The organism is Devosia sp. Root685, assembly GCF_001427875.1.
GTDB lineage: Bacteria > Pseudomonadota > Alphaproteobacteria > Rhizobiales > Devosiaceae > Devosia.
Genome location: NZ_LMHK01000002.1, coordinates 1,142,365 through 1,198,022 on the forward strand (window position 1 = coordinate 1,142,365; position 55,658 = coordinate 1,198,022).

The following is a 55,658-nucleotide window of genomic DNA, read 5'->3' on the forward strand; positions in this document are numbered from 1 at the left end:
CAGGTGTGGTGATCGACAATGTCGGAGCCGAATTCGGCAGCGAGCTTGGCTTCGGCAACGGCAAAGCCGACCGAATTGGCAAGGCCCTGGCCGAGCGGACCGGTGGTGGTTTCAATGCCCTCGGCATGGCCGAATTCGGGGTGGCCTGCGGTTTTCGAGCCGAGCTGGCGGAAATTCTTGATGTCCTCGATGCTCATGTCCTTGTAGCCAAGGAGATAGAGCGAGGAATACAGCAGCATCGAGCCGTGGCCGGCCGAGAGAATGAAGCGATCGCGATCGGCCCAGTGGCTATCGGCGGGATCGAACTTCATCACTTTGGTGAAGAGCACGGTGGCGATATCGGCGCAGCCCATCGGCAGGCCGGGGTGACCGGAATTGGCTTTTTCGACCGCATCCATGGAAAGGGACCGGATCGCATTGGCCAATTCGTTCTGCTGGGCTGTATTCGTCATCTTGCGGGCCGCTCTCTTAAGCTGAGGAAGGCTAGGAAAAAGGGGATAAGAGGCCTGATGGCACTCCTCCCAAAGGCGGGTTGAGGCATAACAGGTTCGGCCCTCCTGTCAATGTCGCCCAAGGCCCGAGGCGTCCAGTTTTGCTTGTGATTTGCCGGTCTGCGATTGCAATGGGGCTGGGGTTGGGGCAGGGTCATCAGGCTTGAATCGACGTTGCGTTAGGGGTAGTTGCGGCCAATGAGTGACGGACAGGGTGAAGACGGCCTCGCTGCAGCGGCAAAGCGCTTCGACGGCGCCATGAACCGGCTCGACCAGAGCCTTCAGGACATGACCGGCCGCCTGCAGCGGCTCAAACGCATCGAGGTCGATACGCAGCGCCTCGTGCAGGAGCGTGCGCGGCTCGCGACCGAACTCGACAAGACCTCGGCGCGCGCCAAGCGGCTCGACGACAGCGCCCACGATGTTTCCCGCCGCCTTGTTGAGGCCATGGAAACCGTGCGTTCTGTGTTGGCGAAAACGGAGTAGCCGATGCCCGAGGTCAATGTTGAAATCAACGGCCGCAAATATCGCATGGCCTGCGAAGAGGGCCAGCAGGGTCATTTGATCAAGCTGGCCGAGCGGTTCAATGCCAGCGTCGAAAGCCTCAAGGGTGCCGTCGGCGAAATCGGCGACAACCGGCTTACGGTGATGGCCGGGATTGCCGTTGTCGACGAACTGGCGGAAGCGGAGCGGAAAATCGCGGCGCTCGAGGCCGAGGTCGAAACGCTGACCCAGGCCGGGCATGAAATTGCCGACGAGTTGGAAGCGACGGAAAAGGCTTTTGCGGGGAAACTTGATGAGGCCAGCAGGGTGATCGAGTCGATCGCCGGGGTGCTGGACGAGACGGCTACGTTGCAGGGGTAAACCTGGTAACTCTCCCCAATCACCGGACTTCCTTCTCCCCTTGCGGGAGAAGGTGCCCGAAGGGCGGATGAGGGGTATTCTTGCTGGGCGAGGCACAATCTCCTCTGCGGAGGAGAGAATACCCCTCACCCTGGATTTTTGCTGAACGCAAAAATCCTGTCCCTCTCCCACAAGGGGCGAGGGGAGGATCGAGCGTGTGGAAGCAAAAACTCAGAACTGCGCCGTCACCGGGTCAGACCCAATCCGCCCATCGGCGGCATCGAGGCCGTTGATCGCGCCTTTGTCGGCGTCGCTCAACGAAAAATCGAAAACATCGAAATTCTCGACGATGCGGCTCGGGGTCACCGACTTTGGAATAACGACAAGGCCTTCTTCGATATGCCAGCGGATGATCACCTGGGCCGGGCTTTTGCCGTGGCGCTGGGCGATACCGGCGATGACCGGATTATCCAGCATCTTGCCCTGACCGAGGGGGCTCCAGCTTTCGGTGATGATCTTTTTGGGCTCATAGGCGGCGCGGAGCTTGCGCTGCTGGAAGCGCGGGTGGAGCTGGACCTGGTTGATGACGGGCAGCACGCCGGTCGCGTCGGCGAGATCGTCGATATAGGTGCCTTCAAAGTTCGAGACGCCGATGGAACGGGCCTTGCCCTCTTCCTGAAGACGGATCAGCGCTTTCCAGGTTTCCACATATTTGCCGCGATAGGCCGAGGGCCAGTGGATGAGGTAGAGGTCGACATAGTCGGTGCCCAAGCGCTGCAAACTGGCATCCATGGCGCGGAGGGTCTCGTCAAAGCCCTGATCGTCGTTCCAGACCTTGGTGGTGAGGAAAATATCGCCGCGGGCGACGCCGGAGCCGGCAATCCCCTGCCCCACGCCCTCTTCGTTCTGATAGACGGCAGCGGTGTCGATATGGCGATAGCCGGCCTTGAGGGCCGCATCGACGGCAGTGACGGCGACATCATTGGGGGTCTGCCAGACGCCGAGCCCGATCTGGGGAATGGAACGGCCGTCATGAAAGGTCACGTGTGGTTGCGTGCTCATCGTTTTATCCATTGCTGTGGGAGAACTGATGCCGAGGGCCCCGGCTTGATCGTCGGTTTATGATGAAAGAGCCGCCCTGCCAAGTTCCAAAAGAATCTTCCATACAAGACTATCCTTTCGTCTGATAACCCAAGGTCTAATCGACGGCACGATGCGAAAGTCTAAGCTTTGGGCATCCCGTTCCCTCTGCAAGGCGCAAGACAAAAGATGACCAAGTCGCTCAATGCCATCGCTCAGAAGCTGATGACACAAGGCCAGGGCATTCTCGCCGCCGACGAATCCGAAGGCACGATTGCCAAGCGCTTCGCCAAGATCAACCTGCCCAATTCGCTCGACCTGCGCCGCGACTATCGCGAAATGCTGTTCCGCTCGACCGACGCGATGCGCAACTATATCTCGGGCGTCATTCTCACCGAAGAGACGCTGGAACAATCGGCCGCCGACGGCACCCCGTTCCGCGCCATTCTCGCCGATGTCGACACCATTCCCGGCATCAAGGTCGACCGCGGCGCCTTCCCCATGCCCGGCGATAGCGGCGAAAAGATCACCGAGGGCCTCGATGGCCTGCGCCAGCGCCTCGAACGCTATGCAATGCTCGGCGCCGGTTTTGCCAAATGGCGCGCCGTCATCACCATCAATGACGTGGCACCCACCCGCAACAATATCCGCGCCAATGCCCATGCGCTGGCCCGCTACGCCATCCTCTGCCAGGAGGCCGGCATCGTGCCGATCGTCGAACCCGAAGTCGTCGGCGATGGCGATCCGGGCAACCACTCGCTTGAACGCAGCGCCCAGGTCACCGGCGAAGTGCTCGAAAACGTCTTCAAGGAACTGCGGCTGGCCGGCGTCGATCTCTCGGGCATGCTGCTCAAACCCAATATGGTGCTGCCCGGCGTCAATTCGCGCGACCGCCCGAGCGTCGAGGAAGTCGCCAAGCGCACGGTGGAGGTTTTAAAGGAACACGTGCCGGCCGCCGTGCCAGGCATTGCCTTCCTCTCTGGCGGCCAGACCGACGAAGAAGCGACGGCCCACCTCTCGGCCATGAACCGCATCCCGTTCAAGCCCTGGCCGATGACCTTCTCCTATGGTCGCGCGCTGCAAAACGTGGCGCTGCGCACCTGGGCCGGCCGCCGCGAAAATTTCCCCGCCGCTCAGGCCGCCTTCGCCCATCGCGCCCATATGAACTCGCTCGCCGCCCTTGGCGAATGGACCAACGAGCTCGACCGGGCCGCTTGATCGTCCCGATCAGGCCGCTTAATTTTTTATTGACGTCCCAACGTCACGACTGGCGCGCTCCTCTCCCGGAGCGCGCCTTTTTATTTTTGTGTATCCAAGGCGCCGGTGCGCGCGGCCCCACCCCCTCCCTTCCTCCCCCATCAAGGGGGAGGTGTCACCGAATTCGCATGGCGAATTCGGTTGGGGACTGAGGGTCGGGCAGAAAGGTGCGACAAACTCGATCTGACACCTCCCCCTTGATGGGGGAGGCTGGGAGGGGGTGAAGGGGAGCCACGAGCCACGAGCCACGAGGACGTGGCAGGAAGCATCGGGGCGAGCCCACGTGGTTCGAGGCTTTGCTTACGCAAAGCACCTCACCATGAGGGCGACTTGGGGCGCCCACATTGCCACCCCTCCCACCATACCCTATTGGAGGCCGGTCCCTTTCTTGCCAAAATGGCGTTTTACGGGACACGCAGCGTCTTCTCCGGGAAATCCATGGCTCCTCAGCTTTATCTCATTACGCCCGCCGATCCGGACCTTGCGCAGTTTCCGCGCCAGTTGATGGGTGTGCTGACCGGACCCGAGGTGGCCGCGCTTCTGGTGCGCCGTGGCGCGCTCGACGATGCGGCCTATGCCGAACTGGCCGAAAGGCTGGTGCAGATCGGTCAGGCGGCCGGCGCCGCGGTGCTGGTCGAGGACGATGCGGCGCTCGCTCGATCGATCGGCGCCGATGGCGTCCATGTGACAGCGGGCGGGGCCAAGGCCATTCGCGCCGCCGCAGAGGCGCTGAAACCCGATGGCATTGTCGGGGCGGGCAATGTGCGCTCGCGCCACGACGCCATGAGCTTTGGCGAGCTTGATATCGACTATGTAATGTTTGGCCCCCTCGGCGGCGCTGTTGATCCGCAGGCGGCCGAATTGGCACAATGGTGGGCCGAGACTTTTGAAGTGCCGGCCGTCCATTCCAATCCCGCCGCCGCCCCCGATGCAACAGACGAAACCGGCGCCGAATTCCTCGCCCTCTCCGATTGTGTCTGGGCCAAGGGCGATCCGGCGGTTTCGCTGGCCGCGTTTTCCGCTGCGCTGAAGGCAAAAGCATGAACTGGCGCGCCCCCCTCCTGGCCCTCACTCTCGCCGCCCTGCCCGCACTGGCCCTGGCCCAGGAACAGACCCGCTCGCAGGCGCAGGCCGATGAAGCCGCCAATATTTCCAATTCGATTTTCGGCGCATCCGAAACGGCCGACTTCGCCTTCGGCGCCTTCCAGCGCGGCTACTTTCTCACCGCGCTCGAACTGGCTTTGCCGCGCGCCGAACAGGGCGATGCCGCAGCCCAGACGCTGATTGCCGAAATCTATTCGAAGGGCCTCGGGGTCGCGCAAAATACCGAGCGTGCCGCCGGCTGGTATCAGCTTGCCGCCAACAATGGCGACCGACTGGCGATCTTTGAACTGGGCATGTTCTATCAGGACGGCTCCGGCGTGCCGCAGGATCGCAAGAAGGCGGCCGATCTGTTCCACGAGGCCGCCGACAAGGGCTATGCCCCAGCCAAATACAATCTGGCCTTGCTTCATGTCGAAGGCATCTATGCCGATCCGAGCCTGACCACCGCCGCGGCGCTGATGAAGGAGGCCGCCGATGCCGGCCTGCCCGAAGCCCAGTATGATTATGGCTCGATGCTGATCGAAGGCGCCGGCACGGCGCCCGACGCTGCCGAAGGCGCGCGCTATATCGGCCTTGCCGCCGAACAGGACCTGACCGCCGCCCAGATCGACTATGCGACCATGCTCTATCTCGGTCAGGGCGTTCCGCGCGACATCGAAGCGGCAGCCGGCTGGTATCAGCAGGCCGCCCAGGGCGGTAATCCCGTGGCGCAGAACCGCCTCGCCAAGCTTGTGGCGGTTGGCGAAGGCACCGCGCTCGACCTCGAAACTGCCGCCATGTGGCGGGCGCTGGCGCGGCGCCAGGGCCTGTCGGACCCCTCGCTCGACCGGCTGCTGGTCTCCATTCCGCCCGACGCGCTGGCGCGGGCCGAAGAACGCGCCCGCTTCTGGCCTTCTACCCCGCCCAGCATCGAAACCATCGCCAGCATTCCCACGGCGCCAAAGACCTATGGCCCGCCCCTGCCGGCCCCGACCGACATGGAAAATGCGCCAAGCCGCGTGGTGCTGCCCAATGGCGTGACCAATGCCAAACCGCCCGCTCCATTGCCCGCAAGCAAGCCCCCTCAGCCCGAAACGGCGGCTCCGGCAACCACCGAACCGGCGCAAGACCCTTGAACCGAGCCACGTTCTGAGGCAATAAGCCCGCCAAACTTCCAATTGAAGCGGCAGGGCCCTGGCCCCACGAGCGCCGCGTCGGAATGAAAATTCCGGCGGCGCCGCATGAACCGCATAAGCCAAGCGAGCACACACATGGCGCGTTCCGCCCTTCTCACCGTCATGGTCAACGCCGCCATCAAGGCCGGCAAGTCCCTGTCGCGCGATTTCAACGAAGTGGAAAACCTGCAGGTCTCCCGCAAGGGCCCGGCCGATTTCGTTTCCAAGGCCGATCTGCGCGCCGAACAGATCGTTTTTGACGAATTGCGCAAGGCTCGCCCGACCTATGCCTTCCTCATGGAAGAAGGCGGGGAGGTTGCCGGCACCGATGGCCAGCATACCTTCATCATCGATCCGCTCGACGGCACCACCAATTTCCTCCACTCCATCCCGCTCTTTGCCGTGGCCATCGCGCTACAGCGCGGCGACGAGATCGTTGCTTCGGTCATCTACAATCCGGTGATGGACGAGCTTTATACCGCCGAAAAGGGCGGCGGTGCCTGGCTGGCCGATCGTAAGCGCCTCCGCGTTGCCGAACGCCGGCACCTGTCCGACGCCGTGGTCGCAACCGGCATCAAGACCCAGGGCACCTCCAATGACGGGCTGCAGCTGCGCCAGCTCGCCCATATCAATCCCGCCGTCGCCGGCATTCGCCGCTCCGGCTCGATCGCCGTGGACATGGCCTGGCTCGCCACCGGCCGCTTCGACGCGCTTTGGGAAGCGGGCCTCAAACCCTGGGACGTGGCGCCGGGCCTTCTCATGGTCAAGGAAGCGGGCGGCCTGGTTTCCGACTATGCCGGCCAGCCCGGTTCGGTCTGGAACGGCCAGATCGTTGCCGGCAACGAGACCTTGCAGGGCGCTTTGCTCAAGCAGATCAGGCAGGTTCAGTAAATCTGGAATGTGGGCAACCCACCTAACCTCCCCCTAGTAGGGGGAGGGACCTATCGCGTTTGCCGAGATACTGGTGAGCCACCGGCAGACCCCTTCCCCTACCAGGGGGAGGCAGGGTGGGGGTTGCTTCTAGTTCCCCACGACCTCGCCCGCCGTTAACCTTTTCCATTGTCACGCCATTCTGCCGCCTCTACTCTTCCGCGTAGTTGATTTGCTGCGCGAGGGGCGAAGGTCAGGCACGATGACGCAAGGTTACGATCCCTATCACCTCGCCAGCCCCACCGTTTACCTCGTCAAGATCGTCATTTTCCTGGTGCTGGTTGCCCTCGTGGCGGCGATCCTGTTCACCCAGATCGTGACCTTCTTCTGGGCGAACCCCTTCATCAATTCGATGATCTTCTTCGCCCTCTTCATCGGTATCTTTCTCAGTTTCAGGCAGCTTTTCCGGCTGTTTCCGGAAGTGAAATGGGTCAATTCGCTCCAGGACGGCAATTCGGCCCAGGTGCGCCCGCCGGTGCTCCTGGCCCCTGTCGCCGGGCTTTTGCGCGAACGCATCGGGGAAGCGATCATCACGCCCTCCTCCATGCGCTCGATCCTTGATTCGGTGGGCAATCGGCTCGATGAAGCCAAGGACACCTCGCGCTACCTGACAGGACTTCTCGTCTTCCTCGGCCTCATGGGGACGTTTTATGGCCTTCTTGAAACCGTGAGTTCAGTGGCCGGCGTCATCAATGCGCTCGATGTGACCTCGGCTGACTCGGCCTCGCTCTTCACCAATCTCAAGGAAGGCCTCGCCGCCCCGCTTGCGGGCATGGGCACCGCTTTTTCGTCCTCGCTCTTCGGCCTTGCCGGTTCGCTGATCCTGGGGTTTCTCGACCTGCAAACGAGTCAGGCGCAGAATGCTTTCTATACCGACCTCGAGGACTGGATGACCTCGATGACCGAGCTCGACCATCCGGTCAGCGCCATGCAATCCAATGCCGGCGGGCCGGAAATGCAGGCCATGATCGACAGCATCGGCGCCACGATGCAGAACCAGAACTCGTCGCAGAACGCCATTCGCGCCATGGCCGAACTGGCCCGCGGCATCGATGGGCTGGTCAAACATATCCGCACCGAGCAAGAAGACCTGCGCGCCTATATCACCGAGCAAAGCGAGACCAACAGGAAGCTGCGCGACCTCATTGAAGCCATGCTCAACGAAACCGACAATACCGGGCGCCGGGACTAGGCCATGCCATCGAGCCGCTCACGCCGCAGGGTAGAGGCCAATTACTGGCCGGGCTTTGTCGATGCTCTTTCGAGCCTGCTGCTCGTCATCATCTTTCTGCTGAGCCTCTTCATGCTGACCCAGTTTTTCTTGGGGCAAGAAATCCAGGGGCGGGACACGGCGCTATCGCGGCTCAATAGCCAGATTGCCGAACTGACCGAACTGCTACAACTCGAACGGGCAAATTCGGACGATCTGACCTCGCAACTGGCGACACTGACCGCCACGCTGGCAACATCGGACGCGCAGAACCAGAGCCTGACCAGCCAGCTTTCCGGCATTGGCGCGGGCCTTGGCGACCGCGACGATACCATTGCCGGCCTCCAGGAGGACCTCCTCAACTCCGAAAAGCTCTCCGACGAGGCCAATGCGCAGGTGGCGCTGCTTAACCAGCAGCTGGCGGCCCTCCGGACGCAGATCGCGGCGCTGGAATCAGCACTCGAAGCCTCGGAAAGCCGCGATACGGAATCGCGCACCCAGATCGCCGATCTCGGCCGGCGCCTTAACCTCGCTTTGGCCCAGCGCGTGCAGGACCTGTCGCGCTATCGCTCCGACTTCTTCGGCCGCCTGCGGCAAATCCTCGAAGGCCGCGCCGATGTGCGCGTGGTGGGCGATCGTTTCGTCTTCCAGTCCGAAGTGCTGTTCGAGCCGGGCCAGGCCGACCTGACCGCCGCCGCATCGCCCCAGCTCGATGCGCTGGCCGAAGCCATTTTGCAGCTCGAAACGGAAATCCCAGCAGATATCAACTGGGTGCTGCGCATCGACGGCCACACCGATAGCCGCCCGATTTCCAATGCCCGCTTCCCCTCGAACTGGGAGCTATCGGCCGCGCGCGCGATTTCGGTGGCGCAATATCTCGTCAGCAAGGGGGTCGCCCCGGCCCGGCTCGTCGCGGCCGGCTTTGGCGAATTTGCGCCTCTTGATCCCGGCAATACCGACGAGGCGTTCAGGCGCAATCGACGGATCGAGTTCAAGCTGACGGAGGGGTGATTGGCGACGGCGCTCGCGCCGTCAAATCGCTCCGGGGGAGCGATTTGAGCCAATCACGGGTCGAGCCATGCGAGACCCCGGGCCAGCGTCTTGGCAGACACCAGACACAAATGACATTCCCGCTTTCGCGGGAATGACATCGAGTGTGGTCTATAGTTACAGCGAAACATCCCCCCGGAACTGCAACTTCGCCAGTTCCGCATAGCGCCCGCCCTTGGCCACCAATTCCTGATGCGTGCCCTGGTCGATAATCCTGCCCGCTTCCAGCACAAGAATCTTGTTGGCATCGCGGATGGTGGCGAGGCGGTGGGCGATGACCAAGGTCGTGCGCCCCTGCATCAGGTGTTCGAGCGCCAATTGCACCAGCCGCTCGCTTTGCGCATCGAGCGCCGAGGTCGCTTCATCGAGCAATAGGATCGGGGCGTTCTTGAGAATGGCGCGGGCAATGGCGAGGCGCTGTTTCTGGCCGCCCGAAAGCATGACACCGCGCTCGCCCACGATCGTATCGTAGCCCGAAGGCAGATCGACGACGAAATCGTGCACCAGCGCGGCACGCGCCGCTGCTTCGACTTCGGCATCGGTCGCACCGGGCTTGCCGAAGCGGATGTTCTCCGAGATCGTGCCGGCAAAGATCGTCGGCTCCTGCTCGACATAGGCAAAGCGCTGCCGCAGATCGAACAAACGCGTATCGCGAATATCGACGCCATCGACGCGGATGGTGCCGCCGGTAACGTCATAGAAGCGTTGCAGCAGCGAAAGTGTCGTGGATTTACCCGAGCCCGAGGGACCGACCAGCGCCACGGTCTCGCCCTTGGCGACCGAAAAACTCACATCGTCGAGCACGCGGCCGGGCTGGGTCGTGTCGTAACTGAAGGCGACATGCTCAAAGGCAACGGTTCCAAGCGGCGGCAGCGGCAGGGCGACCGGGTTCTTGGGGTCTTCGATCGTCGCCTTGGTGGAAAGAATTTCCATCAGCCGCTCAGTGCAGCCGGCAACGGTCTGCAGCGCCCCCATGACTTCGGAGACATTGGTGAGGGCGCCCGACGCCATCAGCGCATAGATCATGAACTGCGCCAATTGCCCGGCGGTGACCGAACCGTCGAACACGGCACTGGCGCCCCACCAGACAAGACCGACAAGCGCCGCTGTGCCAAGAAAGATAACAAGAGCGACGAGGATGGCGCGGGCGCTCAGCCGGCGCAGTTCGGCCTGATAGCTTTCCTCGCTGCGGCGGTCATAGAGCTCTGTCTGTACCTTCTCCTGGGTGAAGGCCTTTACCGTCCTTGTCGCGCCGAGCATTTCCGTCGCCATGGCGGAGAGTTCTGCCAGTGCATCCTGGGCCTTGCTCGACATACCGCGCAGACGTCGCGAATAGGCGACGACCGGGATCAGGATCAGCGGCGCGGCGATGACCACAGCCAGAGTAAGAACCGGGCTCGTCAGGATCATCATGATCAGCGCGCCGATTATGGTGACCATGGACCTGAGGGCCAGCGAGAAGCTCGACCCCACCGCGCTGCGGATGATGGAGACATCGTTATTGAGGCGGCTCGTCAGCTCGCCGACGCGCGTCGTATCAAAATAGCGCGCATCGAGGCGGAGAAGATGGCTGAACGCCGCTTGCCGCAAATCGGCAAGGACGCGTTCGCCGATAACTGAAATGAAATAGAAGCGCGCCCCACTCGCCACCGCCATCACCGCGGCAATGGCGATAATAAGCAGGCCATATTGGCTGACCTTGTCGAGGTTCTGCGCCACAAAACCCTGATCGACCACGCCGCCGAGCATGGCGGGAATGGCGAGCGAGGTGATGGTGGAAGTGAGGAGAAACAGTATCGTCAGCGTCAGCCGCACCGGATAGGCGAGGACGAACGGCAAAAGCTGGCGCAGCGGCGACAGGCGCCTGGGCTGCAGCTTGGCCGCAGAGATCACCGTGTCGCTGTTATTTTCCGCCGGAGCGGCCTGGTCGGTCATATGGAGTGCCGCATTCCGATTGCGCAAAGCCACCTCTAGGCGGCCGCTTGGATATAGGCTTCGCTCCTGCATGGAGCAACAGCCGGAAAACGGGTAAAATTGCCGCTCCCCTGCCCTTGCCTATTGGGGCTTCATTCTGTAAGAACCCCGGCAACACAAGTTTCCTGCTCTCCGGGCGCCACGGCGCCCGTTTGATTTGAGGCGAATACGATGAAGGCCGATATCCATCCCGACTACCACAACATCACCGTCGTGATGACCGACGGCACCAGCTATGTGACCCGCTCGACCTATGGCAAGGAAGGCGATTCGCTTCAGCTCGACATCGACCCCAAGACCCACCCCGCCTGGACCGGCGGCACGGGCCAGTTGATGGACCGCGGCGGCCGCGTCAGCCGCTTCAAGGAACGTTTCAAGGGCCTTGGCCTCTAAAGAAACGGTTCCGGCGACAGAATTGGAAAAGCCCGGCCTTTGTGCCGGGTTTTTTGTTGTTTGGCGATTTTGCACATGTTTGTCGGAGGGTGTGGCACTAAGCCATTCGGGCACGCCCTCGTGGTTCGAGGCGAAGCTGCGCTTCGCACCTCACCATGAGGGCCACTGGGGCGTTTAAAACGCACAAAAAAACGCGGCCCATAGAAGAGGCCGCGTTCTGATCTCGTGGCTGAAAAAGCCGCGCCCTAGATATTCGTGCCGATCGCCAAAAACTTTTCGCGACGGTGCTCGCGCGTTTCCAAGCGCGATTTCGGTGCGAATTCGGCCAGAAAATCGGAAATGGCGACGCGCGTCGAATCCATCACCTGACCATGGTGGCGATGGGCGCCGCCGGTCGGTTCGGGGATAATGCCGTCGATCACCTTGAACGCGAGCAGATCCTGCGCCGTGATCTTCTGGGCCGTGGCCATATCCTGCGCCTTGGCGGCGTCGCGGAAAAGGATCGAGGCGCCGGCCTCGGGCGAAATCACCGAATAGATGGCGTTTTCGAGCATCAGCACGCGATTGGCCGTGGCAATGGCGATAGCGCCGCCCGAACCGCCTTCGCCGATGACGATGGCGATATTGGGCACGCCAAGCTCAAGACCCTTTTCGGTCGAGCGGGCAATGGCTTCGGCCTGGCCGCGCTCTTCCGCGCCAATGCCGGGATAGGCGCCGGCTGTATCGACAAAGGAAATCACCGGAATATTGAACCGGTCGGCCATGTCCATAATGCGGACGGCCTTGCGATAGCCTTCGGGATTGGCCATGCCAAAATTGTGTTTGAGGCGCGTCTCGGTCGAATTACCCTTTTCCTGGCCGAGGACGGCCACGGGGAGCCCGTTGAAGCGGCCAAAGCCGGCCTGCAGCGCCGCGTCTTCGCCGAACTTGCGGTCGCCGGCCAGCGGCGTCCATTCGGTGATCAGCGTCGACACATAATCGGAAAAATGCGGCCGCTGCGGATGGCGCGCCACCTGGGTCTTCTGCCAGGGCGTCAGCTTTTTGTAGATTTCCACCAGCGCCTCGTCGGCACGGGCAGAAAGCCGGTTCACTTCCTCGTCGATGGACACGGCCTGATCGGTCGCGGCGAGGGATTTAAGTTCGGCGATCTTTGCTTCGAGATCGGCGACCGGCTTTTCAAAATCGAGATAAGACAGCATCCCACCCGCCAGTAAGGGTCTTGTGTGTTGACCCGGATTGTTCTGGGCCACGGCTCTTGCGCCCTAAAGTGGCCGGAAAGTGGCGATGGTTCAATGCCAAGTCAAGTTTTGGAAGGGAAATGCTTGGGATTTCTCCTCCATTCCCACAGGCATGACCCTATCCACCGGCCAGCGGATGGTGCGTTTCGACGAGATTGCGCAGTTTTTCATCGAGCACATGGGTATAAATCTGCGTCGTCGAAATATCGGCATGCCCCAAGAGCATCTGCACGACGCGGAGGTCAGCGCCCCCGGCAAGGAGGTGGCTTGCAAAAGCGTGGCGCAGAACGTGCGGCGCCACGCGGCTAGGCGAAATGCCGGCATCTTTCGCAACGTCTTTAAGATCCCGCGCAAAAACCTGCCGCTCCAGATGTCCACTTTCCCCTTTAGCCGGAAAGAGCCACTTGGCGTCCTTGGGCAGGGTCGCCACCCAAGCGCGCACCGCATCGCGCGCTTTGTCGTTCATCGGCACGACCCTGTCCTTGTTGCCCTTGCCGGTGACGGTAATAAAGCTGCCTTCCCGCATCACTTGTGCACGCTTTAAAGTAACAAGTTCGGAGACGCGCAGCCCGGTCGCATAGAGCAGTTCCAGGAGGCAATAGGTCCGCCGTGCCGCTTCTTCCCTGGCAGGTTTCGCCGGTTTGCTGGCGGACTGCTCGGCTGTGGTGAGCAATTTATCAACCTCGGCCACCGACAGCACTTTGGGCAGCGGCCGTCGCGTCTTGGGGCTCGAAACGATCCGCGTGGGATCATCGCCCCTGATCCCATCGGCGCACAAGAATTTGTGAAACTGCCGAATGGCCGAGAGATGCCGCGCACTCGACGAGGCCGAAAGACCCTCGGCCCTGAGCCCATCGAGATACCCCATCACCGTTTCGCGCGGGCAATCGAGGAGGGTCTGCTTTTTCCCTGCGACAAAGCCGGCATAATTGGAGAGATCGCGCCGATAGGCCGCAATCGTATTGGCCGCCGCGCCGCGCTCGGCGCTCATCATTTCAAGAAATGCGCCGATGAGATGACTCATTGGGCAGGCGGTGTGGCCGGGGTGCTGGTCACGTTTGGCGTCGGCATGCCCACCGGCCGGCTCGGCGCCGTTTCGCCCAAAAGCTCACGCGTCGGAATGCGCTGGGTGACGTCCTTGGGATTGGGCTCGACAAAGGAGACGAGCGCAAACATCCCCGCATAGACGAGGCCAGCCAGGAACAGAATGGTGATCAAGAGGCGAAAGAGTGTCGGCATGAGCTTTCCGGCGTTTTCGTGAGAAACTTTGCCACAGAAAGGTTTCCATCCGGTAGGCAAAATCGCGTTGCGCTTGACAGCTTTGGGCCGTATCGCTTCAACCGGCCTTAAGTTCGGAGGGCGCCTTCTTGAGCAAAACGGATACCGCCGCGCGATCGGCGCGCGCCAAGGCCCTCATCGAGCGGCTGGGCGGCAGGCCTCTCATCCTCGTGGGCATGATGGGCGCGGGCAAGACCACGGTCGGCCGCCGCTTGGCGGCGCGCCTGGGCCGCCGCTTTCTCGATAGCGACGAGGAAATCGAAAAAGCCGCGCAGATGACCATTCCCGAAATCTTCGCGCAGCGCGGCGAACCCGAATTCCGCACCGGCGAAATGCGGGTGATTTCGCGCCTCCTCAAAGAAAACGACCTGGTGCTCGCAACCGGCGGCGGCGCCTTCGTCAATCCCGAGACGCGGTCTTTGGTCAAGGCCGGGGCTATCTCGGTCTGGCTCAAGGCCGATCTCGATGTGCTGTTCGAGCGCGTCTCGCGCCGTTCCAATCGGCCGCTGCTCAAAACCGCCGATCCCAAGGGCACGCTCGAAAAGCTGATCGCAGACCGCTACCCCATCTATGCCGAGGCCGATGTCACCGTCTTGAGCCGCGACGTGCCGCAGGACCATGTGGCCGCCGACGTCATCTCCGCCCTTCTGCATCACCTGCGCTGAAAGTTTCGCTATGGCCGACATTTCCCACACAGTGCACGTCGCCTTGGGCGAGCGCGCCTATGACATTCTGATCGGCCCGAGCCTGCTCGACGATGCCGGCGCCATTTTGGCCGAAAAATTTCCCGGCCGCCGCTACGGTATCGTCACCGATACCGAAGTCGCCAAAGCCCAATTGCCGCGACTGACGGCGAGTCTCGATAAGGCTGGCCTCGCCCATCAGACGATCACCGTCCCATCAGGCGAAAGCACCAAAAGCTGGGAACAGCTGCAAAACGTGGTCGAAGGGCTCCTCGCCGCAAAGCTCGAGCGCAATGACCTCGTCATCGCGCTGGGCGGCGGGGTCATCGGCGATCTCGCCGGCTTTGCCGCTTCGATCACCCGCCGCGGCATGGATTTCATCCAGATGCCGACTTCGCTCCTGGCTCAGGTGGATTCCTCGGTCGGCGGCAAGACCGGCATCAATTCGCCGCACGGGAAAAATCTCGTCGGCGCCTTCCACCAGCCCAAACTGGTGCTGGCCGATCTCTCCGCGCTCGACACCCTGCCCCAGCGTCAGTTCGCCTCGGGCTATGCCGAAGTGGTCAAATATGGCCTGATCGACGACCCGGAATTCTTCGAATGGCTCGAAGCCAATCACGCTGAAATTTTCTCAGGTGGCCCGGCCCGCGGCGAAGCTATCGCCCGCTGCTGCGCCCACAAGGCCCGCGTCGTCATCGAGGACGAAAAAGAGATCGGCGTCCGCGCCCTTCTCAATCTCGGCCACACCTTTGGGCATGCGCTCGAAAAAGACACTGGCTACTCCGACCGCCTCCTTCACGGCGAAGGCGTTGCCATCGGCATGGTCCTGGCCCATACCTTTTCCAATCGCCTCGGCCTCGCGCCGGGTCAGGATTCAGGCCGCATCGCTGCCCACTTGCGAAAATCGGGCCTGCCCACCACATTGACTGACATCCCCGGAACCCTCGGCTCCACCGAAACCCTCATGGCCGCCATAGCGCAGGACAAAAAAGTCTCGCGCGGCGCGCTGACTTTTATTCTCACCCGCGGCATCGGCCAGGCTTTCATCGAAAAAAATGTCGATCCGGCCAAGGTTTCGGCGTTTTTGGAAGAGATGCGGGGGTAAGACACGTCCAACCCACGGTGTCATTCCCGCGAAAGCGGGAATCTCCGTTTTCGAACAGGGATTCCCGCTTTCGCGGGAATGACGCTGAGTGGTTGAATAGACCTAGGTCGAGGGCAAAACCTCGATATTGAGCGCATGGACCCGATCTTTGAGCTCGGCATCCAGCACTTCGAACACGGCGCGGTGTTGCGCGACGCGGCTCAAGCCGTCAAAATTGCGGGTCGCGATTCTCACCCGAAAATGGGTTTCGCCGCCTTCGCGCCAACCGGCGTGGCCGAAATGCTTGTTCGATTCGTCGATCACATCGAGGTGGAGGGGTGAAAACCGCTCGGTGAGTTTTGCTACGATTATGTCCCGCACGGACATGGCCGGTCTCCGATTGAAAATTAGGCATTTAACTAGGCGCTATGAAACAGCAATCCAAGCTCTTCGATGGAATTCGCATTCGACCGCGCAAGGAAGACAAGCCCGAGCCGGCTGAATTTTCCTGCGAATGGGAAGGCTGCGACGAGGCCGGGGAATACCGTGCGCCCAAAGGGCCGCGCAGCGAAGGGCAGTATCACCACTTCTGCCTCGAACACGTTCGCCACTACAACAAGGCCTTCAATTTCTTCGCCGGCATGAGCCAGGACGAGTTGGACGAAGCCCTGACCACCCCGCCCAAGGCGGAGTCGCGCTCGAGCTTTGCCACCGGCAATCCGCAAAATGCCCGCGCCTCGGCAAAGCCGGCAACCATGCGCCCCGGCGATAAATATGGCGACCCATTTGGCGTCTTCGCCAAGTATCGCCACCGCCAGTCCAAGGCGCCCGCCGCCGAACGCGTAAAACCGCTCAACGAGAACGACCGGCGAGCCTTCGAGCAGCTTGGCTTTTCCGGCCATGCCAAATCCGACGATATCAAAGCGGCTTACAAGAACCTGGTAAAGGTCCACCACCCGGACGTGAACGGGGGCGATCGCTCTTCGGAAGAAAAGCTCCGCACCATCATCGCGGCCTATAGCCACCTCAAGAAAGTGGGTTTTGTCGCCAAATAGTCCCGCATCCCGCGCAAGACGCTATCGTGACAACTTGGCTACCGGCACGTCAGCAATGCTGCTATAGAGCCACGGCGAATATGCCTCCTGCATAAAGAAAATCCCCCGATCCACGAGCCCTTGCCATGACCGAATTCACCAATCTGCCCGACACCGATTACAAGGCACGCGACCTTTTCGGCATCGATACCGACATGGTGGTCAAGGGTTACAAAGAGCGCACCGACCACGTGCCGCCGATCGATCCGGATTATCTGTTCGACCGCAACACCACGCTTGCGATTTTGGCCGGCTTTGCCTTCAACCGCCGCGTCATGGTCCAGGGCTATCACGGCACCGGCAAGTCGACCCATATCGAACAGGTCGCCGCCCGCCTCAACTGGCCGTTGGTCCGCGTCAATCTCGATAGCCACGTGAGCCGTATCGATCTCGTCGGCAAGGACGCTATCGTCCTCAAGGACGGCAAGCAGATCACCGAATTCCGCGACGGCATCCTGCCTTGGGCCGTGCAGAACAATATCGCCCTCGTTTTTGACGAATACGACGCCGGCCGCCCGGACGTGATGTTCGTGATCCAGCGCGTGCTCGAACAGTCCGGCCGCCTGACGCTTCTCGACCAGAACCGCGTCATCGTGCCCCACCCGGCCTTCCGCCTGTTCTCGACCACCAATACCATTGGTCTCGGCGATACGTCGGGCCTCTATCATGGCACCCAGCAGATCAATCAGGGTCAGATGGACCGCTGGAGCCTTGTCACGACGCTCAACTACCTGCCCCACGACAAGGAAGTCGGCATTGTTCTCGCGAAGAACAAAGCCTTCACCGAAACCGAGAAGGGCAAGAAGCTGGTCTCCAACATGGTGCGCCTCGCGGACCTGACGCGCTCGGCCTTCATCAATGGCGATCTGTCGACCGTCATGTCGCCGCGCTCGGTCATCACCTGGGGCGAAAATACCCAAATTTTCGGTGGCGATGTCGGCTTCGCCTTCCGCCTGACCTTCCTCAACAAGTGCGACGAACTCGAACGCCCTGTGGTCGCCGAGTTCTACCAGCGCGTGTTCGGCGAAGATCTGCCCGAATCCTCGGCCAATCTGGCCGTGACGGCTTAAATACAAGGCCCCCTCACCCGCCGCTTTGCGGCGACCTCTCCCCCAAGGGGGACTTCGAATTGGCCCGCAGGGCAAATCGCTCCGGTGGAGCGATTTGAAATGAGAAGGCCATGAGAGCTATGCTCGAATGGCAGGCCCGCAGGGCCGGGTGAGGGGCCTTTTTCGCAACGGGAACAAATCCCATGGCCCAGAACATCTACGATGATGCGGCCTTCTTCGAAGGCTACAGCCAGATTTCGCGCTCGCGACTGGGCCTTGCCGGCGCGCCCGAGTGGCGCGATGTGGAAGCCATGCTTCCTCCTCTGGCAGGCCTTAGCGTGCTGGACCTCGGCTGCGGTTTTGGTGCCTTCCCGCGCTATGCCGTCGAGCATGGCGCCGCCCGCGTTCATGGCGTCGATCTCTCCGCAAACATGCTGGCGACAGCCCGCGAGCGCTCCGGCGACATGCCGATCACCTATGAACAGGCCGACCTTGAAAGCTACGAGCCGGAGGCCGCCGCCTTCGATCTCGTCTATTCTGCGCTGGCCATCCATTACCTCGCCGATTTCGACCGCTTCTGCGCTATGGTCACGCGTGCCCTTGGCCCCAAGGGCGGCGACCTCGTCATCACGACCGAACACCCGGTCTGGGCCGCCCGCGCCGAACCCGATTTCCGCAGTGATCCCGACGGCACCCGCGTCTTCGCCTTCTACGATTATGCCGTGGAGGGCCCGCGCCAATCGAACTGGATTACCGAGGGCATCGTCAAATATCACCGCAAACTCTCGACCCTGATCATGACCATGCACCGCCATGGGCTCATGCTGCAGGCAATCGACGAATGGACGGCAACGGATGAGCGGATCGCCGCTAATCCCGCCTTGGTGGACGAGAAGACCCGCCCACAATTACTCCTATTGGCGGCGCATCTGGCGCCCTCTACCCACCGGACCTGACCATGGCACAGCCCCCGCGCAGCAAGCCCAACAAGCCCGACCAGACCCAGGCCTTCAAATCGGCCATGGGCGCCACGGTGCGCGCCATCGGGGCCAAGGCCGAACTCGAAGTCACTTTCACCGCCGACCGGCCGCTGCTGACTTCGGACAAGGCGCGTCTCGCCAATCTGCCGCGCTTGCCCACCAAGCGCGATATCGCCATTGCCCGCGGTCAGGGCGATGCCATGGCCATGCGGCTCGCCAGCCACGACCCTGATACGCACCGCAAGCGTAGCCCAATGGACCCGCAGGCCCGCGCCGCTTTCGATGCGTTGGAGCAAGCGCGTGTGGAGAGCCTTGGCGTCATCCGCATGCCCGGCATGTCGGGGAACATCCACGAAATGCTGGAAGACCGGCTTTTTCGTGCCAATTTCGCTGAGATCGACGACAAGAACGAAGCTCCGCTCGCCGAAGCGCTGGGACTGATGCTGCGCGAAAAGCTCGCCGGTGTCCCCGTGCCGCCCTCGGGCCATGCGCTGGTCGATCTCTGGCGCAAGGAAGTGGAAGCCAAGGCCTCGACCTCGATCGACAAGCTGCTCGCGACCTATGAGAACCAGGAAGATTTCTCCAAGGCCGTAAAAGCGGTGCTGCGCGACCTCAACCTGATCGCCGAAAGCGATATGGAAGACCCGGACGCGTCCGACGAGGACGACGCCAACGACAGCCAGCCCGAACAGGCGCAGGGCTCTGACCAGTCGCCCGAACAGGGCGAAGGCGAGAACGAGCAAGCTGAGAGCGAAGAAGACCAGCAGTCGGGCGAAAGCGAAGAAACCGGCGATGTCGAAGGCATGGAAGCCGACATGGCCGATGTCGACGACGACGCCGAGGCAGAAGCCGGCGAAGACGCGCCCATGCCGCCTCCGGCCAAGGACGGCGGCGAGCGCCTGTCCAACCAGTTCCAGTACAAGGTTTTCACCACAAAATTCGACGAAGTGGTGAAGGCGGCCGAGCTTTGCCCGCCCGACGAACTCGATCAGTTGCGCAGCCTTCTCGACAAGCAGCTCGAAAACCTCGCCGGTGCCGTCGCGCGCCTCGCCAACAAGCTGCAGCGCCGCCTGATGGCCAAGCAAAACCGCTCGTGGCAGTTCGACCTCGAAGAGGGCCTCCTCGATACCGCACGCCTCACCCGCGTCGTTACCGACCCCATGCAGGCCCTCAGCTTCAAGGTCGAGAACGATACCGATTTCCGCGACACCATCGTCACGCTGCTGATCGATAATTCCGGCTCGATGCGCGGGCGCCCGATCACCATTGCGGCCATCTGCGGCGACATTCTTGCCCGCACGCTGGAGCGTTGCGGCGTCAAGGTGGAAATCCTCGGCTTTACCACCCGCGCCTGGAAGGGCGGCAAGAGCCGTGAAGCCTGGCTCGAGGCCAATCGTCCGGCCAATCCCGGCCGCGTCAACGACGTGCGCCACATCATCTACAAGGCCGCCGACGAGCCATGGCGCCATGCACGGCGCAATCTTGGCCTGATGATGCGCGAGGGCCTTCTCAAGGAAAACATCGACGGCGAAGCGCTCGAATGGGCACGCAAGCGCCTGATGGCCCGCCCCGAGCAGCGCCGCATCCTCATGGTGATTTCCGACGGCGCGCCGGTCGATGACTCGACCCAGTCGGTCAATGCCGGCAATTATCTCGAAGCCCACCTCCGGCAGGTGATCGAAGACATCGAAACCCGCTCGCCAATCCAGCTCGTCGCTGTCGGCATCGGCCACGACGTGACGCGCTACTATCGTCGCGCCGTCACCCTACTCGACGCAGAAGAGCTCGCCGGCGCCCTGACCGACGAATTGGCCGCGCTCTTCGATGAAGAAATGCCTGGGCCCGCAAGGCGGCGCGGTCGCTGATGCTGCGGCGCTGGGCCCCGATAGCCTTCGTTGCGCTATTCGCCCAGCCGGCTCTCGCGGTCGATGTCACCGTGACATCGGCCCAGGTCAGCCGTTTCAAGGGCGTCGGGCTCGATCAGCCGGTCGATAAGCTCATTTTTCGCGGCGGCCTGACGCTGCAATCGCAGGACGACATGTTCGGCGGCCTTTCGAGCGCCACCGTGACCGGCCCGGATCAAAATATCGCCTTCGTGAGCGATCGCGGGCAGTTTGTCTCGGGAAAACTCGCCTATGATCAGGAGGATCGTCTGCTGAGCCTGATCGGGGTCACCATGGACCCGATCCAGAATTCTGCAGGCGCGCCCCTGCCCCGCCAATATGCGCGGGATGCCGAGGGCATGGATACGGTTTATCGCGATGGCGTGCCGGTCGCCGTCCGCGTCAGTTTTGAAAACCTCACCCGCGTCGCCGATTTCGCCATTACCGACAGCCGCCCCGGGGGCCCGGCCCGCGAAATCTCCATTCCCGATTGGCTGAGCGATCTTCGGACCAACAAGTCCCTCGAAACCATCTGCATCGCCCCGCCCGCTTCGCCCATTGCCGGCTCTACGCTTTTGCTGACCGAAGAAGCGCTCGACGAGAACGGCAATCACCGTGGTCATTTTCTCGGCCAAAACGACAAGGGTCCGGTGGCCTATGTCAACTCGCCCGTCGTCAATCCCACCGACTGCGCTTTCCTCCCGAATGGCGATCTCCTCGTGCTCGAACGCGGCGTCGCGCTCTTCAGCTTCGTCATGAACCTCCGCCGCGTCCCCGCCGCCGAGGTGCGCCCTGGCAATCTCATGGCCGGCGAACTCCTCCTGTCTGCCGAGGGCGCCGAGATCGACAATATGGAATCGATCATGGTGCACGTAACGCCGGGCGGCGAGACCCGGATTTTTATGGGCTCGGACAACAATTTCAACGACTGGCAGCGGCAATTGTTGCTGGAGTTTTCGTTGGCGGAGTAGCAGCCCCAGGCACCGGCCCTACCCTCGCCCCTTGAGGGAGAGGGACCGAATAATCTGCGTTCAGCAGATTATTCAGGGTGAGGGGTATCCCTCCTCCGCAGAGGAGCGAATTGGGCGCAAGCAAGAATACCCCTCATCCGCCCTACGGGCACCTTCTCCCTCAAGGGGAGAAGGGAAACCGAGCGTGTGAAAACAAAAAAGGACTCCGGAAATCCCGGAGCCCAAATTCCAGAACCCTAAGCGCTTACACGAACGCGCCGTGGCAGTGCTTGACCTTTTTGCCCGAACCGCAGGGGCAAGGCGCATTGCGCGACAGGCCGACCAAGAGTTTCGGATCGAGCGGCGCGAGAGCCCCGACGTCGGAATCGTCACCCACGGCGTCATTTTCGCCCGTCGTCGGGTCGATATGGGTCGTCGCCAACAGAGCCGGATCGATGGCCGGGGTCGGCTCAGGACGCACCTGGATTTCGATATGACCCATCTGCGTGGTCACGAGTTCGCGGAGGTTTACGAGGAGGGCCTGGAATAGCTCATAGGCTTCCTGCTTGTATTCGGTCAGCGGATCGCGCTGGGCGATACCGCGCCAGCCGACGACCTTGGAGAGGTGGTCGAGCATCACGAGATGCTCGCGCCAGAGACCATCGATCGACTGCAGCAGGATGGACTTTTCCACCTGCCGCATGACCGCGCCATACTTCTCCGTCTTGGCCGCGATGACCCCGTCGGCCGCCTCGCGAATGCGGGTCTCGACCGTTTCGGCCTCGATGCCCTCTTGCTTGGCCCATTCGCTGACCGGCGCTTCGACATTGAGATAGGTCTTGGCGGCGGCTTCGAGCTGCTCGGTCTTCCACTGTTCGGGATAGGAGCGCGCGGGAATGGCCTTGGAGACGATATTGTCGACCACGTCGTGACGCATCTCGGCAATGGTCTCGCTGACGTCCTCGGCATCCATGAATTCGAGGCGCTGTTCGAAGATCACCTTGCGCTGATCGTTCATCACGTCGTCGTATTTGAGGATGTTCTTGCGGATGTCGAAGTTGCGCGACTCGACCTTGCCCTGGGCGCGTTCGATAGCCTTGGTCACCCATGGGTGAGTGATGCTTTCGCCCTGTTCCAGCCCGAGCTTGCCCAGCATGGAATCCATCGATTCCACCGGGAAGATGCGCATCAGGTCGTCCTGCAGCGACAGGTAGAACTTCGAGTGGCCCGGATCGCCCTGACGACCCGAACGGCCGCGCAACTGATTGTCGATACGGCGAGATTCATGCCGCTCCGTGCCGATCACCATCAGGCCGCCGGCAGCCAGCGCCTTCTGCTTTTCTTCGGCAATGGTCGCCTTGATCTCGGCGATCTTGGCCTCGCGTGCCGCGCCCTCAAGTTCGCCCGCCTCGCGCTCGATGCGCATTTCGAGATTACCGCCGAGCTGAATGTCGGTACCGCGACCAGCCATATTGGTGGCGATAGTGATGGCGCCCGGCAGGCCCGCATCGGCGACGATGAAGGCTTCCTGCTCGTGGTGGCGAGCGTTGAGCACGTTCATCTGGCCAACGTTCTTCTTGCGAAGAATGTCAGCCAGCATTTCCGATTTTTCAATGGACGTCGTGCCCACGAGCACCGGCTGGCCGCGCTCTTGGCATTCCTTGATCAATTCCGCGATCGCGTCGAATTTTTCCGCCGCCGTGCGATAGATCGCATCGTCTTCGTCGATACGCTGCACCGGCAGGTTGGTCGGAATGGTGACGACCCCGAGGCTATAGATGTCGGCGAATTCTTCCGCTTCCGTCGCCGCCGTACCGGTCATGCCGGCGAGCTTTTCATAAAGGCGGAAATAGTTCTGGAAGGTGATCGAGGCCAGCGTCTGGTTTTCCGACTGGATTTTGACGCGTTCCTTAGCTTCCAGCGCCTGATGCAGGCCCTCGGAATAGCGACGGCCCGGCATCATGCGGCCCGAGAATTCGTCGATGATCACCACTTCGCCGCCTTCGGGCGTATCGCGGGTGATGTAATCCTTGTCCTTGCGGAAGAGCTTGTGCGCGCGCAGCGCCGAATTGGCATGATGCACCAGCGCGACGTTTTCGACGTCATACATCGAGGAGCTCTTGAGGAGCCCCGCTTCGGCAAGCGCTGCTTCGAGCTTTTCGACGCCCTGGTCGGTAAAGGTCGCGGCGCGATGCTTTTCGTCGAGTTCGAAATCGCCTTCCCCGATGATCGGCATCAGCGCGTCGATCTTGATATACAGTTCGGACCGGTCTTCGGAGGGGCCGGAGATGATCAGCGGCGTACGGGCTTCATCGACAAGGATGGAGTCGACTTCGTCGACGATGGCGAAGGAGTGGCCGCGCTGCACCATCTGGGCGCGCGAATACTTCATATTATCGCGCAGATAATCGAAGCCGAATTCGTTATTGGTGCCGTAGGTGATGTCGGCCGCATAGTTTTCGCGGCGCTGCTGGTCGGTCAGGCCATGAACGATAATGCCGGTCGAAAGCCCGAGGAAATTGTAGATCTGCCCCATCCAGCCGGCGTCGCGGCGGGCGAGATAGTCGTTGACGGTCACGACGTGCACGCCTTTGCCCGCGAGCGCATTGAGATAGACCGCGAGGGTCGCGACCAGCGTCTTGCCTTCACCAGTGCGCATTTCGGCGATGGCGCGATCGTTGAGCACCATGCCCCCGATCAGCTGCACGTCGAAGTGGCGCATGCCGAGCACGCGCTTACTCGCTTCACGAACAGTTGCGAAGGCCGGCACGATCAGGTCGTCAATGCTGGCGCCCTTTTCGAGCTGGGCCCTGAATTCAACGGTACGAGCTTTCAGCTCGTCGTCGGTGAGCTTGGCGAGTTCGGGCTCCAGCGCATTGATCGCAGCGACCTTGCCCTGGTAGCGCTTGACCTGCCGATCCGACGGCGATCCGAAAATCCGCCGGGCGAGCGCAGCTAGAGCCATTCGTGTCATCCTTCAAATTCAGTGGCGTGGCGAAAGGGGCGGGCGGCTTGCTTGAGAGCGTTTTCGAACCCGGACCCCCCTCTGGTTCAGCGAACCAATGGAATGCTCCGGGGGCGCCAGCGGCCCATCTCGCCTCGTCACAACTCTGGGAGGCCTTTTTGGCTCCCCGTGTGGATTGATCCGTGGAGGACAAGGGCCGGTGCGGCAACCATGCTCCACGCTTTGAAAAAGCGGCTGAGATGTAAGAGTGAGGGGGTGTCTTGTCAATGTTGGCGAAATGGGCGACACCTCAGGCGCATGGCGGATGAGGCCTTTCCCAAGGCCGACCGAAAGCTGCCCGAAACCGGCACAATTTGGCCCCCTTGTTGTGTGAGGCACGGCACTTTCCGGGCCCGCCGCCCCGTTTGATCATGCCCGGCCCCCTCGGACCGGCCAAGGAGATCCAGGACGCTCATGATGAAGCTTTCCTCGCGCCTGTTGCGCACCATCTGTCTTGCAGCGCTTCTCGGCGCCGCGCCTGCTATCGGCAGTTTCGCCCAGGAAGCCCCTGCCCCGGCGGCCGCAGAAGTGGCGCCTGAAACCGTCGTCGCAACCGTTGGTGGGGAATCCATCACCGAAGCCGATCTCAGCTTTGCCGCCGAAGACCTGGCCCAGGACCTCGCGCAGATGCCGGCCCCTGAGCGCCGCGCCTTTTTGCTGCGCGTCCTTATCGACATGAAGGTTATGGCCGGCGCCGCCAAGACCGCGGGCATGGACCAGACCGAACTTTTCGCCCAGCGCCTCAACTATCTCAAGGAACGCGCCCTGCGCCGCGCCTACTTTGCCGACGCCATTGCCGGCCAGGTGACCGAGGAAGCCGTGCGCGCCGACTACGACAAGTTCGTCGCCGATTTCAAGCCGGCCGAAGAAGTCCACGCCCGTCACATCCTCGTCGAAACCAAGGAAGAGGCTGACGCCATCAAGGCCGAACTCGATACCGGCGGCGATTTCGCCACCATCGCGCAGGAAAAGTCGATCGATCCGGGTTCAGGCGCCAATGGCGGCGATCTCGGCTTCTTTTCCAAGGGCATGATGGTCCCCGAATTTGAAACCGCCGCCTTCGCGCTCGCCAATCCGGGCGATGTCTCGGCTCCCGTGCAGTCCCAGTTCGGCTGGCACATCATCAAGCTCGACGAAAAGCGGGAATCGAGCCCGCCGGCTTTCGAACAGATCGCCCCGCAAATCCAGCAGCAGGTGCTGATGCGCGTCTTCAACGAAAAGGTCGAAGAACTGATGGCCGGCGTCACCATCGACGTCACCGATCCCGAGCTCAAGGCCGCCATGGACGCCCAGGATGCCGCCCAGGCAACCCCCGCCGAAGGCGAAGCCGCACAGCAGTAATTTTGGTTTTTGGAATTTCGGGCCACCCGGTTTCGACTGGGTGGCCTTTTTGTTTTGGAAGGACGTATCGGCACGTACCGGAGTCGTCTCTCCCCTCGGCGTCATTCCCGCGAAAGCGGGAATCTCCGTTTAGCGAGGCAGAGATTCCCGCTTTCGCGGGAATGACGCGGAGAGAGAATGGAAGGCCGGGGTGCCCTATGCCTTCCGCTGATACCCCGCGCATCCCATCAGCACTCCATCAACCACCCCGTCGATAGCCTTCATCGCTTCCTCGACCCGCCCGATAAGAAGTTGGTGCCAAGCGAAGGACACGATCATGTCGACGATCAATTCGCCGTTCACGTCTTGAGAGACCTCGCCACGCGCCTTGGCGCGGTCCACGATCACCGCCGTCGCCTTTTTGCGCTCGGCCTGATAGGCGAACAGCACCGCAGCGGCATCCGGATCGCTCTGCGCTTCGGCAATGATCGCGCGATAGACCACGCCGCAAAGGCTGTCTTTCCAGAAACCGAGCAGGTGGTTTTCAAGGAGAGCCACGAGGTCGCCACGCAGCGTGCCCGTATCGGGAAAGCCGCGCGCATTCTTGAAGCGCTGATAGACATCGAGCATCAGCGCGGTGCGATTGGGCCACCAGCGGTAGATGGTTGGCTTGCCGGCCCGGGCGCGACGCGCCACCGCCTCGATGGAAAAGCCGCCTATGCCGCTCTCCTGCAGCACGGTTTCGGCCGCATCGAGAATGGCCTCCTGGCTCGCGGGATTCCGCCGCGCGCCAATCGAGCGGCGGGCGCCCTCGTCTGTGTCTTCAATGCTCGTTTCCATGGCTCTCTATATGGGACAAAAATATCCCAAAGAAAAGACTTGAACGAAACGGCTCGTTTCGATACATAACGGAACGTACCGTTTCGATAGAGGTCTAAAATGCCCTTCTCCGCCCGTGCCCGTATGGCCCTGCTTATGACCTTCGCGGTCTATCCCGTCGTCGTCGTTTACGCTGGTATCGTTGCTGCCTTCACTCCCGGCTGGGAATTCTGGCAGCGCAGCCTGATCCTCGTGCCCTTCATGGCGTCCACCATCGTCTTCTTCATCGTGCCTTTCATCCAGACCCGCTTTGGCGCCTTCATCGCCGGCAAGAAGAAGGCTTTGGCCTGAACCCTAGAAAGACCGCCGTTCAAAAGGCTCCACCGGAGCCTTTTGGCCTTCGGCACACGGCAAAGCTTGCGCCCGCCACACCTTTGAGGCACACCAAAATCCTCGTTTGCCTCTTCAAGGTTTTGCGCCATGGCTGCCCATCCGGTTTCCCCGCTTGCCCCCAAATCCTATCCGGACCTGCCCGCCATCGAGGGCGTGCGCTATGCGACGGCTGAAGCCGGCATCAAGTACAAGAACCGCACCGACGTGCTGCTCATGGCCTTTGACGAAGGCACCACCGCTGCCGGCGTTCTGACCCGCTCAAAATGTTCTTCCGCCGCCGTCGACTGGTGCCGCGCTAACCTGCCGGGCGGGAAAGCCCGCGGCCTCGTCGTCAATTCGGGCAATGCCAATGCCTTTACCGGCGCCAAGGGCAAGGACAGCGTCTTCCTGACCGCCGACTACGCCGCCAAGGCGCTCCGCTGCGCCACGAACGAAATTTTCCTCGCTTCGACCGGCGTCATCGGCGAGCCGCTCCCGGCCAGCAAATTTGCCGGCGTTCTCGATGAAGCCGCGACGCGTCTCGCTGAGACCCCGTGGATCGAGCCGGCCAAGGCCATCATGACCACCGACACGTTTCCAAAACTGTCGGGCGCCGTGCTCGACATCGATGGTGTCGAGGTCAAAATAAACGGCATCGCCAAGGGCTCGGGCATGATCGCGCCCGATATGGCCACCATGCTCTCCTTCGTTGTCACCGACATGCCCATCGCGGCCGAGGTGCTGCAGGCCCTGCTTTCCAAGCATGTCCAGAAGAGCTTTAATTCCATCACCGTCGACAGCGACACCTCGACCTCGGATACGCTCCTCGCCTTTGCCACCGGCAAGGCCAAGCTCGATCCGATCACCACGATCGAAGACCCGCGCGCCGAAATTTTTGGCGAGGCGCTCTTCGACGTTCTCTTCGAACTCGCCATTCTCACCGTGCGCGATGGCGAAGGCGCCACCAAGCAAGTGGCCGTCAATGTCGAAGGCGCCACCTCTGACGCCTCCGCCTTCCGCATCGCCAAGGCCATTGCCGACTCGCCGCTGGTCAAGACCGCCATTGCCGGGGAAGACGCCAATTGGGGCCGCGTCGTTATGGCCGTCGGCAAAGCCGGCGAACCCGCCGACCGCGACCGCCTCGCCATCCGTTTTGGCGACCTGCTCGTCGCCGAAAACGGCGAACGCGCCACGGGTTACGACGAAGCCGCCACCTCGGCCTATATGAAGGGTGAAGAACTCGAAGTGACCGTCTCCCTCGGCCTCGGCGAGGGCACAGCCACCGTCTATACCTGCGACCTCACCCACGGCTACATCACCATCAACGGCGACTACAGGAGCTGATTTTCGGCCCTTGCACTGGCCTAACCCCACCCACTCGATGTCACCCCGGCGAAGGCCGGGGCCCATCCTGAGATCTCAAGATGGATCCCGGATCAAGTCCGGGATGACAGCCGGCGGCTGGACGACAAAGAAGAAAAAGATGACCCAATCCCCCCTCCCCTCCGTCGAAACCTTCGAACGCGCCGGCCTCGAAGCCTGGCCCGGCATCGAAGTCAAATGGGATGGCAATTGGGTGCGCCGCGCTTCGGGCGGCTATACCAAGCGCGCCAATTCGGCCCAGTGCTTTGATCCCAATGACAACGAGGGTGCAGAAGACCGCATTATCGGCGCCAGCTCCTGGCTAATCGTCCGCGGCGTAAAACCCGTCTTTCGCATCACGCCCCTTTCCGCCCCAGCGCTCAATGAAGCGCTTGAGGATGCCGGCTGGGACGAGATCGACCACTCCCACCTCTACGCCATGCCGCTTGCCGCGCAGGAGCCGGACGCAGAGGGCAAACTCCTGCCGCTTCTCGACCCGGACTTTCTCACGGCCCAACAAAAGCTGAAGGCGGCCGACGAAGCCGAGATGGGCCGGATGAAAGCTCTGCTTGCCGTCATGAAAGTGCCGGCCACCGGCATCGTCATTTACCGCAACGGCGAGCCGGTGGCCTCGGGCCTCATGGCCATCTCCAACAACATCGTCATCACCGGCAATGTCATCACCGACCCGACGCGCCGCCGTCAGGGCCTCGCATCAGCCATGATGCGCACCGGCCTCAACTGGGCCCACGAAAAGGGCGCCACGATAGCCGCCCTCAACGTCCAGGCCGACAATCCCGCCGCACAGGCCCTCTACCAAAACCTCGGCTTTACCCACCAATACGACTACCACTATCGCATTCCGGGGGCGCCCAAATGAGCGAACAAAAGCCGATCCTGCTCGTCGTCGCCTGCGCGCTTATCGACACCGACCGCCGCGTGCTGATCGCGCAGCGCCCCGAGGGCAAGCACATGGCCAATATGTGGGAATTCCCCGGCGGCAAGGTCGAACCGGGGGAAACCCCGGAAGCCGCCATCATTCGCGAACTGCGCGAAGAGCTCGATGTCGAAACCAAGGAAGCGTGCCTCGCCCCGCTCTCCTTTGCCAGCCACACCTATGAGCATATGCACCTGCTGATGCCGCTCTATGTCTGCCGCCGCTGGCAAGGCACGCCCATCGCCAAGGAACATCAGGCATTAAAGTGGGTCCGCCCGCAGGCTCTGCGCGACTACCCCATGCCGCCCGCCGACGAGCCGCTGATCGCGGCGCTGTGTGATCTGCTTTAAAGGAGTGGCTAACGCAGTAGCCCTCATCCTGAGGCGCGAAGCGTAGCGAAGCCTCGAAGGGCGAGGGCGTGGCACCAGGGCCTCCACTCGCTCGCCCCGCGGTTCGAGGCCCTCGGGTCAAACCCGAGGGCACCTCACCAGGAGGGCTACGGCGGCATGGACCAACCCTGCAGCAGGCCTAATTCGGCCCCACCACCTTATACTTCGCCCCAACCCGCACCGGATCGCCGGGATAAAGATTGTTGAGGATGAAGAACAGGTCGCGGCCGCCCGGGATATTGGCCATTTGGGCGGCAAGCTTGTCCGCCGTATCGCCCGCCTTGGCGGTGATGATGCGCATTGAAAGCTTGCGGATCTGGTTAAGCTCGCTCGCATCGGCGCGCTTGAAACTTCTTATGGTCGCCTCTGCGCCCTGCGCAAAGCGCTGGCTGTCGGCCTTGGCCGCAAAGATGAAGCGATAGACCGCACCATCGAGCCGCATGACCGCGACGCGGAAGAACCACTGGTCCGTCTGCGCCAGGCCCGAGGCCATTTCGATGCCATTGTAATTGTGTGAGGTGACCGTCTCGGCCTTGAGCCCGGCGATCCAACCCGATTTGAGATAATCGGTCAGCGCCATATTGGCCTGCACATCGGCACTGTCGAAGCGCACGGCTTCGCCGTCGCCAGCCACCCCCACTACGGCACTCTGCGCCGTCTGCAGCGCATAGCCCTGCGGCACGGTGAAGGTGAATTTCGAGCCCGAATGGATGAAGCGATTGCCGACAATGGAGCCCTGGGATGGGCTGTCGCCAAAGGCCATGCCGGCAATAGCCGCCATATAGCCGTCGCGATCGGTCTCGCCGACGCTGGAACTGCCGAACATCTGCCGTGCCGTGTCCGCAGCCTTCTGGATGCGGGCGGGGGTCGATGGGTGCGAGGAGAGGAAGCCGCCGTCGCCCGCCTGATCGCCCGCCGAGAAAACGGCAAAGCGGCTCATGACGCCAAGGAAACGCGCCGCCGCCTGCGGATCGAACCCGGCCTTGCCGGCAAACTTGATGCCTTCGCGATCCGCTTCCAGTTCCTGGCTCTGCCCGAAGGCGGCCAGCGATTCGCGGGTGCGGTTGGCTGTGGCGTCAGTCGATGTGTCGCCGCCGAAAATGCCGGTGATGACGCGATCGACGATCTGCGTCGTCCGCGTCTTGTCGGTGCGGGCCCGTGCATGGCGCAGGGTCACGTGGGCGATTTCATGCGCCAGCACCGCCGCCAGTTCGCTCGTATCCGAAGCAAGCGCCAAAATACCGCGCGTCACATAGATATAGCCGCCCGGCAGGGCAAAGGCATTGACCTCGGACGTATCGAGAATCGTCACCTGGAATTGCGCATTGGGCTGGTCGGCCGCGGCCAAGAGCCGCCCGACGATGCGCGCCACCATGATTTCGGCCTCGCGGTCGGAATAGACCCCGCCATAGGCCGCAATGATGCGTGGGTGCTCGCGCCGGCCGATGACCACGTCATCGGGCTCGGTGCCTTCGGGCACGACGATAGGCGCGGGCATGTCCCCGGTACGGCTCACCGCCACCGACGACCCGGTGAGCGACGAACAGGCCCCCAGCGCCAGAAGCGACAGGGTCAGGGCGCCAAGGCGCAGTGTTTTTTTGGACAGAGAAAGCGCCGTCATCGCGTCGCCAAAACCTCAATCTGCTCGGGATGGGTTACTTCGATGCGCGGACCATCCCGATCGTCCACCCATCCACGAATGCGCACCAGTGCCCCCTCAAGCACCAATGGGTCTAGTTCATCCTTCTCGAAGAGCCGCAAGGCCGGTCCTTCGATCACGGCGGTGAAGTCTTCTTTCCAGAACCGGCCAAAATTGAGGAAAATGCGAGAGCCACTGCGGTCGGCGAGGAGTACTCGACCTTCCACCAGTTCATAATGTCCCACACGATCCAGCAATTCGCCTGGTCGGTCCGCCGCACGCACGCTGTAATAGGGATTGGCCCAAATGCCAAGTCGATCCGCACGGGCGCGCGCTTCGGCCGCAAAGAGCGGTTCAAGACATTGCCGGTTATCGGGGAAGGAATAGACCCGTGCCAGCCCCGCCCCGACCATGAAAAGCTGCGCCCAGACCTCGCCTTCTTCGGTTTCGACGAACATATGCGCCAAGACCCGCTCGTGCCGGTCTATCGCTTCGCCGCCAAAACCAAGGCGAACCGTTTTGTTCAGCGCGAGATCTGCCAGCGCCCGTTGCGCTTCGGGCGCCAGCGGCCAGGAAACGAAATCCTCTCGCCCCAGCGGCAGTTTTGGCGCCTGCGTGCCGATCAATCGAATCTTGCGCCCATCATCGAGAACAACGGTATCGCCGTCAGTCACTTCCACCACGACCCCACCCGGAGCCATGGTCAGACTCTCGCAGGCCAGCGGCGCGCTGGCGAGCAAGGCGAAAGCGGCCGTCGATATCAGCGTGGTCCCGCGCAAGACTCTGCCCCCGGCAACATTTCGTTCACCATAGGGACGATTAAGGCAAAAAAGCATTACCAGAACCTGACGGAACGCGATCACAGGCAAGAGAGATTGCCAATTTGATCGCGGACGGCCAAGTTGAAGGCCGCAAGGAGAGCGGCAATGAGCAAGACGGGTACCATCCGCACCGGCACCGCAGGCTGGGTTTTCGAGCCCTGGCGCGGCACATTCTTTCCCAAAGGCCTCGTCCAGAAGAAAGAGCTCAACTATGCCAGCCATCACCTGACCAGCATCGAAATCAACGCCACCTTTCGCGGCAACCAAAAACCGGACAGCTTCGCCCGATGGGCCGGCGAAACGCCCGAAGGGTTTCAGTTCTCGATCAAGGGCCCGCAACTCGTCACCCATATCAAGCGGCTGAAAAACTGCGAGGATGCGCTAGCCGGCTTCTTTGCCTCGGGGCCTCTTGCCCTTGGCGACCGTCTTGGCCCCTTCATCTGGCAATTGCCGCCCAATCTGAGCTTCGACGCTGCGAGCTTTTCCGCGTTCCTCGCCCAACTGCCGCGGGACATCGACACTTATCTCGCGCTCGCGAGCAAAGCCGATGGCGCCAAGGCCCCGCCCTATCTCGAACCCAATGGCAACAAGACCTTCCGCCACGCCGTGGAAATGCGCCACGAAAGCTTCAACACACCCGAAGCCCAAGCGCTTCTGCGCGAGCACAATGTCGCCCGCGTGATCGCCGACACGGCCGAAAACCCGCGCTTCGATCTCACCGCCGATTTCGCCTATTGCCGCCTGCAGGGCCCCGCCCGCCCGGGCGCCGCCGGCTATGAAGACGCCGACATTTCAGAACTCGCCAAAACCCTTGCCGGTTGGCGTGACGCCGGCACGGACACCTATGCCTATTTCGTCCACGAGGATAAATTACACGCGCCCGCCAATGCCATGGCGCTGGCCGAAAAACTCGGCATCAAGACGCCGCCCTGATCACGACACCGTGCCCCGCTGGCTTTTGCCACAAAGCGGGGCTAAGCCCCTGCCCCATCAAGCGTCACTCGAGAATTACCATGGCCATCGCGTCCCGCCGTCCCCTCGACAAGCTCGCCGCCGGCGCCGCTTTTTTCCTCGGCTTTGCCACCATCCTTGGCGCGCTCGGCAGCCAATATATCGGCGGCCTCTATCCCTGCGAACTCTGCCTCGAACAACGCATGGCCTATTATTGGGGCCTGCCGCTTCTGGCGCTGATTTTGGTCCTTTGGAACCGTCTGCCGCTGCCCGCCTGGTACACCGGCATGGCCGTGGTCACCGCCATATTCGCTTGGGGCACCTATATGGGCGCCTATCACGCGGGCGTCGAATGGGGTTTTTGGCCCGGCCCCACCGCCTGCACCGGCGTCGGCGACAGTTTCAGTTTTGACCAGCTCAACAGCATGACCCCGGTCATCGGCTGCGACGTCGTGCAGTTCCGCTTCGTCGGCCTTTCGCTGGCGGGTTACAACGCGCTGATTTCGCTGGCGATGGTTGCGCTGCTGATCGGGGCGATGGTGTTTCAGGCACGGCGTAAGGGCTGATATCAGCGCTTAGTTTTCTCCGAGCACTGCGCGTATATCCAGGAGGCTGGAGAATACACGCACGACCAAGACCTCATCGCCGTCCACCCGATAGATAATTGAGTATCGGCCGTAGACCCGCCGCCGGTAGCCTCGGTTCTCGTAGTCCTCCAGTTGGGCAAACCGAAAAGGCGCATCCCCGAGGCCCACGCATGCGTCCCACAATTCACGAGCAAAGCTGCCTGCTCGCATCGGATTATCTTCGGCGATAAAATCAGCAATTGCCTCTATATCTGCTTCGGCAAGACCTGAGATGTTGACACGCATCAGCCACGCGCCTTTGTCATTGCCTCATACTTTGCGACGAGCCGTTCGAAAACCTCTTCGACCGGCTTCATTCGCCCCGCGGCAATGTCTTCTTCGCCCGCCAGCAAGGCGGCGTCCAGCTCCCGCAGCCGCGCCTCGCGCTCCTGCACCAGCCGCACGCCTTCGCGCAAAACTTCGCTCTTTGAGTTGTAACGCCCGTGCTCGACGAGATCGCTCACGACCTTTTCGAGCACTTCGCCTAGGTCCGCACTGATCGCCATGGCTCAATCTCCATCATTGGCACCAACCAATAATAGTTATTAAACCAACAACCCGCAAGCCTCACGGCTCCAGCTCGATGTCCCAATAGAGATAATCGAGCCAACTCTTGTGCAAATGGTTCGGCGGAAACGCCCTGCCATTATTGTGCAAGTCATGCACCGTCGGCGCAAAGGGAGCCTGATGCGGGAACATTTTTATCTCGCTCGGCATCCGATTGGCCTTGCGGAGGTTACACGGCGCGCAGGCCGCGACCACGTTCTCTTCTGTAGAGCTAGAAAAACATATTGTTGGGTCCGGGGGGAGCACTCGAGCATGCGACCGATGTCGAATGAGGGTGGGCCGGCGGAGGGGCCCCCACCTAGCGGAGGAGCCGGACCACCCCTGCTGGATGCAATTGTCCGCACCGACTCTAAACTTCGTAGATCACGCCGGTATTCGACCGAGGCTACAATTTGGCTCAGCAGCCGTGTCTTTCCGCAGACTAACTTGAGGGCACCTTAGTCGTCCTCGCGCTCCTGCAACGAAGGAGTGTCGCTAAGCTCTGGAGAGGGGCCGTTCCAGCCTTTCGGCATTCTTACGCCCCAGCCGCCTTCTTCATCCGCCTTGACGAAACGCACCCCTTGTCGCTCGAATTCGGCTTGCACGGCTTTGAAAGTGCTCTGTCCGTTATCCTCGCCATTTTCCATGCGGATGACCGACCGACGGCTCACGTTGATCATCGCGGCCACATCGGCCTGGCTATAGCCAAAGGCTACCCGCACAGCTTTGAGGATATGGATGTTGGTGCTCATGCGCTTTGGCATGGCACACGACATTTGGCGCTGCCAGCGGCAACGGGAAATAGTCCATAAGTCACGTTATGCTTGTCACTTCAAGTGACAAAATATGTCACTTGGTGTGACAATCCGTCTGTGCTGTTACCCTACAAAGGATTACGAAACCGACGGAGTAAGCGAACAGACGATCGCATTTCCGAATCACCAAGCGTGGATGGAGCACAGATGCTGAGCTATCGGTCGACGGGGTTTCTTGATCCATCTGCAGCACAAGCCGAACTGAGCCGACTTCAAGTGTTAGCCACCGACATCGAGAGCCTTCTAAACGGCGAGCCGGTATCCCGCCGGGTTTTGGCAGCAGCCCCACTACTCGTAGGTTGGAGCGTGGCTCGACCACACGCCGTCGCGTTGGCAGCTCTGGCGATAGATCACCCCGAGGCCGCCTCCAGTATGGAAAGTCGGCTGACCTCCACCGTCGTCATCGAAAACCAAGAAGGCGGTTGGGTGAGAACATTAGGGCGCTTTTACCGCCTCGGACAGAAGTTTGACGGCGACGGGGTCTGGGGAGATCCGAGCCCCGACATCGGGGGGGGCCGATAATGCTTCTCTTTGAGCAGAACGGCTTCGCAGACCCGGTCGCTGCCTGGCAGAAAATTGAAAAGCTCGAGGCATTGGCACGCGACCTCCGTCGCATGCTTCAAGGCGAGGGGCTTTCTCCCGGCGAGCTAGAAGCGGCTACCACCATCTCTAACTGGATCGCAATTGACCGCAGAGTGCCGGCACTCGTCGGCTTTGTTGCTGACCATCCAGACCTCCCAGGGAGCCTTCAGGGGCGCCGGCTAGTCACAACTAGCGAAATCGCAGTCTGGGGCAACAGCGAATGGGTCAGGACCGCCTCGCGCTACTACAGGTTTGGCGAGCCTTTCGAACCTCTTAATTTGTCGGAAGCCGCGAAATGACGCGCATTGCTGTGCTGAGCGACTTACATCAAGAATTCACTTTGGCAGACGGGCTAACTGCCTCGGCACAATTCTTTGCACCACGCCCCATGCGCGATGATGCCGATGTGATCGTTCTTGCCGGCGACGTCCACGTACCGGCGACGCGATCTCTTGACTGGATCGCTAGGAATTTCAGCGACATTCCGGTCGTCTATGTGCTCGGAAATCACGATTATTATCAGTCTTCTCAATCCGGCGACGAAGGATTGCAAACCTATCTGCAGGTCCTGAATGGCGCCCGAGAACGAGCCAATCAACTCGGTATCCATCTCCTCGAGAATGACACCGTCGAAATCGCCGGTGCGCGGTTCATCGGGGCGACCCTCTGGACCGATTTCCGACTCGGTTTCGACCCGCCCATGTTTGAAAAAATGAGGGCCGCCAGAGGCAGAGATGGGATGAATGATTACCGCCGCATCAAGCGCCCCTCACAGAAGAATCCTGGGCAGCGTCGGCGAATGCGGCCCATCGACACAATAGGCCTCCACATCGGCACGCTGAACTACATCCGCGACGCCTTCAGGGTACCGTTTGAGGGGCCAATGGTGATGGTAAGTCATCACGCTCCGCATCCAAATTCGCTGCACTCGGATCGCTTCGGATATCTGGATCACTGCTATGCCAGCGACTTAAGCGCAATCCTTCAGCGACCCGAAGCCCCAGACCTCTGGATCCATGGGCACATTCACAAAAGATCGGATTACTGGATTGGAAAGACGAGGATTGTCGCAAATCCGTGGGGCCTTCGGTTTACCCAGGATGGCTATTCACGCGACTTCGATCCGCACCTGATCATCGAACTCTAGCGATGAAGATTTGGGTTTTCAGCGACCTTCATCGTCGTCGTCGAGGCACCCCTTGGAACCTTGCGCTAAGTCCCGTGCAAGCGGACCTCGCAGTCTGTGCCGGCGATTTGACTGACGGCGACCCAGAGGATGGGGTCGCCTGGCTAGCGCACTACGTCAGGCCACATATGCCCGTGGTCTACGTGGCCGGGAATCATGAGTTCTACAACCGTTATGCGAGCATGGAGGACCTGAAAGAGAAGGCGAAAGAGCGGGCGGTTCAGTTGGGGATTGACCTCCTCGACAACGAATTCGTCGACATCGGCGATATCCGTGTCTTCGGCAGCACGCTCTGGTCTGATTTTGACTTTTTCGCCCGGGGCGACGAGGCACGGCGGCAACGTGATATGGCGTGGTGTGAGATGTACATGAATGACTTTCGGCTCATCCGGCCGGAGGAGAATTCGCCGGAAATTTGGACTGCCGCTCGAGCTCGCAAAGAGCACCTCATTTCGCGAACCTGGCTAGAGACCGCCATGGGAGTGACGGACCGGCGCAAGGTAGTTGTGACCCACAACGCGCCCCACCCCGGCTCGGTCGCCCCCAGGTTCAGCACCGATCCACTGACCGCCGCTTTCGTTAGCGATCTGACGGGTACTATTGAGAGGCATCATCCGGAACTCTGGATTCACGGCCATACTCACACCTCATTTGACTATTGGGCGGGAGCGACGAGGGTGATCTGCAACCCGCGCGGGTACACGGGCGAGAACATGTTGGGGTTCGATCCTGCGATGGTGATCGAGATTTGACTGACTGCTGGCTTGAAAGTGCCTTTTAAGTAGAGGTTTGCCTCTCAATGTAGATGACAAAAAGAGCGCCTAGTTGTTCGTACCTCACGCGGTACACAAGGCCCGAATCCTAAAGAGTGCAACAGGAAGTCGTGGACACGGCTTTTGAGCGCTTGCGAATGCTTGGATGCCAGCCTTAATAATTGACGGCGCAGATGTTTTTCATCTCTTTGGGGGAGCTTCGGTGGACGAAAACTCAATCAGTCTATCGAATGTCGGTGATGTCCGGACAAAGCAACGTCTCCGAGGCCTTATGGCCAAGGGCTCATCGGAGAAGAATGTCACGGACACGATGAATAACCTTCGGCGAGATCTGCCGAGCGAGGATGCTGCAGCGGTTGCAGCAATACTCTTCAATCATCCCTTGCTCGCCAAACTTGAGTTGACCGACGATTTCCCTCTCGTGCCTCCCACTCTCGGAAACATCGTGCGTTTGACGGACATGCCGCTAGAGCATGAGCTTATTTTTCTCGCCGAGCGTGTCGCTAAGAATCGGGTTCAACTCTTCGAAGCTATCAAGGTCCTTGAGCAAACTAATGACGCGATTTCATCGCGGAATGCTGGCCGAATAGTCACTATGCTCGCGCGACTGAAGTTGATCTCGGGCTATTCGTTAACTTATTTGCGGAAGGTCGCATATCTTTATTCTACAACTGCGCCGGGCTCGGAACTCAGGAGCATCTGTGCGGAGGAATTAAAGCTGTTTGGGCTTCAGCGGCGCCACGTGGTCCCATTGGCCCTTACCGATTTGATGGACCAAGATTACGAATACTCTCTAACCAGAAGCTCGCTTCTCGATTTTGCCAAGGAGAGTGAGCAGAACAATCGAAAGAATGCGGCTGAAGTTCTGCGTTTCTACTTCAGGCCAATTCGAGCCTCGGAAGTGGATATAGCTTCGCAAATTCAGACGCTTGGGTCGTTCTCCTTGCTTGACGGTGTCCTAAGCGCAGTAGCGCATTTTCTTGCTCCCGAACCGATTGCCAAAATCAGGTCACGGGTGCCCGAGTTGTTCCCCGCTGAGATACTGACTTCGATAAAACTTCTAAATAGAAGCATAGATAAGATCGCTCGGTCCATTGTCTCAAAAGATGGACACATGTATCTGGACAGCACTTTCTATCGGTCGAGCATTGCCTTCATTGAAGCACCTCGGGTGGTGGCCTTCAGAGACGCTATAGACAGCTACTATGGTGATAGCTTGGATGGTTTTGGAGTCTTGAGGACAACCAAGGCAGCCGACAGCTTTTTCGGTGACGTACCTTCAATTACGAAACTTGCAGTGTCCCCTGAAGTCATCACTGTATCTGTTGATCGGTACAACAACGATAGCTCGGGTCCATTCATTCGATCGATTGCCTTCGTGCGATCTGTCCAGGGGGGCGCGACCGCCTCTGATCTCGATGAGGACCAGCTGATATGTTTGATGGCAAATACTATTGCTTTGGAGAAGATGCTCTCCGAAGATGAGATCAGGTCGTTCTTCAAGTACTCAACTGACCAAATCTCTAAGTACATCATGCTGGCACTCGTGACTGCCAAGAGCGGCAAGAGTGCTCATGACCACGCGCTCCGACGGGTTCTGCAGGACATTGTACTTAAGCGGTTTTCTGGGAGTTTGGTCAATTTTGCGGAGTGGCTTTTCGAGCGAGGACCTTCTGTCGCTGAGCACTTGGTGGGGCTTTGCACAGAGGGCTTCCTCGTACAGCTATACCACCTCCTTCCCACCACGGATGAGGTCTTTGAAAGCCGAGCTGCGCTTCTGGATTGGTTCGCCGACAAATTCAATGAACCTTCCGCGAGAGAGCGAGCTAAGACTCTTCGGCTCGACAAACGACTTCAGCGTGTCCGTGGCGAAATTAATGATGTCCGCATCTACGTTGACCACGTACGTTTTACGCTTTGGCTGCAAGACAATACGATTGACGAGCTGAGTGCGGCCTTCCGAAGTGGGGACATTTCGGAAGAGGACATTTCGACATTCAGTGGGGAAGGTGGCTATCCGGAATTCAGTACGCCAACAGGTCGCTTAGCAGCGGTACTTCAAAAGGCATTTGCGGAGTTTTGCGCCGACAAGCGGTATGGTGTTGACTCATACATCGGTCGACGAATTAGGCACGGCACTCTTTTTGGGTATCTCGCAACCCAAATGGAGCCACTTCTAGGCAAACAGGAATACAAGGACCTTCTGTCTACCGAGGCAGGGGGGCGCCTCAACGCTTGGATTGACGATTACCGCCAATCGGTGACGACTTTCGGGACAGAACTACTTCAAGTTCGCTCCAAAAAGAAACCTCGTGGACTTTTGAACCCGAATATATTCGGCGCCCGGAGAATGGGGTATACGCGCGATGCAATTCGAGACCTCTCTCGCCAGTATAGGGAAACTAAGAGTTTAGCTGTCGTACAGCAGAGCATCATAGAGCATTGTTGGAGAATACTGGAACAGGACCTTTCTGTCATTCGCTTGGCCTTTGATGAATTTAGGCGGCACCAGGGAAATATGCCAAAGTCTTTGGCGGAACGAGGAGTGCCTGAGCAGGCAAAATTAGTCGCCGCATCTCTTGTTCGCGAAGTCAACCGGTTTACTGAGGAAAGAATACGCAACGCGTCAAACTGGTTCGCCAAACCAACTAATCTCTCTCCTTCAGCACCTTTTTCACTGCTGTTCGAGGCAGTGATGGATGAGGTGACTGAGCACTTCCCCGACTTTGAGCCTAAAGTTGAGATAGCAGGAGAGGATGACGTTACACTCCTAGGCGTTATGTACCATCACATGTATGACTTCTTGTATGTGATCATTTTCAATGCTGCGAAACACGGGCACCGCAAGGGCAAGGTGACTCGGCGAATTGAATTTAGTCAAACGGACATGATCATTAAGTCCATGACAATAACTGTGTCGTCAGAGATTGCTGAGGACGACACAGAAGAGGCGGTAAAAATGCGCGTTGAGGATGCCCTGTCCGGTAACTTGGACGATGCGATGGTCATCGAAAACCGCAGTGGGATCATGAAACTGCGACGCATGGAAGCCGATATTCGGGAGATTGAGAGCATCGACATGGCGATCGCCGATCGCGTGATCTCATTCGCTTGTCGCGTGAGGACCCAAGAATAGTATGGTCCCCAGTATCCTCGTCGTTGAAGACGATGACTTCAAACTAGATCGAATACGAGAGGCTATTCGGTCAGCGTTGCCAAATGCGCGGGTGGAGGTTGCCGACTCAGTACAACGGGCAATTGGAAAGCTCGAGGGTATCTATTCCCTTATAGTTCTGGACATGGCGCTTCCAAGCCACACAGTGAAGGCGGGCGCAAGTCCAGCTACCTCGTTGCCATCGGGAGGCATAGAGGTGCTGCTGGAGCTGGCTTATCTCGGCAGAACAGACATGGTCGTTGTGGTGACCCAATATCCGGAAATCGAGATTGATGACACCCTCTATCCAACTCCAACAGCAATCAAAGCTTTCCATGCCGCGCAGATGATGAACGTGACCGAGGTTCTTAAGTATGAGCCCGAAGGTTCGGATTGGGCTGTTCGGCTAGTCAATATTGTGAGCAGCCTATGAAGATCCTTATTGTTGAGGACGACGCCGGGAAGTATGCGAAAATCGCCGGCCATGTTGAGCGCACTCATGAAGGTGGAGCTCTAGAATTGCGACGAGCTTCATTTTTTGCTCATGCTCAAAAACTTCTTTATAGTGAGCAGTTTGACTTAGTAGTTTTAGATTTGATGCTGCCGTTACGAGAGGACGATCAAGACACCGTCGATGTGTCGGAGGAGATCATCGAGACCGTGCAAGGCAGCGAGCACTGCCATTATTCGGTGATATTAGCGCTATCGTCGTTTTCTGACATCGTCGACAACCAGCTGAAGCGTTTCTCTGACGCTGGCATTTTGCTTGCTTCGTTCGATGGAGAAAGCAACGATCCCAAGTGGCCAGCCAAAATTACTCGAGCGATGAGTGCGGCTAAAGACAGGTCCGTCTTTGACTTTGTCGTTATCTGTGCTCTGGAACTCGAGCGAAAAGCATTCGAGAAAACCGGCGCCACACTCGGAGATTACCGGAGTATTTCGGGTTTGGACTGCCTTGAGATTTCGATCGGAGATCTCTCGGGGGTCTGTGTTTGCCTACCTAGAATGGGGTTGGTGAACGCGTCCCTCGTCACTGCACGAGTGTTGGAGAAATTCAATCCGAAACTAGTGGCGATGTCCGGAATATGTGCCGGTGTATCAGGAAAAGCCAGCATTGGAACCATCGTTGTGGCAGACATGTGTTGGGAGTATCAGGCTGGGAAATGGTCCAACGACAACTTCCGGATGGAGCACTTTGATTCCAATCTCACACTAGACGTGCGAACCAAGCTGGCTCAGATGCTAGCTGAGGACAACCAGATGCTGGACATGAAGATTGGACTTATTGAAGATAAAGCGTTGTTCGAAAAGATAATTCTTCAACCTATGGCCACCGGGTCGGCAGTGGTGGCGGATAAAAACCGCATGGAGGAGATCACGGCACAGCATCGTCAGATGGCGGCTTTAGATATGGAGATGTACGGCGTCTATAAAGCTGCTGAGTTTGCGAGCCCTCGACCAATTTTCTTCGGAGCGAAGACAGTGGTAGATGTCGGAGACGAAAAGAAGAGCGACACATTCCAAGAGTACGGGTCGATTGTCTCGGCCAGGTTCCTGGTTCGAGCAATTGATCGTCTGCTGGCGTCGGTTTGAGTTAAATTTACCCAACGGATTTGCGCCCTCGCTGGATTTGCACTCCAAGCTTCAGTTTCAAATCCTAGAGGGACAGAGCAATCTGGCTGCTCAGAGGCATTTCTGCGGACGAGAAATTGGAGACAGTGACTCCCAGCAATCGAACATCTGATCGCGGCGGGAACTCCTGCCGGAGCAGGTGATCAATCAGCTCGGCAAGTTCCGATTGCTGGCGAAATGGCTGAGGGTGACTTTTCGATCGCGTAATCTGCTCGAAATCGGCGAATTTGACCTTCAGAGTCGCGGTACGCCCTGCGAGGCCCCGCTTCTCGCAAGAATTCCAAACCTTCTCGACTAAGGGCTTCACCAAGGGGCGCGCCTCTTCAAGGGTCGAGATATCTTCCGCAAAGGTGTCCTCGGCTCCAATGGACTTTCGCTCGCGGTCGGGTTTCACCTCTCGGTTATCGATGCCCCGAGCCAAGTTGAACCACTACTCTGCGGAATTGCCGAAGCGCGCGATCATCTCCTCCATGGTCAGCTTGGCCAGATCGGCTCCCAACTGAATGCCATGGGCGTGCATTCGCTTGGCGGTCGCGGGTCCAACGCCATGGAATTTCTCGATTGGCAGCGTGGCGACAAATGCCTCGCCCTTTCCCGGCGGAATGACGAAATAATTGTTGGGCTTCCGTTTCCCGCTGGCCATTTTTGCGAGGAATTTGTTGTAGGAAATCCCGGCTGACGAGTTCAGTCCAGTCACCTCTTTGATCCTGGCCCGAATGGCATTGGCGATATCGGTAGCAACGGGAATGTCCTGCTTGTTTTTGGTGACGTCCAAAAAGGCTTCGTCTAGGGACAGCGGCTCGATCAGATCGGTGTGCTCCGCGAAAATTTCTCGGATCTGCGCCGAGATGGAGCGATAGATGTCAAACCGTGGTGGCACGAAGATCAGGTCAGCACACTTTCGCATAGCCGTCACCGATGGCATCGCCGAGAACACGCCAAAAGCCCGCGCCTCGTAGCTCGCTGCGGCCACCACTCCCCGTTTCGCGCCATAGCCTACGGCCACCGGCCTTCCGCGGAGTTCGGGATTATCTCGTTGCTCGACGCTGGCGTAAAAGGCGTCCATGTCGACGTGGATGATTTTTCGAACGGTCATGACCTGGTCCTCATGATCCTAGATTTATGCGGCAATCCAGCCAGCGGGTGTCAGCAGTCATCGCCCGAATTTCCTGCCGCCTTTTCTCTTCCCCACCCAAGGCATCTCCTCGGCAATGTTCGCCTCTCGCGCTCGTTGCAGTACGATGAGCTGATCCGGTGGAACTGGAACTGTTCCAGCCCCATGGGTGCCGGCGAACTCAGGCCGCTTACCTGCGTGACCCAAGGCAAAATTTGGGTAATACCATCCGCAGATAGAGCACCGAAGCCGGCCCGCCAGAAGGTCGCGTCCGCCGTAGAAATCAAACTGCCAACCCAGGTGGGCGGCCAGCACTTCTAGGACCAATTGGGCGTCATGACTGCAAATCCAATAGTGGCTGCAATACGCATGGATAGCGCGTTCGGTCTCATGAAAGTCCAGCAGCGTGCGGATGGGTCGGGTGAGCATCAGTGGAAATTCCGCCCCTTAGGCAAAGCCTCGCGCAGTCGCTGCTCAACCTCCGCCTGATACTGCTCCTGCTCACGATTGCGCCCCTTAGGGCCTCCTGACTTTGCCTCGTCGGCCCTTGCGATGGTTCGCTCCCCGATATCAACGCCGCCGGCAATCGCCGCGATGTCGGAAGTCAGGTCGAAGAACTCCTTGGCGATGACATGGATGACGATACCCTCGCGCTGAAGGGTACCGCGGACGCCGAGAACCCGGGCGCCGAGCACAACCCGACGGTTCGCCTCAAATACCTTTGGCCAAATGATCACGTTCGCGACGCCCGTCTCGTCTTCAAGGGTGGCAAAGATGACGCCGCTAGCAGTGCCCGGGCGTTGCCGAACGAGAACCAAGCCCGCGACATTTACCATCCTGCCAGGCGGCACTGTTCGCAGATCGTCGGCGACCGTTACGCGTCGGCGCTCAAGCTTGTCGCGGAGAAACGAGAGGGGGTGAGCTTTCAATGAGATGGAAAGCGTGCGGTAGTCGTGAATGACCTCCTCGCCAAGTGTCATCGGCGGTAGGTCGCTCTCTTCTTGCTTCCAGGCGGGAGGCGCTTCGCCAGCAAGGAACAAGGGTAGCCTTTCGGCGCCGTGCTCGCCCTCCATACCCTTGATCACCCAAAACGCGTCGCGGCGCGACAGGCCCAAGGATTGGAAAGCATCCGCCTCGGCGAGTGCAGTAAGGTTTTTCGACGAAAGGCCAGTCCGGAGCCAGAGATCACGGATGCTGTCGTAACCGCCACGACGTCGGGCGACAATGAGATTGGCATGGTCAAGCCGGAGACCACCGACGAGGTTGAACCCAAGACGGACCGCCATATTGCCCCAGATGTCGTCGGCCATCTCGGCGTGGCGGGCTGCAAGGGAAAGACCTGCCTGGTTGGTCCTTTCCATCACGACCTCCAGGTCGCTCAGGTTGATATCGACCGGCCGAACGTCGACACCATGGGCTTGGGCGTCACTGATGATCTGAGCCGGCGCATAAAAGCCCATGGGCTGGGAGTTGAGCAGCGCAGCCGCGAAGACATCTGGGTAGTGGCATTTGAGCCAGCAGGACACATAGACCAGCAAGGCAAAACTTGCGGCGTGGGATTCAGGAAACCCATAGCTGCCAAACCCCTCGATCTGCCGGAAACATGCTTCGGCAAATTCCTTGGCATAACCCCGCTCAAGCATGCCGCCGATAAACTTGTCCTTGAAGGCGCCAACACCACCGGTTTTTTTGAACGTCGCCATGGCGCGCCGTAGTCGGTCGGCCTCGCCCGGTGTGAAGCCGGCCGCAACGATGGCGATCTTCATGGCCTGCTCCTGGAAGAGCGGAACACCGTAGGTTTTCTTCAGGACATGTTCGAGCTCTGGTGACGGATAGCTCGTCGGCTCCAGGCCCTGCCGGCGCTTGAGGTAGGGATGGACCATGTCGCCCTGAATCGGACCTGGTCGGACTATGGCGACCTCGATGACGAGATCGTAGAATTCGCTCGGCTTTAGCCGCGGCAGCATGGACATCTGCGCGCGGCTTTCGATCTGGAAAACACCGATCGTATCGGCTCGGTGGGTCATTCGATAGACCCGCGGGTCTTCCTGCGGCACGGTCGCCAAAGTGAGCGACTGACCATAGTGCTGACGCATCAGGTTGAACGCCCGGCGGATGCAACTCAGCATGCCGAGTGCAAGCACGTCGACCTTGAGGATTCCGAGCTCATCGAGATCATCTTTGTTCCACTCGATGACGGTCCGGTCGTCCATCGCCGCGTTCGAGATGGGAACGAGCTGATCGAGACGGTCGCGAGTGATGACAAAGCCGCCGACATGCTGACCGAGATGCCGCGGAAACCCGTAGAGTTCATTGGCGATGGTCATAACCATGTGGATAACGGGATCGCCGGGATCAATCCCGATCTGGCGCATGCGCTCCTCGGGAATATCGATGCTACCCCATCCCCAATTCAGCGCGCTGATCATGCTGATGGTGTCGTCGCTCAGGCCAAACACCTTGCCGACGTCTCTGATGGCGCCCTTTGCGCGATAGGTGATGACATTGGCGGTGAGGCCAGCGCGATGGCGGCCGTACTTCTGGTAGATGTACTGCATCACTTCTTCGCGTCGCTCGTGCTCGAAATCGACGTCGATATCCGGTGGTTCATCACGCTCGGTGGAGACGAAGCGCTCGAAGAGCAGGTCGACCAACATTGGATCGACTTCGGTGATGCCGAGGCAAAAGCAGACGGCAGAGTTGGCTGCCGATCCTCGACCCTGGCAGAGGATCCCTCGTTCTTGGCGGGCGAACCGAACAATGTCTTGCACGGTCAAAAAATACGGTGCGTAACCCATCTCGGCGATTAGGGACAGTTCGTGGACGAGCCCCTTCTGAACCTTCTCTGGAACACCATCGGGGTAGCGCGACCGGGCGCCCTCGTAGCTCAGTCGTTCAAGCGTTTGTTGGGCGGTCTCGCCATTGCCGACGGTTTCCTCCGGGTAGATGTATTTGAGCTCGGCGAGGCTGAAGGAGATCAGGGACAGAAACCGGTTGGTTTCCTCCAGAGCCTTGAGGTGCTGGCGGAACAGCCCTGCCATTTCGTCCGGAGGCTTGATGTGTCGCTCAGCGTTCGGCGACAGCAGGAACCCCGCATTTGCGATGGTAACGTGTTCGCGGATACAGCTCAGCACATCCTGGATCGGCTGACGGCTTGGGACATGATAGAGCGGATCCATGCTGGCGAGCATGGGCAGCCGATATTCTCGACAGAACCCCGAGATGCGATTGAGCCGACCGGTATCGTGGCCATTGAAAAGGTACGTCGCGGCAACCCAAACCCGGCCTGGGGCCACCCGGGCGAGCTTGTCTGCCGCCGCGATGTCGTCGGCAATTTTTCCCAGCCTGGGCACGACGATCATGGCTTGACCTTCGGCGTGCTCCACTAGGTCTTGAAATTCAAGAAAGCACTCGCCCTTTGGCGCCCGGCGGTTCCCTAATGTCAGCAGTGCGCTCAGGCGCCCGTAAGCGGCTCGGTCAACCGGGTATACGGCCACATCAGGCGTCTTATCGGAGAAGACCAGGCGTGTTCCAACCACCAGCCTAAAGTCAGGATGACTTTCAGCAAGGTCCCTCGCCGCCGCGAATGCGCGAACCACGCCTGACAGGCTATTCCGATCGCATATGCCGATACCGGAAAGCCCCAGCCCCGCAGCCTGCCCAACCATTTCGAACGGATGGGATGCCCCCCTCAGAAAGCTGAAATTAGTGGCCGCCAGAAGCTCGGCGTAAGGCGTCGCTGCCGGCGATTGGTGGACAGACATGGTTGACTCAAGACGAAGTTCGTTCTTCTTGTGTTCTCATTCCGGATGGCGGGAGAGTCAAGATGGATGCGATCACATGCCGAAGCCTGTGGACAGAAGTGGCGCCTGAAAAAGGGGATCTTCACCGGCACTGGAGCTATGCCGGTCTGGAGGTCCATGACGTCGGCGGCGACGAGGAGGACTTTTTCACCGTCTCCCTCCGCAGCTATCCAAGCCTTTTGCTTTTGCCGACGAATGCGAAGCGGGCCTTTGAGATCGCAACGGCGCTGGCTGATCTACGCGACTGGATTTGCGTCGCCGATTGGGATCGGGAGACACCCATGTTCGAGCAGATCGAAATCGCGATCCGCTTCGCCGGTGAAGCCGAGATCCCGCAGCCACCCTACCTCGGACCATTTTATGACGCAGAGCCGCCGGATGAGCCATGGCATTGATCCCCCGTGAATTTTGCGCCGCCAACATCGAGGCATAGCAATGACCAGTCCCTGGACCTTCATCCACCAGCATCGCGACCCCAATCATCCCGACCTGCGGGGCCTCTGGCCTAGCGAGGCGGAGGCGCGGGAGTGCAACGGGCTGGTGCTCGTCCCATTCTATGATCCGCACCGTGGCACTACGCTCTCGGGTTGGTGGGAGCTTCGGCATCGGCTGAGCAATGACCCGATCCTGTTTATAAGGGCCGACGACGAAGAGACCGCGGAGGAATATGCGACCAAGGTCGCCGAGATGGCACACTGGGATCACATGAGAACGGTGCCGGAATGGACGTCTCCACCTCACTCTCATGAGCTGATTGACTACCTCAATTCGACCTACCGGGTTTTCTATCAGCCCAATTTTGACGCCCTTTGGTCAAAGCCTGCAAGCCGCGAAGAAATGACGGACGACTGGGACCGTGAGGTTCCCTATGGCGCCTAAATCAGACTATGTGAGCTCAGCCTCTGCAATCCGTCGAAACTGAGCTTCAGGTTTGAATTACGCAGAAGCGGTTTCCATCCGGATCCGCCAGAACGACGAAATCGGCGTCAGCTGAGTAAGGGGAACACGTCGGCGGCAATTCGGTCGATGTAATTTTGCAGCCGGTTGGTAGAGAGCCAGCATCCGGGTCGGGGGGACGAATGAAGGAATTTGTGCAGAACGCTTTGAAGCAGTTTGGGAGCGAGATTGCTCCATTTGCTCCGGGCTATACCAGCGCCTCGGTGGCCCTTTTCGGCAATCGCTACGGCAAAGAAATAGAGATTGTCAAAGCGGTGATACGTCTCGACCCGTTGGACGCGACAGAGGATTTGTCGGAAATCAAGGTCGGGGAGTTTGTCGCTGCGCGGTTTCGCGTTGATGACTACGCCGCCTTCTTAAGTGCCCTGCTCGACAAGCAAGGGGCGCCTGTAAAATCACCAATCGGCCTAGTCTCCTTTGCCTTTAACGATAATCGTTCCGCAGAAATGAAGGCATTCGACGAGCGCGGCCTTCAAAGCTATTCGCGTTTCACGACCTTGGCCGTCGATGGCACAAACCATCTCCCTCGACCCCAGCCCAATTTGGACTGGGCACTGAGGGCATTGCCCTCCCCGTTCAGTGATATCGGCGACCTCGGTCGAGAATATGGTTTTGGCGAGTTGCCGGAACATCCGTCCGCCAGACTAGAAGTGGAGGCGCATAATTTGGCGGTGATTGACGGAAGCTCCACCGTCGAAGGCAACATTGCAAAGATTGTTGTCAGGCTCGCGCTGCCCTTGTTCCCCAACAACATCAAAGTGGGCGTTGTTGTAATTCAGAACGCCAAAGCGGTAAGGCGCACGCAGCTCCTAGGGAGCGATATGAACTTCCAAGTCGCGGAGGACCAGCGCGGGGTACTCGTAGGGCACGCGAAACTAGAAGTGCCCGAGGATGCATTGCTTCATTGCTTTGTGAGCTACAATGACGCGCCACTGCACGCGCTTTATGTTCATGAACCTAGCACAGTACCGAACCCGCTTAGGACTGCCTTGGAGACATTTGATCCCCAGCTCACACACATTCGTCGAGGCCTCGGGCTAACACCCGCCGCTCGGGTGAAAGACAAGAAGCTCGCAGATGACCTTGAGCACGCGGTCGGAGCTGTTCTCTTCATGCTCGGCTTTACATCCTACCGGCTGGGCATGGAAACGATGACAGACGGACCAGACCTACTAATGCGTGCAGGGAATCGCTTCGCTCTGATTGAGTGTAGCAGCCAGACTTTCCCCGGCGAGAAGAGACACAAGCTTCTTCGTCGCGCTTCGGAGGTGCGGGAACGGCTACGCCACTCCTGGCTGTCAAATCCAGAGGTGCTACCAGTGATCGTCACATCTGAGACAAGGGAGGTCGCGTTCCCGAGTATCCCAGAGGCGAACCGCGAAGGGATTGCAGTTCTCACCGCAGACGATATGGCTCTAATCATCGAGAACACCCTACTCCCACCCAACCCTGATGCCCTGATGGATCAGCTGTTTCGATCCTTGGAAACGGTTACCACGAAATAGAACTCCGCTACTCCTGAAGCCTGTGGCTGGCCCGGGCTAAGAGCCCGAGCGCAGTGAAATTGTCGGGGCACGCGTTGCGAAATCCATGGCCCAGTGTCCCGTCTGGCAGGTTGATTGCCATGGTCACCACGAATGCGCGGACATTGAGACTATTGTCGATTTCGCGCAGAAGTCGGATCAGCGCGTCGCGCGGAGACCAAGCCGAGGAATCGCGCTCAACCCACGTTGCGCCGAGGCTCAAAAGTCTGTCGACCTCGGCGGACTGATCTTTGGCATAGAAATCGAGATGGTGAAGGGGTCGGCCTGCAAGCACAGGTGTGTCGGCTAGATCCAGGGCAATCTTAACCCCCGAACCATCCACCGGAGCCAAGACTGCCCAGTCCACGCTGGGTGCCTAACGCGGTTTGTAATCCAGCGCAGCGCACTAGAACTTTACTGCTCTTGGTAAGTCCTCAACACCCCAGACGATCGATCCAATTGTCAGCATGGGAGGCTCCCTGAAAAGGTTTAGAGGCCCAGTAATTCCCTGCCTTATGCTATGGTCTCAACAAGACGAGCAAATGTGATCTGGACCTATGCCGGTAAGCGCAGCGGGTCACCTGGATCCGGGATGGCTTCTAGGCCTGGCACATACTTGAGGGGCAGCTCGGCAATAACTTTTAGCTCGCCGTTGGGCAACGGCCGTTGCAGTGATTTTGCCTCGGACCATGGGGCCCGCAGCCAGACTTCCCGCTCCTCCTCGGTCCGCAAAATCACCGGCATCGCCTTCTCGTGTACCGCACCGACGATGTCGTTTGGTTTGGTCGTAAAGAAGGCGAAGACCTTGTGATCCAGCGGGCCTTCGTCCTTGCGTCGTGTCCCATGCCAATCTGTCCAAAGGCCGGCAAAGAAAGTCAGCGGCTCTGATTCATCGATAGCGAACCACGCGTTGCCACTGCTACCATCGGGAAGCTTGGTCGGCTCGGCAAACCGGTTGATCGGGACGAGGCACCTGTTCTCGAGCCCGAGATAACCTTTCCAATCGTCGAACCAAGGATGTCGGATATTGGTGTTGCCGCGATTCGGCTTTTCGCTCACAGGATCCTTCAGCGACGGCAGCCCCCAGCGAGCAAATCCGAGCACGCGATCATCGCCACGCTGTTTGATTACTGGGCCCGTGTAGTCGGGATAGATCGCATAAAGCGGCGGGATATTGCGCATCGCATCTTCCCACTCCTGGACCAGCTTTTGGATCGCTTCCGTCGTGGTGGTCATGCTGTAGAGATTGCACATTCATCCTGCTCCGCATCCGTCTAGACGATCATGGCCGATGAGCAAAAAATCGCAATATGCAAGGGTGTCGAGGGTGTCGACGCGTCGTTACCAGTGACCGCGACGTTGACGCCAAAGCCGCACAAGTGGCACTGCGACGAGGATAAAGACGACGGCCAATAACAGGACGCCGGCAATCAAAGGGATATCCATAAAGCGCCCTTACAGCCCATGTCGGCTGAACTGCGCGTACGCAGTACGGATCGCGCGAAATCACGCTGACGCGCTTCGCGTAAACAACGTCCTAACACCCGAGAATTGTGATCGCTTGTAGACCTAATTCAGTTCGAGCAACGTCCCTGAAATGGTTTCGTCGATGTGATCCTCGATCTCGGCGAACATCGCATCAACGACCGCCAGACGCTCTGGTGACGTCAAAGCCTCTTGGGCGCCGACTTTAAAGGTCCGTGTGTGAAGCTTGCTATCGCGGCGAAGCGAGTAGCCAAAGCGAAATTCGATCATGCCGCGCTCGCTCCATAGGTCGAGCAGGAAAGTTTGCAGATAGAGCTTGTACCGCTCAATCAGTGCACTGCTGAGTCCGTCGACATAAGCCTGCATGCGCCACCTCCCTATGGAGCTTAGCGTCGAACAGACGCTCTCGTCACGTCGGAAGCAAGGAAGACTTAGAGCAATCGCCCCTGTCTCGGTTGCTGCGTTTCGGGAATAGCGTTTTCACGCCGCCGCTGCTCGGTTTCGGCGCTGAAGCGGACATCGGGATCGCGGTCTTTAGAATAGTGCTCCAAGGCGTCGTCGCTGATGTCCCGCCAATTCTTTCCGCGTTCGGAACCAGCTGGCACACGCGGCAACAAGCCGGGCTCGCGACTCCATTCCAGGAGCTTATCCAGCGATGCGAGATTCAGCATGTCGCGGAGGTGATGCGCTGTGACGTAGGCGTCCGGGAAGGCTTTTGCCCAAAGGAGAAACTGCCCCTTCCGATGGAGTGGTTTGTCATCGTGAACCGGGCTACACTCAATCTCGGAACGAACGATCGACTGAGAGCTTCGGCTCGATAGCGTTCCATCGCCAGCTAGCGCTGGTCCACGCGGTACGCGGGACATCGGCATCCGCCGAGAAGAATTTGTCGAGTTCGCCGAGGGCACCGAATGGTGCCCTCTGGCTTTTCATTTTCCGCAATGATCCGGCCGAATGCCTTCATCAAGCACGGCGCATTCGGCCGACAACGTCGCCATTGGGGTGGATTGCAGAACGGCGGCTTTCGGTACGAGACGCGCTCAACCGGACATTGCTCTGGGTTTGACAGTTGCGGGAGTTTTGGGGGCAACGGGCCAGTTCGCTGGACACATCGCTACGAACGGCAATAGAACTTCCCAATCTGGCGTGTTGTCTGGAGCCTAGTGCATGGCATTTTGCCCAATTTGCAAGACATCCGCAAATGAAGAGCAGCCTAGTGGGGGCGACTACCGTAGAGTCGATTGCCGAAGGTGTGGAAAGTACCAGATCACAGGAACCGCATTGTCCATGCTCGAATCCCGTCTGGCAGGCGCGGACAAGAAGTCGATCGCCAAGCTTAGTCATTCCACTAGGTCTATGACATCAGGTACGGACGCCAAATGGCCGGAAATCAATTCGGTCAACTTGGATGAAATGCTCAAGCAGCCCCTTCCTCCCATCGACAGGCAAGTTATGAACTTGCTTGTCTGGGCTGCAGCACAGTTGGAAGACGACCAATTAGGCGCTGTAGAACTGCCTGATGAGGACGATCTCACCGCTGTGGTTGGAACCATCGACGGTGAGAGGGTTCAAGCTATCATTGAGCTCGCTGTCAATGAGCGTCTGATTGAGTATGTCCCGGATGACTGCATAAGCATTTCGACAAAAGGCTGGGCCAGATTGACCCCTGGGCCGAAGCCTGATCCGTCGCCACAAAGCCCGGAGGCTCAAACGCCTGTCACTGCTGTAGACCGTATCGTGAAGGCGCATTGTAACAGGTGCAGGTCTGTGACGAAGTCGTGGGTGAGAGCGGAACACACCGTTCAAAAGGACAGTGGCCCGATCTCGTGGAGCGACACGTTCGAGGTAATTGAGTGCTGCGGCTGTGAGACCCTTTCAGTGAGACATGAATACTGGTTCTCCGAGTGGGATGAGATGGACTACGATGACCAAGGGCGCATGGTGATGCGCCCCGGCATAAAGGAAACGTACTTTCCGGCCCCAACAGTGCGCCCGAAACCGGATTGGGCAGATGAGATCACTGACGACGTTCTGCGCAGCGTGATGGATGAGCTCTACTCTGCGCTCAATGCCGGCCTCAACATTTTGGCGTCCATTGGCGCTAGGACGCTGCTCGATCGCGCGGGCTATCTGCGGATCAATGACCCCAAGGGAGGGTTCGAGGGCAAGTTAAAAGAGCTAGAGAAAGCTGGGTACATCAGCGCCACCGAAAAGACGGCTCTCGATGCGGTGGCCGATGCTGGGAATGCGTCAGCCCATCGCGGCTACACACCCAACGCGGCCCGGCTCGGGCACATTGTCGATATCATCGAGAATTTCTTGCATCGATCTTTTGTTCTCAACCTTGCAGCTGAAGAAATTCGAAAAAGTACCCCACCTCGGAAGTAGCCGACGGACGCTGTCGACCCTGAACGATGAAGATACAGATGGGCGCGTCGTCAGGGCAACGCCGCCAGAAGGTCTTCGAACGACATGAACTTGACCCCGTAGGTCTGCTCAAGCCACTGGCGGTTGACGGGATCCAGAACTGACTTGCTCGCATTGCTTTTGCCCACGTCGGCAGAGCAGAAGATGTCCAGACCATAGGCGATGTGAGACGCTATAGCATCCCCATCTGCCCATTGCCCGAATGCGCGTTCTACAGCACGCTCTTGATGGATATCATTAGCGTTTTGCAATCCCTTGTACCAGGCAGTCTGAGCATCGGCCGAGTTCAGACCAAGCGCCTTCACTTGGGCCATTCCGACACCCCGCGCCTCGATTGCTCGCCCAACTTCATGAACCCGCGCAATCCAAGCTCCGAGCTCGTCGCCAGCTCCTGCGCTAAGATAGAACTCTCCCCCATCATCATGAATGTGAAATGCCCCAACCCTCGGCGGCGCTTTGAGTACCTTGACGCCCAGTGCATGAGCTGCTCTCGCTCTAGCCTGGACCTCCGGTTGAAGCGGTTGACGATCGGGCTGTTCGACCCGGAATTCCACGTCTACCTGTTCAATATCCTTATCGCCCCATCGTTCTCGAAGGGAGTCAGGAAGTTCCTCAGCTTTCAAAGTGCTGGCCGTCTCCGGGCCGATGGTGATCCGGGTGCCTCCATAGACGTGCGCACGATCGCGCTTCATGACACCCTCAATCGTCAGCATGGTTACGGAATAGAAGCCTTCTCGCCACTTTTCAGGGCGTCATGGACTTTCGGGAGGGCGGGCTGGCGCGGGTCTTTTGGAAAACGCTCCGGCCGACAAGCAAGATCGAGGACGTTGGTGTCGAAAGTAATTCTTAACGGCATAACTGGTCTCCACGCCCCGCGAAGCTGTGCGGTGCGGCTACACAGCTCAATTTAACTTGGCAACATGCTACCAATGTCAGCTATTAGGCGACAGCTCACAAGGCGATACCGACCGAGATGGGGTCGAAAGCAGCCCACGCTCCTAAAGGTGGACAACATCAGGTCCACTACTGGGCCACCACCAAGCGGCGCGGACTTGCTGTCATGCTTCCCCTCTGCAAATGCGAGAGGACGCCATGCCACCACCAATTTCAGGTGGTTCCGGCTCGATTGATCCATTGTAGCGGTACGATGTATCTAGGAACCAAATCTGGCGCCATCAACGCTTTTGATGAAGCGCAGCAAGGCGTTGATGGAATCGAAAATGAACCTGGCCTCAGACGGATTGATTAGATCGTTGTCGTGCGCGAGCGTCTTGTTGTTGCGGACGTGATTGAATTTTTCTGCGACGCCAACGGCGTTCTTGATTATCTGCTCGCTCATTTCGCGAAGTTCGCCCTCAGTCTTTAGCGCCTTAACGTAGCGTCCAACACGGCTATGGAGCGGCTCAGCGCGATCCCACTCGATACCCCGTTCATCCAACATGTGGCCAAACTTCTTCATGCAATAGGTATGAAGACGGTCGAGGGCCGCCACAGGTTTGTTGGCGTGAATTTCTCGCTCGATGGAAGCGACCAGTTCTTCCAGAGTTTGGTCGCGGCTGAAGCGCTCGATGGCGTCAGCACGAGGCCTATCCTCTGCTTCTTCTAATCGCGCCAAAAGATCGAACAGTTTTGATCTGATCGCTTCAGACTCTGCCGGGTTGGTATAGTGCGAACTGAGGCCCTCTCGATGTTTCCA

At 59.6% G+C, this 55,658-nt stretch carries 55 protein-coding genes and 2 pseudogenes (2 of these 57 only partly in view); 34 read left to right on the plus strand and 23 right to left on the minus strand.

The window, feature by feature from the left end; translation table 11 throughout:
• Nucleotides 1-452 carry the start of a transketolase gene (gene tkt, locus ASD83_RS13755; protein WP_056311757.1) on the minus strand. The gene continues 1,525 nt to the left of window position 1, outside the view, so only the first 452 of its 1,977 coding nucleotides appear in the window; it begins with the start codon at nt 450-452; its stop codon lies off the left edge, out of view.
• A 237-nt stretch (nt 453-689) separates the two neighbouring features.
• Here tkt and ASD83_RS13760 point away from each other — a divergent pair, with 237 nt between their 5' ends.
• Nucleotides 690-977 (plus strand): DUF4164 family protein, encoded by a 288-nt coding sequence (locus ASD83_RS13760; protein WP_056311759.1) that lies wholly within the window; start codon nt 690-692, stop codon nt 975-977.
• A 3-nt stretch (nt 978-980) separates the two neighbouring features.
• On the plus strand, nt 981-1,355 hold the full coding sequence (locus tag ASD83_RS13765) for a cell division protein ZapA (protein WP_056311761.1): 375 nt from the start codon (nt 981-983) through the stop codon (nt 1,353-1,355).
• Nucleotides 1,356-1,565: 210 nt separating this feature from the next.
• Here the strand turns inward: ASD83_RS13765 and ASD83_RS13770 are convergent, their stop codons facing one another.
• On the minus strand, nt 1,566-2,396 hold the full coding sequence (locus tag ASD83_RS13770; protein WP_056312441.1) for an aldo/keto reductase: 831 nt from the start codon (nt 2,394-2,396) through the stop codon (nt 1,566-1,568).
• 207 nt (nt 2,397-2,603) lie between these two features.
• On the opposite strand from ASD83_RS13770, the gene ASD83_RS13775 reads away from it, so the two are divergent.
• The 6 genes from ASD83_RS13775 (at nt 2,604) to ASD83_RS13800 (ending at nt 9,080) form a co-directional block, all read left to right on the plus strand.
• A complete protein-coding gene (locus ASD83_RS13775) occupies nt 2,604-3,632 on the plus strand; it encodes a class I fructose-bisphosphate aldolase (RefSeq protein ID WP_056311763.1) in 1,029 nt (342 codons plus the stop codon).
• 477 nt (nt 3,633-4,109) lie between these two features.
• Entirely contained in the window at nt 4,110-4,715 is a 606-nt protein-coding gene (locus tag ASD83_RS13780; protein WP_056311765.1) for a thiamine phosphate synthase, read from the plus strand.
• Entirely contained in the window at nt 4,712-5,890 is a 1,179-nt protein-coding gene (locus ASD83_RS13785) for a tetratricopeptide repeat protein (RefSeq protein ID WP_056311767.1), read from the plus strand. The genes ASD83_RS13780 and ASD83_RS13785 overlap by 4 nt, the downstream gene beginning before the upstream one ends.
• Before the next feature lie 135 nt (nt 5,891-6,025).
• Nucleotides 6,026-6,820: an inositol monophosphatase family protein gene (locus tag ASD83_RS13790; protein ID WP_056312443.1), complete on the plus strand. Its 795-nt coding sequence runs from the start codon at nt 6,026-6,028 to the stop codon at nt 6,818-6,820.
• A gap of 241 nt (nt 6,821-7,061) precedes the next feature.
• Nucleotides 7,062-8,051: a hypothetical protein gene (locus ASD83_RS13795; protein WP_056311768.1), complete on the plus strand. Its 990-nt coding sequence runs from the start codon at nt 7,062-7,064 to the stop codon at nt 8,049-8,051.
• 3 nt (nt 8,052-8,054) lie between these two features.
• The gene (locus ASD83_RS13800; RefSeq protein WP_056311770.1) at nt 8,055-9,080 is read left to right on the plus strand and encodes a peptidoglycan -binding protein; all 1,026 of its coding nucleotides are present in this window, start codon (nt 8,055-8,057) and stop codon (nt 9,078-9,080) included.
• Nucleotides 9,081-9,236: 156 nt separating this feature from the next.
• On the opposite strand, the gene ASD83_RS13805 is transcribed toward ASD83_RS13800, so the two are convergent.
• The gene (locus tag ASD83_RS13805) at nt 9,237-11,054 is read right to left on the minus strand and encodes an ABC transporter transmembrane domain-containing protein (RefSeq protein WP_056311772.1); all 1,818 of its coding nucleotides are present in this window, start codon (nt 11,052-11,054) and stop codon (nt 9,237-9,239) included.
• 210 nt (nt 11,055-11,264) lie between these two features.
• Between ASD83_RS13805 and rpmE the strand changes: the two genes are divergently transcribed.
• Nucleotides 11,265-11,486, plus strand: a complete 222-nt coding sequence (gene rpmE / locus ASD83_RS13810) for a 50S ribosomal protein L31 (RefSeq protein ID WP_056311774.1) — start codon at nt 11,265-11,267, stop codon at nt 11,484-11,486.
• A gap of 245 nt (nt 11,487-11,731) precedes the next feature.
• On the opposite strand, the gene ASD83_RS13815 is transcribed toward rpmE, so the two are convergent.
• The 3 genes from ASD83_RS13815 to ASD83_RS21565 all read right to left on the minus strand — a co-directional run bounded on the left by ASD83_RS13815 (nt 11,732) and on the right by ASD83_RS21565 (nt 13,963).
• Nucleotides 11,732-12,685, minus strand: a complete 954-nt coding sequence (locus tag ASD83_RS13815; RefSeq protein ID WP_056311777.1) for an acetyl-CoA carboxylase carboxyltransferase subunit alpha — start codon at nt 12,683-12,685, stop codon at nt 11,732-11,734.
• 157 nt (nt 12,686-12,842) lie between these two features.
• The gene (locus ASD83_RS13820; RefSeq protein WP_056311778.1) at nt 12,843-13,748 is read right to left on the minus strand and encodes a site-specific tyrosine recombinase XerD; all 906 of its coding nucleotides are present in this window, start codon (nt 13,746-13,748) and stop codon (nt 12,843-12,845) included.
• Nucleotides 13,745-13,963: a hypothetical protein gene (locus ASD83_RS21565; RefSeq protein WP_056311780.1), complete on the minus strand. Its 219-nt coding sequence runs from the start codon at nt 13,961-13,963 to the stop codon at nt 13,745-13,747. The genes ASD83_RS13820 and ASD83_RS21565 overlap by 4 nt, the downstream gene beginning before the upstream one ends.
• A 128-nt stretch (nt 13,964-14,091) precedes the next feature.
• Between ASD83_RS21565 and ASD83_RS13830 the strand changes: the two genes are divergently transcribed.
• Both ASD83_RS13830 and aroB read left to right on the plus strand, forming a co-directional pair.
• The gene (locus tag ASD83_RS13830; RefSeq protein ID WP_056311782.1) at nt 14,092-14,667 is read left to right on the plus strand and encodes a shikimate kinase; all 576 of its coding nucleotides are present in this window, start codon (nt 14,092-14,094) and stop codon (nt 14,665-14,667) included.
• Nucleotides 14,668-14,677: 10 nt separating this feature from the next.
• On the plus strand, nt 14,678-15,790 hold the full coding sequence (gene aroB / locus ASD83_RS13835; RefSeq protein WP_056311784.1) for a 3-dehydroquinate synthase: 1,113 nt from the start codon (nt 14,678-14,680) through the stop codon (nt 15,788-15,790).
• 102 nt (nt 15,791-15,892) lie between these two features.
• Here aroB and ASD83_RS13840 read toward each other — a convergent pair whose 3' ends face one another.
• On the minus strand, nt 15,893-16,156 hold the full coding sequence (locus tag ASD83_RS13840; protein WP_056311786.1) for a BolA family protein: 264 nt from the start codon (nt 16,154-16,156) through the stop codon (nt 15,893-15,895).
• A 41-nt stretch (nt 16,157-16,197) separates the two neighbouring features.
• Between ASD83_RS13840 and ASD83_RS13845 the strand changes: the two genes are divergently transcribed.
• The 5 genes from ASD83_RS13845 to ASD83_RS13865 all read left to right on the plus strand — a co-directional run bounded on the left by ASD83_RS13845 (nt 16,198) and on the right by ASD83_RS13865 (nt 21,746).
• Entirely contained in the window at nt 16,198-16,824 is a 627-nt protein-coding gene (locus tag ASD83_RS13845) for a J domain-containing protein (protein WP_056311787.1), read from the plus strand.
• Between the two features lie 125 nt (nt 16,825-16,949).
• Entirely contained in the window at nt 16,950-17,933 is a 984-nt protein-coding gene (gene cobS, locus ASD83_RS13850) for a cobaltochelatase subunit CobS (protein WP_056311789.1), read from the plus strand.
• Nucleotides 17,934-18,115: 182 nt separating this feature from the next.
• Nucleotides 18,116-18,868: a class I SAM-dependent methyltransferase gene (locus ASD83_RS13855; protein ID WP_056311792.1), complete on the plus strand. Its 753-nt coding sequence runs from the start codon at nt 18,116-18,118 to the stop codon at nt 18,866-18,868.
• 2 nt (nt 18,869-18,870) lie between these two features.
• Nucleotides 18,871-20,757: a cobaltochelatase subunit CobT gene (gene cobT, locus ASD83_RS13860; RefSeq protein ID WP_056311794.1), complete on the plus strand. Its 1,887-nt coding sequence runs from the start codon at nt 18,871-18,873 to the stop codon at nt 20,755-20,757.
• A complete protein-coding gene (locus ASD83_RS13865; protein ID WP_056311796.1) occupies nt 20,757-21,746 on the plus strand; it encodes an esterase-like activity of phytase family protein in 990 nt (329 codons plus the stop codon). Before cobT ends, ASD83_RS13865 begins: the two co-directional genes overlap by 1 nt.
• A gap of 244 nt (nt 21,747-21,990) precedes the next feature.
• Here ASD83_RS13865 and secA read toward each other — a convergent pair whose 3' ends face one another.
• On the minus strand, nt 21,991-24,690 hold the full coding sequence (gene secA / locus ASD83_RS13870) for a preprotein translocase subunit SecA (RefSeq protein WP_056311799.1): 2,700 nt from the start codon (nt 24,688-24,690) through the stop codon (nt 21,991-21,993).
• Between the two features lie 453 nt (nt 24,691-25,143).
• Between secA and ASD83_RS13875 the strand changes: the two genes are divergently transcribed.
• The gene (locus ASD83_RS13875) at nt 25,144-26,070 is read left to right on the plus strand and encodes a peptidylprolyl isomerase (protein ID WP_244489174.1); all 927 of its coding nucleotides are present in this window, start codon (nt 25,144-25,146) and stop codon (nt 26,068-26,070) included.
• A 195-nt stretch (nt 26,071-26,265) separates the two neighbouring features.
• On the opposite strand, the gene ASD83_RS13880 is transcribed toward ASD83_RS13875, so the two are convergent.
• Nucleotides 26,266-26,889, minus strand: a complete 624-nt coding sequence (locus ASD83_RS13880) for a TetR/AcrR family transcriptional regulator (protein WP_056311801.1) — start codon at nt 26,887-26,889, stop codon at nt 26,266-26,268.
• Between the two features lie 99 nt (nt 26,890-26,988).
• On the opposite strand from ASD83_RS13880, the gene ASD83_RS13885 reads away from it, so the two are divergent.
• The 4 genes from ASD83_RS13885 to mutT all read left to right on the plus strand — a co-directional run bounded on the left by ASD83_RS13885 (nt 26,989) and on the right by mutT (nt 29,889).
• Complete coding sequence (locus ASD83_RS13885; protein WP_156385960.1) at nt 26,989-27,219, plus strand: hypothetical protein; 231 nt, start codon at nt 26,989-26,991, stop codon at nt 27,217-27,219.
• A gap of 129 nt (nt 27,220-27,348) precedes the next feature.
• On the plus strand, nt 27,349-28,584 hold the full coding sequence (gene argJ / locus ASD83_RS13890) for a bifunctional glutamate N-acetyltransferase/amino-acid acetyltransferase ArgJ (RefSeq protein ID WP_056311805.1): 1,236 nt from the start codon (nt 27,349-27,351) through the stop codon (nt 28,582-28,584).
• A 139-nt stretch (nt 28,585-28,723) separates the two neighbouring features.
• Complete coding sequence (locus tag ASD83_RS13895; RefSeq protein WP_162249167.1) at nt 28,724-29,482, plus strand: GNAT family N-acetyltransferase; 759 nt, start codon at nt 28,724-28,726, stop codon at nt 29,480-29,482.
• The gene (gene mutT / locus ASD83_RS13900) at nt 29,479-29,889 is read left to right on the plus strand and encodes an 8-oxo-dGTP diphosphatase MutT (protein WP_056311808.1); all 411 of its coding nucleotides are present in this window, start codon (nt 29,479-29,481) and stop codon (nt 29,887-29,889) included. The genes ASD83_RS13895 and mutT overlap by 4 nt, the downstream gene beginning before the upstream one ends.
• 178 nt (nt 29,890-30,067) lie before the next feature.
• On the opposite strand, the gene ASD83_RS13905 is transcribed toward mutT, so the two are convergent.
• A complete protein-coding gene (locus ASD83_RS13905; protein ID WP_056311810.1) occupies nt 30,068-31,549 on the minus strand; it encodes a M48 family metalloprotease in 1,482 nt (493 codons plus the stop codon).
• Nucleotides 31,546-32,346, minus strand: a complete 801-nt coding sequence (locus ASD83_RS13910) for a thermonuclease family protein (RefSeq protein WP_244489175.1) — start codon at nt 32,344-32,346, stop codon at nt 31,546-31,548. Before ASD83_RS13910 ends, ASD83_RS13905 begins: the two co-directional genes overlap by 4 nt.
• 147 nt (nt 32,347-32,493) lie before the next feature.
• Here ASD83_RS13910 and ASD83_RS13915 point away from each other — a divergent pair, with 147 nt between their 5' ends.
• Together ASD83_RS13915 and ASD83_RS13920 are read left to right on the plus strand one after the other, a co-directional pair.
• Complete coding sequence (locus tag ASD83_RS13915; protein ID WP_082561184.1) at nt 32,494-33,321, plus strand: DUF72 domain-containing protein; 828 nt, start codon at nt 32,494-32,496, stop codon at nt 33,319-33,321.
• Nucleotides 33,322-33,401: 80 nt separating this feature from the next.
• On the plus strand, nt 33,402-33,905 hold the full coding sequence (locus tag ASD83_RS13920) for a disulfide bond formation protein B (RefSeq protein WP_056311812.1): 504 nt from the start codon (nt 33,402-33,404) through the stop codon (nt 33,903-33,905).
• Nucleotides 33,906-33,914: 9 nt separating this feature from the next.
• On the opposite strand, the gene ASD83_RS13925 is transcribed toward ASD83_RS13920, so the two are convergent.
• The 4 genes and pseudogenes from ASD83_RS13925 to ASD83_RS13940 all read right to left on the minus strand — a co-directional run bounded on the left by ASD83_RS13925 (nt 33,915) and on the right by ASD83_RS13940 (nt 35,263).
• Nucleotides 33,915-34,211, minus strand: coding sequence for a type II toxin-antitoxin system RelE/ParE family toxin (locus ASD83_RS13925; RefSeq protein ID WP_056311814.1), 297 nt, complete (start codon nt 34,209-34,211; stop codon nt 33,915-33,917).
• The gene (locus ASD83_RS13930; RefSeq protein WP_056311816.1) at nt 34,211-34,471 is read right to left on the minus strand and encodes a type II toxin-antitoxin system ParD family antitoxin; all 261 of its coding nucleotides are present in this window, start codon (nt 34,469-34,471) and stop codon (nt 34,211-34,213) included. Before ASD83_RS13930 ends, ASD83_RS13925 begins: the two co-directional genes overlap by 1 nt.
• A gap of 61 nt (nt 34,472-34,532) precedes the next feature.
• Nucleotides 34,533-34,745, minus strand: a pseudogene (locus ASD83_RS13935) (HNH endonuclease); the annotation flags it as partial.
• Between the two features lie 224 nt (nt 34,746-34,969).
• Nucleotides 34,970-35,263, minus strand: coding sequence for a helix-turn-helix transcriptional regulator (locus ASD83_RS13940; protein WP_162249168.1), 294 nt, complete (start codon nt 35,261-35,263; stop codon nt 34,970-34,972).
• Nucleotides 35,264-35,847: 584 nt separating this feature from the next.
• Here ASD83_RS13940 and ASD83_RS13950 point away from each other — a divergent pair.
• The 6 genes from ASD83_RS13950 to ASD83_RS13975 all read left to right on the plus strand — a co-directional run bounded on the left by ASD83_RS13950 (nt 35,848) and on the right by ASD83_RS13975 (nt 42,614).
• Nucleotides 35,848-36,207 carry a DUF6634 family protein gene (locus ASD83_RS13950; protein WP_056311823.1) on the plus strand — a complete coding sequence of 120 codons (360 nt, stop codon included), beginning with the start codon at nt 35,848-35,850 and terminating at the stop codon, nt 36,205-36,207.
• The gene (locus ASD83_RS13955) at nt 36,204-37,055 is read left to right on the plus strand and encodes a metallophosphoesterase (protein ID WP_082561186.1); all 852 of its coding nucleotides are present in this window, start codon (nt 36,204-36,206) and stop codon (nt 37,053-37,055) included. The genes ASD83_RS13950 and ASD83_RS13955 overlap by 4 nt, the downstream gene beginning before the upstream one ends.
• A gap of 2 nt (nt 37,056-37,057) precedes the next feature.
• The gene (locus ASD83_RS13960; RefSeq protein ID WP_056311827.1) at nt 37,058-37,846 is read left to right on the plus strand and encodes a metallophosphoesterase; all 789 of its coding nucleotides are present in this window, start codon (nt 37,058-37,060) and stop codon (nt 37,844-37,846) included.
• Nucleotides 37,847-38,138: 292 nt separating this feature from the next.
• Entirely contained in the window at nt 38,139-41,003 is a 2,865-nt protein-coding gene (locus tag ASD83_RS13965; protein WP_156385962.1) for a hypothetical protein, read from the plus strand.
• Between the two features lies 1 nt (nt 41,004).
• The gene (locus tag ASD83_RS13970) at nt 41,005-41,454 is read left to right on the plus strand and encodes a response regulator transcription factor (RefSeq protein WP_056311832.1); all 450 of its coding nucleotides are present in this window, start codon (nt 41,005-41,007) and stop codon (nt 41,452-41,454) included.
• The gene (locus tag ASD83_RS13975; protein ID WP_056311833.1) at nt 41,451-42,614 is read left to right on the plus strand and encodes a hypothetical protein; all 1,164 of its coding nucleotides are present in this window, start codon (nt 41,451-41,453) and stop codon (nt 42,612-42,614) included. The genes ASD83_RS13970 and ASD83_RS13975 overlap by 4 nt, the downstream gene beginning before the upstream one ends.
• Before the next feature lie 64 nt (nt 42,615-42,678).
• On the opposite strand, the pseudogene dinB reads toward ASD83_RS13975, so the two are convergent.
• A pseudogene (gene dinB, locus ASD83_RS13980) lies at nt 42,679-43,749 on the minus strand (DNA polymerase IV).
• On the opposite strand from dinB, the gene ASD83_RS21140 reads away from it, so the two are divergent.
• Nucleotides 43,690-44,088, plus strand: a complete 399-nt coding sequence (locus ASD83_RS21140; RefSeq protein ID WP_162249143.1) for a hypothetical protein — start codon at nt 43,690-43,692, stop codon at nt 44,086-44,088. The pseudogene dinB and the gene ASD83_RS21140 sit on opposite strands and share 60 nt — an antisense overlap.
• Before the next feature lie 107 nt (nt 44,089-44,195).
• Here ASD83_RS21140 and ASD83_RS13990 read toward each other — a convergent pair whose 3' ends face one another.
• Nucleotides 44,196-47,531, minus strand: a complete 3,336-nt coding sequence (locus tag ASD83_RS13990) for an error-prone DNA polymerase (RefSeq protein WP_056311837.1) — start codon at nt 47,529-47,531, stop codon at nt 44,196-44,198.
• Nucleotides 47,532-47,593: 62 nt separating this feature from the next.
• On the opposite strand from ASD83_RS13990, the gene ASD83_RS13995 reads away from it, so the two are divergent.
• From ASD83_RS13995 to ASD83_RS14005, 3 genes are all read left to right on the plus strand, one after another.
• On the plus strand, nt 47,594-47,965 hold the full coding sequence (locus tag ASD83_RS13995; RefSeq protein ID WP_056311839.1) for a hypothetical protein: 372 nt from the start codon (nt 47,594-47,596) through the stop codon (nt 47,963-47,965).
• A 40-nt stretch (nt 47,966-48,005) separates the two neighbouring features.
• Nucleotides 48,006-48,449 (plus strand): hypothetical protein, encoded by a 444-nt coding sequence (locus tag ASD83_RS14000; protein ID WP_056311841.1) that lies wholly within the window; start codon nt 48,006-48,008, stop codon nt 48,447-48,449.
• A 200-nt stretch (nt 48,450-48,649) separates the two neighbouring features.
• Nucleotides 48,650-50,032 (plus strand): hypothetical protein, encoded by a 1,383-nt coding sequence (locus ASD83_RS14005; RefSeq protein WP_056311843.1) that lies wholly within the window; start codon nt 48,650-48,652, stop codon nt 50,030-50,032.
• A gap of 7 nt (nt 50,033-50,039) precedes the next feature.
• Here the strand turns inward: ASD83_RS14005 and ASD83_RS14010 are convergent, their stop codons facing one another.
• The 4 genes from ASD83_RS14010 to ASD83_RS20730 form a co-directional block, all read right to left on the minus strand.
• Nucleotides 50,040-50,417 carry a VOC family protein gene (locus ASD83_RS14010; protein WP_056311845.1) on the minus strand — a complete coding sequence of 126 codons (378 nt, stop codon included), beginning with the start codon at nt 50,415-50,417 and terminating at the stop codon, nt 50,040-50,042.
• 188 nt (nt 50,418-50,605) lie between these two features.
• Complete coding sequence (locus ASD83_RS14015) at nt 50,606-51,304, minus strand: SOS response-associated peptidase (RefSeq protein ID WP_056311847.1); 699 nt, start codon at nt 51,302-51,304, stop codon at nt 50,606-50,608.
• 315 nt (nt 51,305-51,619) lie between these two features.
• On the minus strand, nt 51,620-51,901 hold the full coding sequence (locus ASD83_RS14020) for a hypothetical protein (protein ID WP_056311849.1): 282 nt from the start codon (nt 51,899-51,901) through the stop codon (nt 51,620-51,622).
• 65 nt (nt 51,902-51,966) lie between these two features.
• Entirely contained in the window at nt 51,967-52,206 is a 240-nt protein-coding gene (locus ASD83_RS20730; RefSeq protein ID WP_200946509.1) for a hypothetical protein, read from the minus strand.
• A 616-nt stretch (nt 52,207-52,822) separates the two neighbouring features.
• Between ASD83_RS20730 and ASD83_RS14030 the strand changes: the two genes are divergently transcribed.
• The gene (locus ASD83_RS14030; protein ID WP_056311853.1) at nt 52,823-53,923 is read left to right on the plus strand and encodes a DUF4145 domain-containing protein; all 1,101 of its coding nucleotides are present in this window, start codon (nt 52,823-52,825) and stop codon (nt 53,921-53,923) included.
• Nucleotides 53,924-53,973: 50 nt separating this feature from the next.
• Here ASD83_RS14030 and ASD83_RS14035 read toward each other — a convergent pair whose 3' ends face one another.
• Together ASD83_RS14035 and ASD83_RS14040 are read right to left on the minus strand one after the other, a co-directional pair.
• Nucleotides 53,974-54,654, minus strand: coding sequence for a hypothetical protein (locus tag ASD83_RS14035; RefSeq protein WP_156385964.1), 681 nt, complete (start codon nt 54,652-54,654; stop codon nt 53,974-53,976).
• Between the two features lie 461 nt (nt 54,655-55,115).
• Nucleotides 55,116-55,658, minus strand: partial view of an abortive infection family protein gene (locus tag ASD83_RS14040; RefSeq protein ID WP_082561187.1) — the 3' portion only. Its footprint extends 234 nt past the window's final position; only the last 543 of its 777 coding nucleotides appear in the window; its start codon lies off the right edge, out of view — the gene reads right to left on this strand; it ends in the stop codon at nt 55,116-55,118.

Bases quoted from the DNA above. Each gene is read 5' to 3' on its own strand.
- ASD83_RS13760 (WP_056311759.1), top strand. From the start codon at position 690: ATGAGTGACGGACAGGGTGAAGACGGCCTCGCTGCAGCGGCAAAGCGC.
- ASD83_RS13765 (WP_056311761.1), top strand. From the start codon at position 981: ATGCCCGAGGTCAATGTTGAAATCAACGGCCGCAAATATCGCATGGCC.
- ASD83_RS13770 (WP_056312441.1), bottom strand. From the start codon at position 2,396: ATGAGCACGCAACCACACGTGACCTTTCATGACGGCCGTTCCATTCCC.
- ASD83_RS13775 (WP_056311763.1), top strand. From the start codon at position 2,604: ATGACCAAGTCGCTCAATGCCATCGCTCAGAAGCTGATGACACAAGGC.
- ASD83_RS13780 (WP_056311765.1), top strand. From the start codon at position 4,110: ATGGCTCCTCAGCTTTATCTCATTACGCCCGCCGATCCGGACCTTGCG.
- ASD83_RS13785 (WP_056311767.1), top strand. From the start codon at position 4,712: ATGAACTGGCGCGCCCCCCTCCTGGCCCTCACTCTCGCCGCCCTGCCC.
- ASD83_RS13790 (WP_056312443.1), top strand. From the start codon at position 6,026: ATGGCGCGTTCCGCCCTTCTCACCGTCATGGTCAACGCCGCCATCAAG.
- ASD83_RS13795 (WP_056311768.1), top strand. From the start codon at position 7,062: ATGACGCAAGGTTACGATCCCTATCACCTCGCCAGCCCCACCGTTTAC.
- ASD83_RS13800 (WP_056311770.1), top strand. From the start codon at position 8,055: ATGCCATCGAGCCGCTCACGCCGCAGGGTAGAGGCCAATTACTGGCCG.
- ASD83_RS13805 (WP_056311772.1), bottom strand. From the start codon at position 11,054: ATGACCGACCAGGCCGCTCCGGCGGAAAATAACAGCGACACGGTGATC.
- rpmE (WP_056311774.1), top strand. From the start codon at position 11,265: ATGAAGGCCGATATCCATCCCGACTACCACAACATCACCGTCGTGATG.
- ASD83_RS13815 (WP_056311777.1), bottom strand. From the start codon at position 12,685: ATGCTGTCTTATCTCGATTTTGAAAAGCCGGTCGCCGATCTCGAAGCA.
- ASD83_RS13820 (WP_056311778.1), bottom strand. From the start codon at position 13,748: ATGAGTCATCTCATCGGCGCATTTCTTGAAATGATGAGCGCCGAGCGC.
- ASD83_RS21565 (WP_056311780.1), bottom strand. From the start codon at position 13,963: ATGCCGACACTCTTTCGCCTCTTGATCACCATTCTGTTCCTGGCTGGC.
- aroB (WP_056311784.1), top strand. From the start codon at position 14,678: ATGGCCGACATTTCCCACACAGTGCACGTCGCCTTGGGCGAGCGCGCC.
- ASD83_RS13840 (WP_056311786.1), bottom strand. From the start codon at position 16,156: ATGTCCGTGCGGGACATAATCGTAGCAAAACTCACCGAGCGGTTTTCA.
- ASD83_RS13845 (WP_056311787.1), top strand. From the start codon at position 16,198: ATGAAACAGCAATCCAAGCTCTTCGATGGAATTCGCATTCGACCGCGC.
- cobS (WP_056311789.1), top strand. From the start codon at position 16,950: ATGACCGAATTCACCAATCTGCCCGACACCGATTACAAGGCACGCGAC.
- ASD83_RS13855 (WP_056311792.1), top strand. From the start codon at position 18,116: ATGGCCCAGAACATCTACGATGATGCGGCCTTCTTCGAAGGCTACAGC.
- cobT (WP_056311794.1), top strand. From the start codon at position 18,871: ATGGCACAGCCCCCGCGCAGCAAGCCCAACAAGCCCGACCAGACCCAG.
- ASD83_RS13865 (WP_056311796.1), top strand. From the start codon at position 20,757: ATGCTGCGGCGCTGGGCCCCGATAGCCTTCGTTGCGCTATTCGCCCAG.
- secA (WP_056311799.1), bottom strand. From the start codon at position 24,690: ATGGCTCTAGCTGCGCTCGCCCGGCGGATTTTCGGATCGCCGTCGGAT.
- ASD83_RS13875 (WP_244489174.1), top strand. From the start codon at position 25,144: ATGATGAAGCTTTCCTCGCGCCTGTTGCGCACCATCTGTCTTGCAGCG.
- ASD83_RS13880 (WP_056311801.1), bottom strand. From the start codon at position 26,889: ATGGAAACGAGCATTGAAGACACAGACGAGGGCGCCCGCCGCTCGATT.
- ASD83_RS13885 (WP_156385960.1), top strand. From the start codon at position 26,989: ATGCCCTTCTCCGCCCGTGCCCGTATGGCCCTGCTTATGACCTTCGCG.
- argJ (WP_056311805.1), top strand. From the start codon at position 27,349: ATGGCTGCCCATCCGGTTTCCCCGCTTGCCCCCAAATCCTATCCGGAC.
- ASD83_RS13895 (WP_162249167.1), top strand. From the start codon at position 28,724: ATGACCCAATCCCCCCTCCCCTCCGTCGAAACCTTCGAACGCGCCGGC.
- mutT (WP_056311808.1), top strand. From the start codon at position 29,479: ATGAGCGAACAAAAGCCGATCCTGCTCGTCGTCGCCTGCGCGCTTATC.
- ASD83_RS13905 (WP_056311810.1), bottom strand. From the start codon at position 31,549: ATGACGGCGCTTTCTCTGTCCAAAAAAACACTGCGCCTTGGCGCCCTG.
- ASD83_RS13915 (WP_082561184.1), top strand. From the start codon at position 32,494: ATGAGCAAGACGGGTACCATCCGCACCGGCACCGCAGGCTGGGTTTTC.
- ASD83_RS13920 (WP_056311812.1), top strand. From the start codon at position 33,402: ATGGCCATCGCGTCCCGCCGTCCCCTCGACAAGCTCGCCGCCGGCGCC.
- ASD83_RS13925 (WP_056311814.1), bottom strand. From the start codon at position 34,211: ATGCGTGTCAACATCTCAGGTCTTGCCGAAGCAGATATAGAGGCAATT.
- ASD83_RS13930 (WP_056311816.1), bottom strand. From the start codon at position 34,471: ATGGCGATCAGTGCGGACCTAGGCGAAGTGCTCGAAAAGGTCGTGAGC.
- ASD83_RS13940 (WP_162249168.1), bottom strand. From the start codon at position 35,263: ATGAGCACCAACATCCATATCCTCAAAGCTGTGCGGGTAGCCTTTGGC.
- ASD83_RS13950 (WP_056311823.1), top strand. From the start codon at position 35,848: ATGCTTCTCTTTGAGCAGAACGGCTTCGCAGACCCGGTCGCTGCCTGG.
- ASD83_RS13955 (WP_082561186.1), top strand. From the start codon at position 36,204: ATGACGCGCATTGCTGTGCTGAGCGACTTACATCAAGAATTCACTTTG.
- ASD83_RS13960 (WP_056311827.1), top strand. From the start codon at position 37,058: ATGAAGATTTGGGTTTTCAGCGACCTTCATCGTCGTCGTCGAGGCACC.
- ASD83_RS13965 (WP_156385962.1), top strand. From the start codon at position 38,139: ATGGCCAAGGGCTCATCGGAGAAGAATGTCACGGACACGATGAATAAC.
- ASD83_RS13970 (WP_056311832.1), top strand. From the start codon at position 41,005: ATGGTCCCCAGTATCCTCGTCGTTGAAGACGATGACTTCAAACTAGAT.
- ASD83_RS13975 (WP_056311833.1), top strand. From the start codon at position 41,451: ATGAAGATCCTTATTGTTGAGGACGACGCCGGGAAGTATGCGAAAATC.
- ASD83_RS13990 (WP_056311837.1), bottom strand. From the start codon at position 47,531: ATGTCTGTCCACCAATCGCCGGCAGCGACGCCTTACGCCGAGCTTCTG.
- ASD83_RS13995 (WP_056311839.1), top strand. From the start codon at position 47,594: ATGGATGCGATCACATGCCGAAGCCTGTGGACAGAAGTGGCGCCTGAA.
- ASD83_RS14000 (WP_056311841.1), top strand. From the start codon at position 48,006: ATGACCAGTCCCTGGACCTTCATCCACCAGCATCGCGACCCCAATCAT.
- ASD83_RS14005 (WP_056311843.1), top strand. From the start codon at position 48,650: ATGAAGGAATTTGTGCAGAACGCTTTGAAGCAGTTTGGGAGCGAGATT.
- ASD83_RS14015 (WP_056311847.1), bottom strand. From the start codon at position 51,304: ATGTGCAATCTCTACAGCATGACCACCACGACGGAAGCGATCCAAAAG.
- ASD83_RS14020 (WP_056311849.1), bottom strand. From the start codon at position 51,901: ATGCAGGCTTATGTCGACGGACTCAGCAGTGCACTGATTGAGCGGTAC.
- ASD83_RS20730 (WP_200946509.1), bottom strand. From the start codon at position 52,206: ATGCTGAATCTCGCATCGCTGGATAAGCTCCTGGAATGGAGTCGCGAG.
- ASD83_RS14030 (WP_056311853.1), top strand. From the start codon at position 52,823: ATGCTCGAATCCCGTCTGGCAGGCGCGGACAAGAAGTCGATCGCCAAG.
- ASD83_RS14035 (WP_156385964.1), bottom strand. From the start codon at position 54,654: ATGAAGCGCGATCGTGCGCACGTCTATGGAGGCACCCGGATCACCATC.